General features: G+C 72.6%; 57 protein-coding genes and 1 pseudogene (1 of these 58 only partly in view). 29 read left to right on the forward strand and 29 right to left on the reverse strand.

Going from position 1 to position 55,314, the window contains the following annotated elements; genetic code table 11:
* On the forward strand, nt 1–992 hold a 992-nt coding region (locus I8N68_RS26765), incomplete at its 5' end, for a hypothetical protein (RefSeq protein WP_200215266.1).
* Between the two features lie 476 nt (nt 993–1,468).
* Here I8N68_RS26765 and I8N68_RS26770 read toward each other — a convergent pair.
* The gene (locus I8N68_RS26770) at nt 1,469–1,726 is read right to left on the reverse strand and encodes a hypothetical protein (protein ID WP_200215267.1); all 258 of its coding nucleotides are present in this window, start codon (nt 1,724–1,726) and stop codon (nt 1,469–1,471) included.
* A 439-nt stretch (nt 1,727–2,165) separates the two neighbouring features.
* Between I8N68_RS26770 and I8N68_RS26775 the strand changes: the two are divergent.
* Nucleotides 2,166–4,017, forward strand: a pseudogene (locus tag I8N68_RS26775) (glycoside hydrolase family 15 protein).
* Nucleotides 4,018–4,289: 272 nt separating this feature from the next.
* On the opposite strand, the gene I8N68_RS26780 reads toward I8N68_RS26775, so the two are convergent.
* The gene (locus I8N68_RS26780; protein ID WP_200215268.1) at nt 4,290–5,468 is read right to left on the reverse strand and encodes a low temperature requirement protein A; all 1,179 of its coding nucleotides are present in this window, start codon (nt 5,466–5,468) and stop codon (nt 4,290–4,292) included.
* A 191-nt stretch (nt 5,469–5,659) separates the two neighbouring features.
* Between I8N68_RS26780 and I8N68_RS34345 the strand changes: the two genes are divergently transcribed.
* A complete protein-coding gene (locus I8N68_RS34345) occupies nt 5,660–5,785 on the forward strand; it encodes an endonuclease/exonuclease/phosphatase family protein (protein ID WP_372433862.1) in 126 nt (41 codons plus the stop codon).
* 84 nt (nt 5,786–5,869) lie between these two features.
* Here the strand turns inward: I8N68_RS34345 and I8N68_RS26785 are convergent, their stop codons facing one another.
* Together I8N68_RS26785 and I8N68_RS26790 are read right to left on the reverse strand one after the other, a co-directional pair.
* Nucleotides 5,870–6,127 carry a hypothetical protein gene (locus tag I8N68_RS26785; protein WP_200215269.1) on the reverse strand — a complete coding sequence of 86 codons (258 nt, stop codon included), beginning with the start codon at nt 6,125–6,127 and terminating at the stop codon, nt 5,870–5,872.
* 171 nt (nt 6,128–6,298) lie between these two features.
* On the reverse strand, nt 6,299–6,724 hold the full coding sequence (locus tag I8N68_RS26790; protein WP_200215270.1) for a DUF7919 family protein: 426 nt from the start codon (nt 6,722–6,724) through the stop codon (nt 6,299–6,301).
* A gap of 510 nt (nt 6,725–7,234) precedes the next feature.
* On the opposite strand from I8N68_RS26790, the gene I8N68_RS26795 reads away from it, so the two are divergent.
* Nucleotides 7,235–8,011, forward strand: a complete 777-nt coding sequence (locus I8N68_RS26795; protein ID WP_200215271.1) for an HAD-IIB family hydrolase — start codon at nt 7,235–7,237, stop codon at nt 8,009–8,011.
* A 47-nt stretch (nt 8,012–8,058) separates the two neighbouring features.
* Here the strand turns inward: I8N68_RS26795 and I8N68_RS26800 are convergent, their stop codons facing one another.
* Nucleotides 8,059–8,907, reverse strand: coding sequence for an SDR family oxidoreductase (locus tag I8N68_RS26800; protein ID WP_200215272.1), 849 nt, complete (start codon nt 8,905–8,907; stop codon nt 8,059–8,061).
* Nucleotides 8,908–9,028: 121 nt separating this feature from the next.
* Between I8N68_RS26800 and I8N68_RS26805 the strand changes: the two genes are divergently transcribed.
* From I8N68_RS26805 to I8N68_RS26815, 3 genes are all read left to right on the forward strand, one after another.
* Nucleotides 9,029–9,382 carry a winged helix-turn-helix transcriptional regulator gene (locus I8N68_RS26805; RefSeq protein ID WP_307812992.1) on the forward strand — a complete coding sequence of 118 codons (354 nt, stop codon included), beginning with the start codon at nt 9,029–9,031 and terminating at the stop codon, nt 9,380–9,382.
* Nucleotides 9,383–9,502: 120 nt separating this feature from the next.
* Nucleotides 9,503–11,296 (forward strand): pectate lyase-like domain-containing protein, encoded by a 1,794-nt coding sequence (locus tag I8N68_RS26810; protein WP_200215274.1) that lies wholly within the window; start codon nt 9,503–9,505, stop codon nt 11,294–11,296.
* Between the two features lie 402 nt (nt 11,297–11,698).
* On the forward strand, nt 11,699–12,577 hold the full coding sequence (locus I8N68_RS26815; RefSeq protein ID WP_200215275.1) for a trypsin-like serine protease: 879 nt from the start codon (nt 11,699–11,701) through the stop codon (nt 12,575–12,577).
* Nucleotides 12,578–12,631: 54 nt separating this feature from the next.
* On the opposite strand, the gene I8N68_RS26820 is transcribed toward I8N68_RS26815, so the two are convergent.
* Together I8N68_RS26820 and I8N68_RS26825 are read right to left on the reverse strand one after the other, a co-directional pair.
* Complete coding sequence (locus I8N68_RS26820; protein ID WP_200215331.1) at nt 12,632–13,228, reverse strand: ATP-dependent Clp protease proteolytic subunit; 597 nt, start codon at nt 13,226–13,228, stop codon at nt 12,632–12,634.
* 133 nt (nt 13,229–13,361) lie between these two features.
* Nucleotides 13,362–14,045, reverse strand: coding sequence for a helix-turn-helix domain-containing protein (locus tag I8N68_RS26825; protein ID WP_200215276.1), 684 nt, complete (start codon nt 14,043–14,045; stop codon nt 13,362–13,364).
* 194 nt (nt 14,046–14,239) lie between these two features.
* On the opposite strand from I8N68_RS26825, the gene I8N68_RS26830 reads away from it, so the two are divergent.
* Nucleotides 14,240–15,256 (forward strand): potassium channel family protein, encoded by a 1,017-nt coding sequence (locus tag I8N68_RS26830; protein ID WP_200215277.1) that lies wholly within the window; start codon nt 14,240–14,242, stop codon nt 15,254–15,256.
* A 119-nt stretch (nt 15,257–15,375) separates the two neighbouring features.
* Here the strand turns inward: I8N68_RS26830 and I8N68_RS26835 are convergent, their stop codons facing one another.
* The 3 genes from I8N68_RS26835 to I8N68_RS26845 all read right to left on the reverse strand — a co-directional run bounded on the left by I8N68_RS26835 (nt 15,376) and on the right by I8N68_RS26845 (nt 19,987).
* Nucleotides 15,376–16,410 (reverse strand): 2-oxoacid:ferredoxin oxidoreductase subunit beta, encoded by a 1,035-nt coding sequence (locus I8N68_RS26835; RefSeq protein WP_200215278.1) that lies wholly within the window; start codon nt 16,408–16,410, stop codon nt 15,376–15,378.
* Nucleotides 16,403–18,250 (reverse strand): 2-oxoacid:acceptor oxidoreductase subunit alpha, encoded by a 1,848-nt coding sequence (locus I8N68_RS26840; RefSeq protein WP_200215279.1) that lies wholly within the window; start codon nt 18,248–18,250, stop codon nt 16,403–16,405. The genes I8N68_RS26835 and I8N68_RS26840 overlap by 8 nt, the downstream gene beginning before the upstream one ends.
* A 300-nt stretch (nt 18,251–18,550) precedes the next feature.
* The gene (locus I8N68_RS26845; protein WP_200215280.1) at nt 18,551–19,987 is read right to left on the reverse strand and encodes a hypothetical protein; all 1,437 of its coding nucleotides are present in this window, start codon (nt 19,985–19,987) and stop codon (nt 18,551–18,553) included.
* 131 nt (nt 19,988–20,118) lie between these two features.
* On the opposite strand from I8N68_RS26845, the gene ndhC reads away from it, so the two are divergent.
* Entirely contained in the window at nt 20,119–20,496 is a 378-nt protein-coding gene (ndhC, locus tag I8N68_RS26850; protein ID WP_200215281.1) for an NADH-quinone oxidoreductase subunit A, read from the forward strand.
* A gap of 26 nt (nt 20,497–20,522) precedes the next feature.
* On the opposite strand, the gene folP is transcribed toward ndhC, so the two are convergent.
* Nucleotides 20,523–21,392, reverse strand: coding sequence for a dihydropteroate synthase (gene folP / locus I8N68_RS26855; RefSeq protein ID WP_200215282.1), 870 nt, complete (start codon nt 21,390–21,392; stop codon nt 20,523–20,525).
* A gap of 152 nt (nt 21,393–21,544) precedes the next feature.
* Here folP and I8N68_RS26860 point away from each other — a divergent pair, with 152 nt between their 5' ends.
* The 5 genes from I8N68_RS26860 (at nt 21,545) to I8N68_RS26880 (ending at nt 24,921) form a co-directional block, all read left to right on the forward strand.
* The gene (locus I8N68_RS26860) at nt 21,545–22,285 is read left to right on the forward strand and encodes a DivIVA domain-containing protein (protein WP_200215283.1); all 741 of its coding nucleotides are present in this window, start codon (nt 21,545–21,547) and stop codon (nt 22,283–22,285) included.
* Nucleotides 22,282–22,779, forward strand: a complete 498-nt coding sequence (locus I8N68_RS26865) for an SRPBCC family protein (protein WP_200215284.1) — start codon at nt 22,282–22,284, stop codon at nt 22,777–22,779. The genes I8N68_RS26860 and I8N68_RS26865 overlap by 4 nt, the downstream gene beginning before the upstream one ends.
* 40 nt (nt 22,780–22,819) lie before the next feature.
* Nucleotides 22,820–23,416, forward strand: a complete 597-nt coding sequence (locus I8N68_RS26870) for a DNA-3-methyladenine glycosylase I (protein ID WP_200215285.1) — start codon at nt 22,820–22,822, stop codon at nt 23,414–23,416.
* A 62-nt stretch (nt 23,417–23,478) separates the two neighbouring features.
* A complete protein-coding gene (locus I8N68_RS26875; RefSeq protein WP_200215286.1) occupies nt 23,479–24,102 on the forward strand; it encodes a hypothetical protein in 624 nt (207 codons plus the stop codon).
* A 66-nt stretch (nt 24,103–24,168) separates the two neighbouring features.
* Nucleotides 24,169–24,921 carry an SDR family NAD(P)-dependent oxidoreductase gene (locus I8N68_RS26880; RefSeq protein ID WP_200215287.1) on the forward strand — a complete coding sequence of 251 codons (753 nt, stop codon included), beginning with the start codon at nt 24,169–24,171 and terminating at the stop codon, nt 24,919–24,921.
* Nucleotides 24,922–24,958: 37 nt separating this feature from the next.
* Here the strand turns inward: I8N68_RS26880 and I8N68_RS26885 are convergent, their stop codons facing one another.
* The gene (locus I8N68_RS26885; RefSeq protein WP_200215288.1) at nt 24,959–25,750 is read right to left on the reverse strand and encodes an enoyl-CoA hydratase/isomerase family protein; all 792 of its coding nucleotides are present in this window, start codon (nt 25,748–25,750) and stop codon (nt 24,959–24,961) included.
* Nucleotides 25,751–25,754: 4 nt separating this feature from the next.
* Nucleotides 25,755–26,573 carry a PaaX family transcriptional regulator gene (locus I8N68_RS26890; protein WP_200215289.1) on the reverse strand — a complete coding sequence of 273 codons (819 nt, stop codon included), beginning with the start codon at nt 26,571–26,573 and terminating at the stop codon, nt 25,755–25,757.
* A gap of 189 nt (nt 26,574–26,762) precedes the next feature.
* Between I8N68_RS26890 and I8N68_RS26895 the strand changes: the two genes are divergently transcribed.
* Both I8N68_RS26895 and I8N68_RS26900 read left to right on the forward strand, forming a co-directional pair.
* Complete coding sequence (locus I8N68_RS26895) at nt 26,763–26,930, forward strand: DUF3117 domain-containing protein (RefSeq protein WP_007455245.1); 168 nt, start codon at nt 26,763–26,765, stop codon at nt 26,928–26,930.
* Nucleotides 26,931–27,074: 144 nt separating this feature from the next.
* The gene (locus I8N68_RS26900) at nt 27,075–28,544 is read left to right on the forward strand and encodes a leucyl aminopeptidase family protein (protein ID WP_200215332.1); all 1,470 of its coding nucleotides are present in this window, start codon (nt 27,075–27,077) and stop codon (nt 28,542–28,544) included.
* A gap of 40 nt (nt 28,545–28,584) precedes the next feature.
* Here I8N68_RS26900 and I8N68_RS26905 read toward each other — a convergent pair whose 3' ends face one another.
* Nucleotides 28,585–29,157: an O-methyltransferase gene (locus I8N68_RS26905; RefSeq protein ID WP_307812993.1), complete on the reverse strand. Its 573-nt coding sequence runs from the start codon at nt 29,155–29,157 to the stop codon at nt 28,585–28,587.
* A 294-nt stretch (nt 29,158–29,451) separates the two neighbouring features.
* On the opposite strand from I8N68_RS26905, the gene I8N68_RS26910 reads away from it, so the two are divergent.
* Both I8N68_RS26910 and I8N68_RS26915 read left to right on the forward strand, forming a co-directional pair.
* The gene (locus I8N68_RS26910) at nt 29,452–30,756 is read left to right on the forward strand and encodes a S1C family serine protease (RefSeq protein WP_200215290.1); all 1,305 of its coding nucleotides are present in this window, start codon (nt 29,452–29,454) and stop codon (nt 30,754–30,756) included.
* Nucleotides 30,757–30,828: 72 nt separating this feature from the next.
* Nucleotides 30,829–31,254 carry a twin-arginine translocase TatA/TatE family subunit gene (locus I8N68_RS26915; protein WP_200215291.1) on the forward strand — a complete coding sequence of 142 codons (426 nt, stop codon included), beginning with the start codon at nt 30,829–30,831 and terminating at the stop codon, nt 31,252–31,254.
* Nucleotides 31,255–31,408: 154 nt separating this feature from the next.
* Here I8N68_RS26915 and I8N68_RS26920 read toward each other — a convergent pair whose 3' ends face one another.
* From I8N68_RS26920 to I8N68_RS26930, 3 genes are all read right to left on the reverse strand, one after another.
* Nucleotides 31,409–32,557, reverse strand: a complete 1,149-nt coding sequence (locus I8N68_RS26920; RefSeq protein ID WP_200215292.1) for an Mrp/NBP35 family ATP-binding protein — start codon at nt 32,555–32,557, stop codon at nt 31,409–31,411.
* Nucleotides 32,558–32,657: 100 nt separating this feature from the next.
* Nucleotides 32,658–33,266: a DUF1003 domain-containing protein gene (locus I8N68_RS26925; protein ID WP_200215293.1), complete on the reverse strand. Its 609-nt coding sequence runs from the start codon at nt 33,264–33,266 to the stop codon at nt 32,658–32,660.
* Nucleotides 33,259–34,545 carry a magnesium transporter MgtE N-terminal domain-containing protein gene (locus I8N68_RS26930; protein WP_200215294.1) on the reverse strand — a complete coding sequence of 429 codons (1,287 nt, stop codon included), beginning with the start codon at nt 34,543–34,545 and terminating at the stop codon, nt 33,259–33,261. The genes I8N68_RS26925 and I8N68_RS26930 overlap by 8 nt, the downstream gene beginning before the upstream one ends.
* 33 nt (nt 34,546–34,578) lie before the next feature.
* Here I8N68_RS26930 and I8N68_RS26935 point away from each other — a divergent pair, with 33 nt between their 5' ends.
* On the forward strand, nt 34,579–35,448 hold the full coding sequence (locus tag I8N68_RS26935) for a PhzF family phenazine biosynthesis protein (RefSeq protein WP_200215295.1): 870 nt from the start codon (nt 34,579–34,581) through the stop codon (nt 35,446–35,448).
* Between the two features lie 94 nt (nt 35,449–35,542).
* Nucleotides 35,543–36,058, forward strand: a complete 516-nt coding sequence (locus tag I8N68_RS26940; RefSeq protein ID WP_200215296.1) for a hypothetical protein — start codon at nt 35,543–35,545, stop codon at nt 36,056–36,058.
* 30 nt (nt 36,059–36,088) lie between these two features.
* On the opposite strand, the gene I8N68_RS26945 is transcribed toward I8N68_RS26940, so the two are convergent.
* Nucleotides 36,089–36,802, reverse strand: a complete 714-nt coding sequence (locus I8N68_RS26945) for an HAD family hydrolase (protein WP_200215297.1) — start codon at nt 36,800–36,802, stop codon at nt 36,089–36,091.
* A 106-nt stretch (nt 36,803–36,908) separates the two neighbouring features.
* Between I8N68_RS26945 and I8N68_RS26950 the strand changes: the two genes are divergently transcribed.
* Both I8N68_RS26950 and I8N68_RS26955 read left to right on the forward strand, forming a co-directional pair.
* Complete coding sequence (locus I8N68_RS26950) at nt 36,909–37,865, forward strand: DMT family transporter (RefSeq protein ID WP_200215298.1); 957 nt, start codon at nt 36,909–36,911, stop codon at nt 37,863–37,865.
* Nucleotides 37,866–37,942: 77 nt separating this feature from the next.
* Nucleotides 37,943–40,099 carry an APC family permease gene (locus I8N68_RS26955; RefSeq protein WP_200215299.1) on the forward strand — a complete coding sequence of 719 codons (2,157 nt, stop codon included), beginning with the start codon at nt 37,943–37,945 and terminating at the stop codon, nt 40,097–40,099.
* A 3-nt stretch (nt 40,100–40,102) separates the two neighbouring features.
* On the opposite strand, the gene I8N68_RS33220 is transcribed toward I8N68_RS26955, so the two are convergent.
* The 3 genes from I8N68_RS33220 to I8N68_RS26970 form a co-directional block, all read right to left on the reverse strand.
* Complete coding sequence (locus I8N68_RS33220) at nt 40,103–40,747, reverse strand: hypothetical protein (protein ID WP_234040665.1); 645 nt, start codon at nt 40,745–40,747, stop codon at nt 40,103–40,105.
* 84 nt (nt 40,748–40,831) lie between these two features.
* Nucleotides 40,832–41,611: a GNAT family N-acetyltransferase gene (locus I8N68_RS26965; RefSeq protein ID WP_200215300.1), complete on the reverse strand. Its 780-nt coding sequence runs from the start codon at nt 41,609–41,611 to the stop codon at nt 40,832–40,834.
* Nucleotides 41,612–41,660: 49 nt separating this feature from the next.
* Nucleotides 41,661–42,485: an SDR family NAD(P)-dependent oxidoreductase gene (locus tag I8N68_RS26970; protein ID WP_200215301.1), complete on the reverse strand. Its 825-nt coding sequence runs from the start codon at nt 42,483–42,485 to the stop codon at nt 41,661–41,663.
* 128 nt (nt 42,486–42,613) lie between these two features.
* On the opposite strand from I8N68_RS26970, the gene I8N68_RS26975 reads away from it, so the two are divergent.
* Nucleotides 42,614–43,570 (forward strand): HpcH/HpaI aldolase/citrate lyase family protein, encoded by a 957-nt coding sequence (locus I8N68_RS26975; protein WP_200215302.1) that lies wholly within the window; start codon nt 42,614–42,616, stop codon nt 43,568–43,570.
* 63 nt (nt 43,571–43,633) lie between these two features.
* Here the strand turns inward: I8N68_RS26975 and I8N68_RS26980 are convergent, their stop codons facing one another.
* Nucleotides 43,634–44,143 carry a DUF4190 domain-containing protein gene (locus I8N68_RS26980; RefSeq protein ID WP_200215303.1) on the reverse strand — a complete coding sequence of 170 codons (510 nt, stop codon included), beginning with the start codon at nt 44,141–44,143 and terminating at the stop codon, nt 43,634–43,636.
* 118 nt (nt 44,144–44,261) lie between these two features.
* On the opposite strand from I8N68_RS26980, the gene I8N68_RS26985 reads away from it, so the two are divergent.
* On the forward strand, nt 44,262–45,152 hold the full coding sequence (locus tag I8N68_RS26985) for an SDR family NAD(P)-dependent oxidoreductase (RefSeq protein ID WP_200215304.1): 891 nt from the start codon (nt 44,262–44,264) through the stop codon (nt 45,150–45,152).
* Nucleotides 45,153–45,158: 6 nt separating this feature from the next.
* Here the strand turns inward: I8N68_RS26985 and I8N68_RS26990 are convergent, their stop codons facing one another.
* Nucleotides 45,159–45,590, reverse strand: coding sequence for a DUF4190 domain-containing protein (locus tag I8N68_RS26990; protein WP_200215305.1), 432 nt, complete (start codon nt 45,588–45,590; stop codon nt 45,159–45,161).
* 180 nt (nt 45,591–45,770) lie between these two features.
* Here I8N68_RS26990 and I8N68_RS26995 point away from each other — a divergent pair, with 180 nt between their 5' ends.
* Complete coding sequence (locus I8N68_RS26995; RefSeq protein ID WP_200215306.1) at nt 45,771–46,967, forward strand: acyl-CoA dehydrogenase family protein; 1,197 nt, start codon at nt 45,771–45,773, stop codon at nt 46,965–46,967.
* Between the two features lie 13 nt (nt 46,968–46,980).
* On the opposite strand, the gene I8N68_RS27000 is transcribed toward I8N68_RS26995, so the two are convergent.
* On the reverse strand, nt 46,981–47,739 hold the full coding sequence (locus I8N68_RS27000) for a hypothetical protein (protein ID WP_200215307.1): 759 nt from the start codon (nt 47,737–47,739) through the stop codon (nt 46,981–46,983).
* 83 nt (nt 47,740–47,822) lie between these two features.
* On the opposite strand from I8N68_RS27000, the gene I8N68_RS27005 reads away from it, so the two are divergent.
* Nucleotides 47,823–49,685, forward strand: a complete 1,863-nt coding sequence (locus I8N68_RS27005; protein WP_200215308.1) for a hypothetical protein — start codon at nt 47,823–47,825, stop codon at nt 49,683–49,685.
* 79 nt (nt 49,686–49,764) lie between these two features.
* Here the strand turns inward: I8N68_RS27005 and I8N68_RS27010 are convergent, their stop codons facing one another.
* Nucleotides 49,765–50,172, reverse strand: coding sequence for a CoA-binding protein (locus I8N68_RS27010; RefSeq protein ID WP_200215309.1), 408 nt, complete (start codon nt 50,170–50,172; stop codon nt 49,765–49,767).
* Nucleotides 50,173–50,237: 65 nt separating this feature from the next.
* On the reverse strand, nt 50,238–51,287 hold the full coding sequence (locus I8N68_RS27015; protein WP_200215310.1) for an Rv2578c family radical SAM protein: 1,050 nt from the start codon (nt 51,285–51,287) through the stop codon (nt 50,238–50,240).
* A gap of 91 nt (nt 51,288–51,378) precedes the next feature.
* On the opposite strand from I8N68_RS27015, the gene I8N68_RS27020 reads away from it, so the two are divergent.
* Nucleotides 51,379–51,798, forward strand: a complete 420-nt coding sequence (locus I8N68_RS27020; protein WP_200215311.1) for a thiol-disulfide oxidoreductase DCC family protein — start codon at nt 51,379–51,381, stop codon at nt 51,796–51,798.
* Nucleotides 51,799–51,844: 46 nt separating this feature from the next.
* Here the strand turns inward: I8N68_RS27020 and I8N68_RS27025 are convergent, their stop codons facing one another.
* From I8N68_RS27025 to trxA, 3 genes are all read right to left on the reverse strand, one after another.
* Nucleotides 51,845–52,765 (reverse strand): HTTM domain-containing protein, encoded by a 921-nt coding sequence (locus I8N68_RS27025; RefSeq protein ID WP_200215312.1) that lies wholly within the window; start codon nt 52,763–52,765, stop codon nt 51,845–51,847.
* Entirely contained in the window at nt 52,762–53,175 is a 414-nt protein-coding gene (locus I8N68_RS27030; protein WP_372433858.1) for a hypothetical protein, read from the reverse strand. The genes I8N68_RS27025 and I8N68_RS27030 overlap by 4 nt, the downstream gene beginning before the upstream one ends.
* Before the next feature lie 186 nt (nt 53,176–53,361).
* On the reverse strand, nt 53,362–53,730 hold the full coding sequence (trxA, locus tag I8N68_RS27035) for a thioredoxin (protein WP_200215314.1): 369 nt from the start codon (nt 53,728–53,730) through the stop codon (nt 53,362–53,364).
* A 545-nt stretch (nt 53,731–54,275) separates the two neighbouring features.
* Between trxA and I8N68_RS27040 the strand changes: the two genes are divergently transcribed.
* Nucleotides 54,276–54,791, forward strand: a complete 516-nt coding sequence (locus I8N68_RS27040) for a MaoC family dehydratase (RefSeq protein WP_154229831.1) — start codon at nt 54,276–54,278, stop codon at nt 54,789–54,791.
* Between the two features lie 99 nt (nt 54,792–54,890).
* Nucleotides 54,891–55,314: the 5' portion of a hypothetical protein gene (locus I8N68_RS27045; RefSeq protein WP_200215315.1), read on the forward strand. It continues 68 nt past the right edge of the window; 424 of the gene's 492 nt are visible here — the first part of the coding sequence; it begins with the start codon at nt 54,891–54,893; its stop codon lies beyond the right edge, outside the window.

A 55,314-nucleotide genomic window follows, 5' to 3' on the forward strand; every position in this document is an offset into this window, starting at 1 on the left:
AGCAGGGCCAGCAGGGCCAGCAGGGCCAGCAGGGCCAGGGCCAGCAGCGGGACGAGGGACAGCGGAATCAGCAGACTCAGCAAGGCGACATGGTCAGGCGCGGTGATCGCCCGGAGCGGCATGTGAGCCAGGGCCAGTGGCCTTCCGAGGAGACGAGACGGCGCGACCAGTACGAACCGGACGTCCTGCTGGATGTACCGAACTTGCGGGTGGGCGACATCCGGCTTGCCGTGGACGGGCTGGACGCCGATCTCTCCCTGCGGGCGCGACTCGCCAACCTCCTGCTAATCGACGCCGGTGTCCGCGTCAGGCTCGATGCGGTCGAACTGGACATCGAGGACGTCCGGGCCGAGGTTCTGCTCAAGGTCCGCCTGGAACGGCTGATCGAGATTTTGGACCGCACCCTGACCACAATCGACCGCAACCCCGAAGTCCTGAAGTCGATTGGCGAGACGGCCGCCTCGGTGGCGGGCAACGTGAGCGACGCGGCCCAGCAGGTGACCGGGCAGACCCAGGAACTGACCAAGGTCGTCGACCGCTTGGGTCACGACGTCGGCTCCATCACCGCGCGCGCGGAGTGGAGCGGTGAGGGCGCGCTGTCCAAGGCCGGCGAGGCGGGCGGTCAGGTGACTGGCGGGCAGGGTCAGCCGAGGCAGGGTCAGCAGGGCCAGGGTCAGCCGCAGCAGCAGGGGCAGGGTCAGCAGGGTGCGGGCCAGCCGCAGCAGGGCCCGGGCCAGCAGGGGCAGCAGGGCCAGGGTCAGCCGCAGCAGCAGCAGGGGCAGGGTCAGCAGGGCCAGGGTCAGCCGCAGCAGCAGGGGCAGGGTCAGCAGGGTGCGGGCCAGCCGCAGCAGCAGGGGCAGGCTCAGCCGAGCCAGGCTGAGACGGCCGCCGAGCCTGCCGAGGCGTTGCGCCAGGCCGGTCGCAACCTCTGGGATGCCATCGCGACCGTGATAGCGCACCAGGGGCAGGGCTCGCAGCAGCAAAAGCAGTAGGAGCCCGGGCGGGGCCTGCCGGCACCCGCCATTCATCAAGCAGCCCGCGCGGCTACAGCAAGGTCCCCACGCACGTCATTGGTGAAGATCTTGCCTGGCGATAGCAACCGGCCGGGACGAGGGCAGCCGCCGGCTGCCGAGCGCGGACAGCCGTCCGAGGTCGCCGGACGAGCGGCACATAGCTTGTACCGGCCACCCCGGGAATCCTTTGCGATGTCCGTAGGTGGCGGGGCGGCCCAAAACTGCGGCAAGGCGGGCCGCCCCTCCCATCTTGCAGGACTAGAGCGCCCTGGCGGGACGTCTCAGGCGAAAGAGGGCTGCCGTCAGCAAGAAATCAGCGAGACGCACGACAACAACCGACAACCGCTGGCACAGGAGGACACTGTCCGTGACTCCAACGCCAGTCGTTGCCATTGATCGATGAGCTTCGGCTGCATCGAGCCGCCTTTGCAAGGCAGGGGCAGCGAAGTTGATCGTCAACCCGACGAGGCGGCGGAGCTGCACGGCCCGCACAGGCGGATCGGCCCCCACTGCTCATCCATGAGGTCATCCCAGAAGTCAGTTCTCGGCACCGCCGGCATCACGTCGGCTCCGCAGAGGGCCGTGAACCGGTCGTCTATAACGGCGTGCCCAATCATCTCGCGCAGCGGCAAGGAGTGATCCGCTCGCACCGCCTCAACCTGGCGTGTGTCTGCGGGCGTCAGCGCCAGGACGAACTTGGTCCGCTTACGCACACCAGGAGGGTAGCGGGACCATGCCCGATCCGTGCCCGATGGAGCGGTCAGCAGCGGTCAACAGCGGCCCCTTGCACGACATCGACCGGTCCCTTCCATGCTCGGTAGCCAGGCCGCACGGTCTCTCACCAGCGTGACTCAACCCGATTCCCAAGCTGACAGTGCGGGTTCGATTCCCGGCACCCGCTCCAACGAGAGGCCCCAGCTCAGGACAGGTTTCGTGGCTGGGGCCTTGATCGTTGTTACGGCTTCTTGCGCTGGCCCCGGTCTGGTGGTTCACCAGGTACAGGCCGCCGTCGTCTGTTTTTGTCGAACAGGACAGGACAGCGGGCGTCGAGCCACCGTTGAGGTGTGTTGGTTCGCCGGATACCGGCCGCATGTGTGTGAAGCCCCGGCCGGGGTAGTCGCGCAGTCGCTGAGGTGAGCTGGGGAGGTTCGGGTGGAGTCGTACCCTGCCGTGGAGGCCCACGGCTTGATCGGCGATCTGCAGACGGCGGCGCTGGTGACCAAGGACGGGACGCTGGATTGGTTCTGCGCTCCCCGGTTCGATTCGCCGAGCCTGTTCGGGGGTCTGCTCGATCGGCACAAAGGGCGGCTACTTCCAGGTGTCGCCGGATGGCGTCGACTACGTGAGCAAGCAGCTGTATCTGCCGGGCACGCCGATCCTGATCACCCGCTTCCTCAGCGCGGACGGGGTGGGCGAGCTGATCGACTTCATGCCCGTCGCGGGAGACCAGCCCACCGACCGCCACCGCCTGGTCCGGATGCTCCGTATGGTCCGAGGCAGCATGCGATTCCGGGTCGACTGCCAACCCCGGTTCAACTACGGCCGTGATCCGCAGGAGATTGAGGTGCACCCCGAGGGCAATGTCTTTCGCAGTCCTATGCTCTCGCTCACCCTGAGCCCCGTCCGGTACGCCGAGCGCCTAGCCGAGGAGCAGGAACGCCGGCGGAGCAAAGAGGGCGTCTGCGTGATCGCCACCCTGCACGAGGGCGAGGCCGGAGGTGTGGTCCTGGAAACAGCGGTGTCGCCCGACCCGCCACGCCCCTACACCCCAGGCGAGGTCCGCGAGATGCTGGAGCAGACTCGTGACTTCTGGCGCCGCTGGCTCGCCGGCTCCCGCTACACCGGTCGCTGGCGTGAGATGGTCGAGCGGTCGGCGATGACGCTCAAACTGATGACGTACGCGCCGACCGGCGCATTGATCGCGGCCCCCACCGCCGGGCTGCCTGAGCAGATCGGCGGGGAACGCAACTGGGACTATCGCTACACCTGGATCCGCGACGCGTCCTTCTCGGTCCACGCCCTGCTCGGCCTCGGCTTCGCAGACGAAGCCAGGCACTATCTCAGCTGGCTCAACGACCGGATCCGGGACGCCAGCGACGACGGTCTGCCGCTGCAGATCATGTACCGCGTCGACGGCTCACCGGACCTCACTGAAGAGGTGCTCGACCATCTGGAGGGATACCGCGGGTCAGCACCGGTGCGGGTCGGCAACGGCGCTGCTGATCAACTTCAACTCGACATCTACGGCGAGGCACTCAACGCCCTTCACCTCGCCGACAACCACGGCCTGCAGCACTCTCATCAGGCGTGGCTGAACGCCGTCAGGCTGATGGACTGGCTCTGCGACAACTGGGACCAGCCCGAAGACGGGATCTGGGAAACCCGTGGCGGCCGTCAGGACTTCACCTATGGGCGGCTCATGTCCTGGGTAGCCCTCGACCGGGCCATCCGGCTCGCGCACCGGCACGGACGACCTCCCGACACCAGCCGATGGACCCGCGTACGTAACGCCGTCTACGACCAGATCATGACGCGCGGCTTCCACCCGACTCGTCGTGCGTTCGTGCAGCACTACGCAACCGACGTCCTGGACGCGGCACTGCTGGCCATGCCGTCCGTCGGATTCGTGGTACCGACCGACCCGATGTGGCAGTCCACCCTGCGGGAAGTGGACGCGGAACTTGTCTCCGACAGCCTCGTCTACCGATATGACCCGGCCGCCTCACCCGACGGCCTGCCCGGCAACGAGAGCACCTTCACCATGTGCACGTTCTGGTACGTCCAGGCGCTCGCCGAGTCCGGACGCCTCGACGACGCCCGGCTGACCTTCGAAAAGATGCTCACCTACAGCAGCCCCCTCGGCCTCTACTCCGAGGAAATCGCACCCAGCGGGGAGCAGACTGGCAACTTCCCGCAGGCGTTCAGCCACCTCTCACTGATCAGCACCGCTGTGGACCTCGACCGGATACTCGACGCCGCTCCCGAGCCGACGGGAAAGCGATAGCCGCCGAGAGCGGAGTTTCGGTTGCCGCACCGGAGCTGCTATCGACTGCAACGTTGCCAGATGGTCCGCGCCCGACACCATGCGGAGTCAGCAGAGAGTCAGCAAACCAGCCGCTACGCGACGATGACCGCCGGAAGGAGCGGGAAGGTCGCCGATGCATGAGCGCACAGGACGAGCTTCGCTGACACTGCCTGCTTACCGCGACCAGGCTCCCCCCGGCGGGGGTCAGGTCTGGCTGGCTACCGGCGCGAACGCTGTCTTGTGAAACACGCCTAGTGCGCCGGCGAGGGTGCCTCGGGGGGACGGCCGGCGGCGTGGCGGGCGTCGGCGAGGGCGACGGCGAGCAGTACGAGCCCGGCCACGACCGCAGCGGCCAGGGGCGGGGCGAAATACAAGGGGACGGCGGCGATCGCCAGGGCGGCGATGGCGACGACACGGCGGACGGAAAGCCGGTCGAACACGACGCGTTCCAGACGGATACGGCCGTAGAGGAACAGTGCCGGACCACCGAGGATCGCGACGAGCCACGCCGGCTCCGGCGAGCCGTCCGGGTGTTTCAGTACGATCTCGAAGCCGACGGCGGTGGCGACGATGCCCAGCACCATGACGACGTGGGCAGTGCCGATGGCGCGGCCGGCGGCGTCCCTGTCCCCCGCCGTGGCGACGGCTTCGGCGAGGACCTGGCCGGAGCGGTAGAAGTAGATGCGCCACATCAGCACCGTCGACAGGAACGCCACCACCAGCCCCGCGGCGGTCGCCGCGGTGACCGGCTGGTTGGTCAGCGTGGTCCCGACAGCGAGCACGGTTTCCCCGAGGGCTATCAGCAGGAACTGCTGATAGCGCTCGGGCAGGTGGTGGCGGCTGTCCGTGGCCCACGCACTGACCGGCGGCCCGGCCATCCCCGGTACCGGCCAGCGCAGCTGCGCGGCGACGAAGTCAACGATTACGGCGGCCCCCCACAGGACGGCCCGGGCGCCGCCGCTGACGGCGGCGCCGGCGAACCAGATCACCGCCGAGGCCGCGAACCACAGCACCGACCGGCGATAAAGCTGCCGCAGGGGATGTCCGCGCAGCGCGGGCATCAGGATGAGCGGCCGGCCGCACTGCAGGATCACATATGGCAGCACGAACGCCCACCCGCGGCCGATGAACGCGTACGGAAGCGATGAGGCCATGACCAGCAGCCCGAAGGCACTGGCCAGTACGATCCACTGGATCTTGCGGCGGCGGGGGTCGAACCAGCTGGTGATGTGCGCGGTCGTGATCCACAACCACATCAGCGGCAGCGACAGCACGAGCAGGTAGGCCATCGACCGCCACCGGACGACAACGTCTTCGCTGACGATGTCCCGCGCGACCCGGCTGACCACCCCGGCCAGGGCGAACACCAACACCAGGTCGACGAACAGTTCCAGGAAGTTGGCCTGCCGCACGTCCTCGCGACGTTGCAACAGGTCCTGACCCTGTACACCGCCTTCCCGATGCCCCATACCGCTCATACTCGCCGGGCACAACCCCGGCTCACCGGGGGTTGGACCTCGTACACCCAGAGGGAAGCCAACCACCGGTGACCGCCGGCAATCCATAGGTATGGGTCAGCCGTCTGCCCTCAGCACCGCGCTGCAGCTCGGCGACGAGAGTCCTGCGGGACCGAGACCGACACGTGATCATCGGCGGCGACTTCAACGCGGATCCTTCGTCAGCGAGAAGTCAGCGAGACGCACGACAACAACCGACAACCGCTGGTACGGGACAGCACCGTCGTTGACTCCAACGCCAGTCCTCGACATTGATCGACGAGCTTCGGCTGCATCGAGCCGCCTTTGCAAGGCAGGGGCAGCGAAGTTGATCGTCAACCCGACGAGGCGGCGGAGCTGCACGGCCCGCACAGGCGGATCGGCCCCCACTGCTCATCCATGAGGTCATCCCAGAAGTCAGTTCTCGGCACCGCCGGCATCACGTCGGCTCCGCAGAGGGCCGTGAACCCGTCGTCTGTAACGGCGTGCCCAACCATCTCGCGCAGCGGCAAGGAGTGATCCGCTCGCACCGCCTCAACCTGGCGTGTGTCTGCGGGCGTCAGCGCCAGGACCAACTTGATCCGCTTACGCACACCAGGACGGTAGCGGGACCATGCCCGATCCGTGCCCGATGGAGCGGTCAGCAGCGGTCAACAGCGGCCCCTTGCACGACATCGACCGGTCCCTTCCATGCTCGATGGCCAGGCGGCACGGCCACTCACCAGCGTTATCAATCCGATTCCCAAGCTGAGCGTCGACCTTCGTCAGCTCGTTGACGTGATGGCCGCTTCACAGAACTCAGGTGGTGGTAGGTACTCGTGAGCGGCCACGTAGTGGGTCAGTAGCTGAGGTACGGCGTACACGACGCCGTGGCCCCTCACTCGGAACTCGGCGCTTTCGCGGGCGATCAAGCCCTGCCGGATGGCTTCTCTGGCGTCGTCACCCATGTCCCGGATGCAGAGTTCGCAGTGGTGGTAGCCGCGTGTGTGGCGGACGCGCACCTTGGCCAGCTTCGTCAGTGCAGGCATCAACTCGTCAGGGGGAGCGCCGGTTTGGAACGGATGCGAGGCGTCCAGCCAGCCGACATTGAGCAGAGGCAGGCCCGGCGACGGCTCGTCGGGTGCCCACCGCCCGTTCCTGTCTTGTGGCTCCCAGTACGTGTATGGCGTCAGGTCGGCGAAGAAGGCCACGAGCTATGCCTACCATCCGTCTGTCCCGGGTGGCGGCCCGCCGGTCGCCGTACAACGCAGAAGTAAAGCAACCGACCTCGCCCGCTAGAGCCTCAAGCCAGCCGGTTAAGGCCCGTGACCTGCCCACTGCACCGTCAGCAACCGGTTGCCGGCAATCCATACGTTCAGGGCCACCAGACAAGATCCGGAACATGCGCGGAATGATCAAGCACGTCGCTGGGGAGCCGTCGGGGGTATGTCCTGGTAGGGCGAGGGGTGGCCCGGCAGGCGCTACACCCTTCCTAAACCGTGTGTCGCAGGTTCGAATCCTGCCGGGGGCACCACGTCACAACCTTGATCAACGATCATTGCTCCGCCTTCCGCGCTGGCGTTGGCGTGTCCGAGCCGGCGAGCGGCGACCAGCGGGAATGCTGGCTTGCGGAGCGTGACGGTCGGGCCTCGCGGGTCCCGAAACGCCACCGTCGGTACCCTGCTAGTCCTGGCCTGCACGCGACGACATGGTGGTACTTGATGAAGGATCTTCGAGTGGTGGCGTTCGACCTGGACGACACCCTGGCTGTCTCCAAGTCCCAGATCGATCGTCGTATGGCGGAACTGCTCGGCCACCTGCTCACCGAGGTCGACGTCCTGATCATCTCCGGCGGGCGGTTCGAGCAGTTCACGTCGCAGGTGCTGGCGCATCTCGACCTCACCGAGGAGCAGCGCGGGCGGCTGCACCTGATGCCGACCTGCGGCACCCGCTACTACCGCTGGCGGGACGGTGACTGGCAGCAGGTCTACGCCGAGGACCTCAGCGACGCGGACAAGGCCCGGGTGATCGAGGTCCTGACCGAGTCGGCGCAGGCGCTGGGTCTGTGGGAGACGAGGACCTGGGGCGACGTGATCGAGGACCGGGGCAGCCAGATCACCTTCTCCGCGCTGGGTCAGTCCGCGCCGCCCGCCGAGAAGTACGGCTGGGACCCGGACGGCGAAAAGAAGAGGCGGCTCCGCGACGCCGTCGCCGCGAAGCTGCCCGACCTGGAGGTCCGCGGCGGCGGTTCGACGTCGATCGACGTCACCCGCAAGGGCGTGGACAAGGCGTACGGCATGCGGAAGCTGCTGGAGTTCCTGGACCTGAAGACCGACAACGTGCTCTTCGTCGGCGACCGGCTCGACGAGGGCGGCAACGACTACCCGGTCAAGGCCATGGGCATCCAGACCGTCGCCGTCACCCGCTGGGAGGAGACGGCCGACTACGTCGAGGCCCTCGTCGACGACCTGGTCAAGTTGCGCGCGCAGCACGCCTGACCTGGGCCGCCGCCCCGGGCCGGTGAACCCGGGACGGCGGCGGGCGGTCAGCGCGCGGCGCGGATCGCCTCGGCCAGGGTGGTGGGCGCGCGGCCGAGCAGGGCAGCCAGGTCGTCGACGGGGACCTCCAGCTCGCCCTGGGCGAGTCCCCGGTCGCCGTCGGCCAGGACGGCCGCGTACCCCTCGGGCAGGCCGGCGGCGACCAGCAGCTCGGTGTACTTCTCCACCGGCAGGTCGGTGTAGCCGACGTCCGTGCCGGTCTGCCGGGAGACCTCGGCGGCCAGCTCGGTCAAGGTGAAGGGCGCGCTGCCCAGCTCGTACACCTTGCCGGCGTGTCCCTCGGTGGTGAGCACCGCGGCGGCGGCCTCGGCGTAGTCCGCGCGGGTCGCGGCGCTGACCCGCCCGTCGCCGGCCGCGCCGGCGACGCCGTGCTCGAGGTACGTCGGGAGCTGGCCGGTGTAGTTCTCCAGGTACCAGCTGTTGCGCAGCAGGACGTACGGCAGCCCGGACGCCCGGATCTCCTCCTCGGTCGCCCGGTGCTCGGCGGCGAGGGTGAGGCTTGAGGTGTCGGCCTTGACGATGCTGGTGTACACGACCAGCCCGACGCCGGCTTCCTTGGCGGCGGTGACCACGTGGTGGTGCTGGGCCGCCCGGCGGCCGACCTCGCTGCCGGAGACGAACATCAGCTTCTCGGCGCCGGCGAAGGCGGCCCGCAGCGACGCGCGGTCGTCGTAGTCCGCCTGCCGGGTGACGACTCCGCTTCCGGCCAGTTCGGCGAGGCGGTCGGCGTCCCGGCCGAGCGCCACGATCCGGTCGGCCGGTACGCCCCGGCGGAGCAGCGCGGAGACGATCAGGCGGCCGAGGTGCCCGGTGGCACCGGTGACGACGATGGACATGGGAACTCCTGTGCGGGTCTCGGAGGACTGTCACCGGAGAGCAACGGGAACAGCGGGGTGTTACTTCCCGTTGGAGAGTAGGCACCTTAAAGTTCGGTACGCACCGAAAGAGAGTGACACCGTGAACCCGGACCCGTTCAACCGTAACTGCGGCAGCCGGAAGGTCATCGACCGGATCGGCGATCGCTGGAGCGTCCTCGTGGTGCTCGCCCTCGCCGACGGCGGCAAGCGCTACGGCGAGCTGGCCGAGCGGATCGACGGGATCAGCCAGAAGATGCTCACCCAGACCCTGCGCGGCCTGGAGCGCGACGGCCTGGTCACCCGCACCGTGCACGCCAGCGTGCCACCCCGGGTCGACTACGCGCTGACCGACCTCGGCCGCAGCGTGCTCGACCTGGTCGCCGGTCTGGAGGCGTGGGCCACCACCCACCTCGCCGAGGTGGAGGCCGCCCGGGCCAGCTACGACGCCCGCTGAAGTTCCGGAACCGGCGCACCCTGGCGCGACCGGCGTGGATGGGGTAGAAACAGGACGTCCCGGTCGTGAGAGCGCTCTCACCTCCGACCGACCCGTACCCCACCTCCGACAGGCAGGCCGATGAGACCACTCGACCGTTCCCGCCGCCGCTTCCTCACCCTCACCGCCGCCTCGGCGGCGTCGCTCACCGCCCTCGGGCTGCCCGCGCTGCCGGCCTCCGCCGCGCCCGCCGGCGCCGACGATGCCGCCGAGCCGGACTTCGGGCCGAACGTCTTCGTGTACGACCCGACCACCCCGACCGAGGAGATCCAGTCCACCCTGGACCGGCTCTTCGCCGCCCAGGAACACAACGAGATGGGTGTCGACCGGTACGCGGTGCTCTTCAAGCCCGGCCGGTACGACGTCAACGCCAAGCTGGGCTACTACACCACCGTCGCCGGCCTGGGCGGCCACCCCGACGACGTCGAGATCCACGGCGCGGTCCGCGTCGTCGGCCAGCCCGACCCGGACTCGCAGGCCGGCATCTCCGCCCTGACGAACTTCTGGCGCTCGGTGGAGAACCTCTCCATCGCGCCCACCGACTGGTCGAACCAGTGGGCGGTCTCCCAGGCCTCGCCGATGCGTCGCGTCCACGTCAAGGGCATCCTCTGGCTGGAGCCGGGAAACGGCGGCTACTCCAGCGGCGGCTACATCGCCGACTCCAAGGTGGACGGCATCACCATCAACGGCTCCCAGCAGCAGTGGCTGACCCGGGACAGCGAACTCGGTGGCGACTGGACCAACGGGGTGTGGAACCAGGTCTTCTCTGGGGTGCTCGGCGCCCCCGCGCAGGGCTTCCCCAACCCGCCGTACACCACGCTGCCGACCAGCCCGGTCACCCGGGAGAAGCCGTACCTCTTCGTCGACGGCGAGGGAGGCTGGCGGGTGGCGGTGCCGGCGCTGCGGTACGACAGCGCCGGCACCACCTGGGGCGCGGGCGCCGGGCCGGTGCCCTCGCTGCCGCTGGCCGACTTCTTCATCGCCAGGCCGACCGACTCCGCCCAGCGGATCAACCAGGAACTTTCCCGGGGCCGACACCTGCTGCTCACCCCCGGCGTCTACCACCTGGACCGGGCGCTGCGGGTCGAGCACCCGGACACCATCGTGCTCGGCCTCGGCATGCCTAGCCTCGCCCCGACCACCGGCGACGCCGCCCTGCGCATCGAGGACGTGGACGGCGTCCGGATCGCCGGCGTGCTGGTCGACGCCGGGCCGGTGGAGTCCGAGGTGCTGGTCGAGGTCGGCAAGCGGCACAGCCACCGCGGCCACGCGAGCAACCCGACCTCGCTCCAGGACGTCTTCTTCCGGATCGGCGGTCCCTGGGTCGGCCGGGCGGTGACCAGCCTGGTGATCAACAGCCGGCACGCCATCCTGGACAACATCTGGGCCTGGCGCGCCGACCACGGCATCGAGGACACCGTCGGCTGGACGGTCAACACTGCCGAAACCGGGGTGGTGGTCAACGGCGACGACGTCACCGCGTACGGGCTCTTCGTGGAGCATTACCAGCGGTACCAGACGATCTGGAACGGCGAGCGCGGGCGGACCGTGTTCTACCAGAGCGAGCTGCCCTACGACCCGCCGAGCCAGGCGGCCTGGAGCAGCCCGACCGGGCGCGGCTGGGCGTCGTACAAGGTCGCCGGCCCGGTGCGCGAGCACGAGGCGTGGGGGCTCGGCGTCTACTCCTACTTCAACCAGGAAGTGGACATCCGCTGCGACCGGGCGATCGAAGCTCCGAAGCGGGCCGGCGTTCGCTTCCACGACGCGGTGACGGTCTTCCTCGACGGCAGCGGCGGCATTGAGCGGACCGTCAACGAGGCCGGCACCCCGGTCGTCGGCTCGTACGGCACCAGCCCGGTGGTCGAATACCCCTGAGCCCGGACCGAGGACCCGGCCGGTCGGTGTCAGCGGCCCTGGCCGGCCGGGTCGCGCCGGGCGACGGTCAGGTCATCACCGGTGCCACCCCGGGCCGTCGGCTTCACCCTGGTCACTCTGCTGGGTCCGGTGCTCGCACCGGTGCCGGCCGCCGGGGACGACCGGCCAGCGACGGATGACACCCGCCGTCGATCCGGCCCGGGTGACGTAACACGAATTGGCCGGAAAGCGCTGCGCCCGCCGGCCCGTGCACGGCTCCGCCGCCGGTCATAGGCTCCGACGTATATCGATGGCATCACGGTCACCGGGTGCCGGACTCGATCGAGGGGGCGAATCCGGCACCGGGTGTCATCGACGTCCGGACTTCCCCGGACCACCTGCTCCATCGACCCGGAGGATCCTTTGCGTCGTTCCGCACTCTTCGCCGCGCTGACCGGCACCGCCGTCGCCGCCGTCCTGGCCGCCGGCACGCCCGCGTCCGCCATCAACACCTACAACGCCCAACCCGCGCCGGAGCGCCACGAGGTGGGTGCCCTGCTGGTCCAGTGGGACCGCGACGGTGACGGCACCTCCGAGACCATCGACTGGTACTGCTCCGGGACGATGATCGACGAGAACACCTTCCTCACCGCCGCCCACTGCACCACCGACTGGTCGCCCGGCGTCAAGTTCTACGTCTCGCTGGACCAGGACGTGCAGGGTGCGCTGGACAAGGCCAAGGCCGACGGGCTCACTCCGACCCAGATCGCGACCACGGTCGGCGTCGAGGGCACCGAGCACACCAGCCCCGACTACCCGGGCAACTCCGCCGACGCGCACGACATCGCGGTCATCGAGTTCTCCGACGCCCAGGCCGCTGCGCTCGCGAAGCGCTGGCCGTTCACCCCGGCCACCCTGCCGTCCGCCGGCCAGCTCGACGCGCTCGGCTCCCGCGCGCTCGACGCCGCCACCTGGCAGGTCATGGGGTACGGCACCGAGGAGGCCGCGCGCGGCCCCGGCGGGCAGACCCACCCCGGCGGCGGCGTCCGGATGAAGGCCGAGGTCGGCTTCGACGCGCTCAACAACACCTGGGTCCGGCTGGCGATGAACGAGAGCCGGAACTACGGCGGTGCCTGCTACGGCGACTCCGGCGGGCCGAACTTCGTCACTCTCGACGGTGCGCTGGTGCTCGCCGCCACCACCATCACCGGGGACGGCCCCTGCTACGCCACCAACGTGTCGTACCGACTGGACACCCCGAGCGCCCGGGGCTTCCTCGACGAGTTCGTCGCGCTGCCCTGATCGCACGCACCACCGGCGGCCGGCGGGACCATCCCGCCGGCCGCCCCCGTGCCGTCAGGCGGGAAGCTGCTCCACGCCGCTGAGTACGCGGTCGACCAGGCCGTACTCGCGGGCCTGCTCGGCGGTGAACCAGCGGTCCCGGTCCCAGTCGCGCTGGATCTCGTCCAGCGTCCGGCCACTGTGCTCGGCGATCAGCTGCTGCATGGTCCGCTTCACGTGCAGCATGTTCTCCGCCTGGATGGTGATGTCGGCGGCGGTGCCGCCCATCCCGCCGGACGGCTGGTGCATCATGATCCGCGAGTGGGGGAGCGCGAAGCGCTTCCCGGCCGCGCCCGCGCAGAGCAGGAACTGCCCCATCGAGCCGGCGAGCCCGAGCGCCAGCGTGGCCACGTCGTTCTTGACGTAGCGCATGGTGTCGTAGACGGCCATCCCCGCGGTCACCGAGCCGCCGGGCGAGTTGATGTAGAGAAAGATGTCGCGCTCCGGGTCCTCGGCCGCGAGCAGCAGGATCTGCGCGCAGATCTGGTTCGCCGAGGCGTCGGTGACCTCGGTGCCGAGGAAGATGATCCGCTCCTTGAGCAGCCGCTCGAAGACGTGGTCGCCGAAGGATGGCTGGCCAGTGTCCAGCATCCGAATGTCGTACCCGATCATCATGACCGCCCTCCACGCCGCCGGCGGGCGACGGACCGCCCGGGAACCGGCGGTCTCCAGCCTCCGGCGCCGGGCCGCCGCGGCCCAGCGATTCTGCCGGCCGCAGATCGGCCGTGGGCAGAACCGGCCCGGCCTAGGCGGCGGTCAGCCGCCGCCGGCCCGCCCGGGCCCGCCGTCGGGCCAGCACTCCGGCGGTACGCGGACGGCGGCGCCCGGCTGGCGCGGCGGCGATCAGCCGCACGCGCAGGCCCGCCCCGCCGACGGTCGACCCGAGGTGCCCGGCCGACCCGCCCGCGAGCAGCCCGCCGGTGCCGCGCCCGGCCAGCAGGTGCCCGGGCGTCCCCAGGTGTGGCGGGCGCCCGCCCGCGCCGCCGGCACGGAGCGGATCTCCGCCCATGCGGACGATCTCCAGCGGGCGGCCGGTGCCCCAGGCCGGCCCGATCGCCGGCGTGTCGTCCACCGGCGGCAGTGCCCCGTCGGGGTGGAAGCCGATCCGCAGCCGCGGGCCGGTCGCGTCGCGGTGCCCGGCCGGCACCCGGTCCAGTCGGGCCAGGGGAGTCGCGGAGCTCGCGGGGACCCGGCGCTCGACCCGGCGCAGCTCGTCGCGGGCCTCCTCTAGCAGGTCGGAGAGGTGGATCCCGAGCGCCCGGCAGATCGCCGCCAGCACCTCCGAGGAGGCCTCCTTGCGGCCCCGTTCCACCTCGGAGAGGTAGGGCAGCGACACCCCGGCCGCCAGGGCCACCTCGCGCAGCGTGCGGCCCTGGCGCAGTCGTACCCGGCGCAGCACCCCACCGATCACCCGTCGTAGCAACGACATGCGGGCCTCCTCGCGGTCGTCGTCCCGGGACGTTCCCATCATGCCCCGTAAGCACGCGGCGCACCGGCCCGGCCTGGCGCGCCGCCGCCCCGCGGGGCCGGTGCCGGACGCCCGGTGACCACCCGGAAGGCCGAGGGACGCCGTACCCGCTATGTTGTGCTCGTGCAGGCGACGGTGGCGGGGCGGGACCGACGGTGATCCATTTTCCCGCGCAACGGCGGGGGCCGCTGAGCGCGCTCAGTCTGCGGCTGCTCGCCGCCCTGGGCCTGGTCCTGGCCGTGGTCACCGCGGTCTACCTCGACCGGGACGGCTACCGCGACGTCAACGAGGACGGGCTCACCCTCCTCGACTGCTTCTACTACGCGGTGGTCTCGCTCTCCACCACCGGATACGGCGACATCACCCCGGCCGCGCAGTCGGCGCGCATGGTCAACGTCCTGTTCGTCACCCCGGCCCGGGTGCTCTTCCTGATCATCCTGGTCGGCACCACCCTGGAAGTCCTGACCGAGCAGTACCGGACCGGCCGTCGCCTGTCGCGGTGGAGGAGGACCGTGAAGAACCACGTCATCATCTGCGGCTACGGCACCAAGGGCCGCAGCGCGGTCTCCGCCCTGCTGGAGAACGGCCTGGACAAGGCCCGGATCGTGGTGGTCGAGCGCAGCGGCGCCGCCCTGCGCCAGGCCACCTCGGCCGGGCTGGTCGCCATCGAGGGCTCGGCGACCCGTTCCGCGGTGCTGGAGGAGGCGCACGTCCGCACCGCCAAGTCGGTGATCATCGCGACCGACAGCGACGACGCTTCGGTGCTGGTGGCGCTGACCGTCCGGCAGCTCACCGCCGGCCAGGTCCGGATCATCGCCGCAGTACGCGAGGCGGAGAACGCGCCGCTGCTCAAGCAGAGCGGCGCGCACCACGTGATCGTCTCCTCGGCCACCGCCGGCCGGCTGCTCGGCCTCTCCACCTCCGCCCCGCCACTGATCGACGTGGTGGAGGACCTGCTCACCCCGGGGCAGGGCATGGCGCTGGCCATGCGCTCCGCCGAGCGCGACGAGGTGGGCCGCTCCCCGCGGGAGCTGGAGGCACTGGTCATCGCCCTGGTCCGGCGGGGCAAGGTGGTCGCGCTCAATGACCGGGCGGGCGCGGTGATCGAAACCGGGGACATGCTGGTCCACGTCCGCGACGACCGTCCCAAGGCCGCCACCTCCGCTTCCTGACCCCCCGCACGCTCCGCGCCGACGACAGATACCCGGAAAGAGTGGCTGTTCCGCGATGGATAGCCACTCTTTCCGGGTATCTGCGTGAGGCGTTTTGCGGGTGGCGGCGGGCGGGCTGGTTAGAGGATCGTCCAGGTGTCGCCGCTGCCGAGGAGGCCGGCGAGCTGCTGCTCGGGCGTTTCGGTGACCGCCGCCTTCGCCGTGGCGACCTGCTCCTGCACCGCGCTGTCGTACGACGGGCGACGCACCGAGCGGAACACGCCGATCGGGGTGTTGCGCAGGTCCAGGCCGGGCAGCCGGGACAGCGCGAAGGCGTACGCCGGGTCGGCGACCGTCGCGTCGTGCACGACGATCTCCTCGGGGCGGACCGAGGCGGTCTCCCGCACCTCCAGCCCGAAGCCGCCCGGCGGGTGGACGACGCAGAACTGGCCGTCGGAGCCGAACGTGATCGGCTGCCCGTGCTCCAGCCGGATCAGGAAGTCGTCACGGGTGCCCGGCTCCTTGAGCTGGTCGAAGGCGCCGTCGTTGAAGATGTTGCAGTTCTGGTAGATCTCCACGAACGCCGAGCCCTCGTGCTCCGCGGCGGCCCGCAGCACCGACTGGAGGTGCTTGCGGTCCGAGTCGATGGTGCGGCCGACGAAGGTGGCCTCCGCGCCGAGCGCCAGCGACAGCGGGTTGAACGGGGCGTCCGCCGAGCCGACCGGGGTCGACTTGGTGATCTTGCCGACCTCGGAGGTCGGCGAGTACTGCCCCTTGGTCAGGCCGTAGATCCGGTTGTTGAACAGCAGGATCTTCAGGTTGACGTTGCGACGCAGCGAGTGGATCAGGTGGTTGCCGCCGATGGAGAGCGCGTCGCCGTCACCGGTGACCACCCAGACCGACAGGTCCGGCCGGGACACCGACAGGCCGGTGGCGATCGCCGGGGCGCGGCCGTGGATCGAGTGCATCCCGTAGGTGTTCATGTAGTACGGGAAGCGCGACGAGCAGCCGATCCCGGAGACGAAGACGATGTTCTCCCGGGGGATGTTCAGCTCCGGCATGAACTGCTGGACGGCGGCCAGGATCGCGTAGTCGCCGCAGCCGGGGCACCAGCGCACCTCCTGGTCGGACTTGAAGTCCTTGGCGGTGAGCTTGAGGGCGACTTGCTCAGACATTCTTCAGGACCTCTTCCAGCGTCGTCTCCAGCTCCGCGGCGGTGAACGGCAGGCCGCGGACCTGGTTGTAGCTGATCGCGTCGACCAGGTAGCGGCCCCGGATCACCTGGGCCAGCTGGCCCAGGTTCATCTCGGGGATGACCACCCGGTCGTAGGAGCGCAGCACCTCGCCGAGGTTGGCCGGCATCGGCGAGAGGTGGCGCAGGTGCGCCTGGGCGATGGAGAGCCCGCGCTGCCGCAGGCCCCGGCAGGCCGCCCCGATCGGGCCGTACGTCGAGCCCCAGCCGAGCACCAGCACCCGGGCGTCGCCGTCCGGGTCCTCCACCTCGACGTCCGGTACCGGGATCGTCTCGATCCGGGCCGCCCGGGTCCGCACCATGAAGTCGTGGTTCGCCGGGTCGTACGAGATGTCGCCGGTCTTGTCGGCCTTCTCCAGGCCACCGATCCGGTGCTCCAGCCCGGGGGTGCCGGGGATCGCCCACGGCCGGGCCAGGGTCTCCGGGTCCCTCAGGTAGGGCAGGAAGGTGGTGCCGTCCTCGCCGTTGGGCGCGGTGGCGAACTCCACCCGCAGGTCGGGCAGGGACTCCACGTCGGGCAGCAGCCACGGCTCGGAGCCGTTCGCCACGTAGTTGTCCGACAGCAGGATCACCGGAGTGCGGTAGGTCAGCGCGATCCGCGCCGCCTCCAGCGCGGCGTGGAAGCAGTCCGACGGCGACTTCGGGGCGATCACCGCGACCGGGGCCTCGCCGTGCCGGCCGTGCAGGGCCAGGTTGAGGTCGGCCTGTTCGGTCTTGGTCGGCATGCCGGTCGAGGGCCCGGCCCGCTGCACGTCGACGATGACCAGCGGCAGCTCCAGCGCCACGGCCAGGGAGATCGTCTCGCTCTTCAGCGCCACGCCGGGACCGCTGGTGGTGGTCACGCCGAGCGAGCCGCCGTACGACGCGCCGAGCGCGGCACCCACCGCGGCGATCTCGTCCTCGGCCTGCATGGTGATCACGCCGAACCGCTTGTGCTTGCTCAGCTCGTGCAGGATGTCCGAGGCCGGGGTGATCGGGTACGCCCCGAGGAAGACCGGCAGCCCGGAGCGGACCCCGGCGGCCACCAGGCCGAGCGAGAGCGCCGCGTTGCCGGTGATGTTCCGGTAGGTGCCCGGCTGCATCTTGGCCGGCTTCACCTCGTACCGGACCGAGAAGTTCTCGGTGGTCTCGCCGAAGTTCCAGCCGGCCCGGAAGGCGGCCACGTTCGCCGCCACCAGCTCGGGCCGGGCGGCGAACTTGCGCTCCAGGAAGCGCAGCGTCGACTCGTACGGGCGGGAGTACATCCAGGAGAGCAGGCCGAGGGCGAACATGTTCTTGGCCCGCTCGGCGTCCTTCTTCGAGACGGCCTGCTCGGCCAGCGCGCCGACCGTCATCGAGGTCAGCGCCACCGGGTGCACCAGGTAGCCGGCGAGCGAGTCGTCCTCCAGCGGGCTCACCGTGTAGCCCACCTTGGCCAGGTTCCGCTTGGTGAACTCGTCGGTGTTGACGATGATGTCCGCGCCGCGCGGCAGATCGGCCAGGTTGGCCTTGAGCGCCGCCGGGTTCATCGCGACCAGCACGTTCGGGGCGTCACCCGGGGTCAGGATGTCGTAGTCGGCGAAGTGCACCTGGAAACTCGACACGCCCGGGAGCGTCCCGGCGGGGGCCCGGATCTCCGCCGGGAAGTTCGGCAACGTCGAGATGTCGTTGCCGAGCTGCGCCGTCTCGGAGGTGAACCGGTCGCCGGTCAACTGCATGCCGTCGCCGGAGTCACCGGCGAACCGGATGACCACCCGGTCCAGTTGACGGATCTGCTTGGTCACGCCCGCACCTCGCTTCGCTCCGCGCCGACGCAGGGGCGGCTGAACATGATGGTGACCCCGCCTTGCCCCGCCACGTGACCTCCTTGACGCGCTGTTTCCGCCGACCGTCCGCAGCTGTCCGGCCCGCTGAAGTTCTCACGTCAGAGCCTACGTCGGTTCCTTAGGGCCACCTTGGTGGAGGTCCGACGTATGGGACCTGATCGGACCGGTGTATGCCCGGCTTTGCGGTATTTAGTACCGGCACCCGTAATTCAGATCACCGCACGGACCGGTCCGCAGCGCCCCCCCGGCCGGCAGCGCTCAGTCGGAGCCGGCGGGGGCGGTGGTCGGCTCGGTCGGCGGCGCGCTCATCCGGCGGCGCAGCGACGTGGTGGCCAGCACCAGGGCGAGCACCACGATCACCCCCGAGACGCCGATCAGGGTGACCGCCGTCCGCTGCACCGAGTTCAGGCCGCCGTCGTCGGAGCCCTGCGCGGCCGCGGCGAGCACGCCCTGGGAGCCGGTCGGTACGGGGGTGGCGATCGGGGTGGAGAGGGCGGCGGCAGCGGTGATCCGGAAGCTCATCTGCACCTGGCGGGCCCGGCCGCTGCGCGGGTCCAGCCGGCCGACGACCGCGCCGGCCAGCGGCGCCCGGCGCTGCGCCTCGGCCGTCGCGGTCACCGGCAACCGCAGGGTGGCCGTCCGCCCGGCGGGCACGGTGCCCAGGTCGCACCGGGTGCGCGACGGCGGCAGCGGTGCGCAGCCGGCCGGCCGGCCGGAGACGGTCACCCCGTCGGGCAGGATCACGTCGACCCGGCCGGCGGCGTCCACCCGGCCGGTGTTGCCGAGGCGGACGGTCACCGCACTCGCGGCACCGCTGATGTCGAAGAGCACGTCGTCGGCGCGGAGCGAGATGCCGGGCACCGGCGGGCCGGGCGGGAAGAGCACCGCGAAGCCCTGGTTGTCCGCCGCCGCGCCGGTCACGCCCGCGGCGGTCGCGGTCACCCCGACCGATCCGCTGAGCGGCATCGACCGCCAGGCCGTCCCGCTGACCCGGACCTTGATCGAGCTGCTGAACCGGGCCCCGGGCGCGGCGGGCCAGTCGCCGCAGCGGTAGCTGCCGCCGCCGGCGGGCGCGCACCCGGGCGTCCCCGCATCGGTCAGTCCGGCCGGCAGCGTGTACGCGAGCCGGATCAGCTCCGGCACGCTGCCGGTGTTGGTGACGGTCACTTGCAGCGTGGTCACCGTGCTGTCGGCGTTCCAGTAGGCCGGGGTGAGCGAGACGTCCTCGGTGGTCACCCGCACCCCCAGTTGGCCGGCGGCCGGCTGGCCGGGACCGGGCTGGACCGGGGGCCGCGCCGGCGGCACGACGGGCGGCGGGGCCGGGGCGGTGGTGGTGGGCGCCGTGGTGATCGGCACCGGGTCCGCCGGCGCGGTGGTGACCGGCGCGGGTTCGGTCGTCGGCGGGGCCGGCGGGGTGGTCTCCGGCGGCGCGCTCTCGGTCGGCGGCGCCGTCGTCGGCACCGGCTCCGTGGCGGTCGGTTCGACCGGGGGAGTGGTGTCGGTCGGGTCGGTCTCCGGATCGTCCGCCGGATCGGTGACCGCGGTGACCACGCTGGTCGCCGTCGGTGACGCGGTGGCCCACGCCGGAGCCACCGCGACCGCGGTCGCCAGGCCGGTCGCGAGAGCGGCCGCGAGCAGTACGGAGGTGCGTCGCTGAACAACCCGCCGGTCGGGGCGTACGGGCAGGTCGGCCATCTGTCCTCCGTGACGATCAGTGAGCTTCCATTATTCGGTAATGGTTGTCGCAGGGCACTAGTCCCGCAAGTGAAACAAATCCGTAACATGTTCGGTACGCCCCGACGGCGGGCACGGTAGGCTCCTCGACCGTGACCGGTTACCTGGGCTCGTACGCCACGCTCGGTCTCCTCCTGCTCGCCAGCGTCCTCTTCTTCGTTACGGCGTTCTCGGCCAATCGGGTGTTACGTCCTGGCCGTCCGGCCGATCCTTGGGGAAAACGGACCAGCTACGAGTGCGGTCTCGACCCGGTCGGCGGCGACTGGGCGCAGATGCAGATCCGGTACTACGTCTACGCGTACCTGTACGTGCTCTTCGCCGTCGAGGCGGTCTTCCTCTTTCCCTGGGCGCTGGTCTTCGACCGCCCCGGGTTCGGCGTGACCACCGTCGTGGAGATGGCCGTCTTCATCGCCGTGGTGGCGCTCGGCATCCTCTACGCCTGGCGCAAGAACATCCTGCGCTGGACCTGAACCCCGGCGGACCGGCCGGCCACCGGTCAGGCCAACCCGCGGCGGGTCAGGGTGGGTGGCCGGTCGCCCCGGATCGAGGCGACCATGTCCAGCACCCGCCGCGTCTGGTGCACCTGGTGGGCGCGGAACACCCGGGCCCCCAGCCACGCCGAGACGGCGGTCGCGGCCAGCGTGCCCTCCAGCCGGTCCGGCACCGGCAGGTCCAGCGTCTCGCCGATGAAGTCCTTGTTCGACAGGGCGACCAGCAACGGCCACCCGGTGCCGGAGAGTTCCGCGAGCCGCCGGGTGATCTCCAGCGAGTGCCGGGTGTTCTTGCCGAAGTCGTGCGCCGGGTCGATCAGGATCCCGTCCGTCCGTACGCCGAGGGCGACCGCCCGCTCGGCGAGCCCGGTCACCGTCCGCACCACGTCCGCCACCACGTCGTCGAAGGCGGCCCGGTGCGGCCGGGTACGCGGGCTGAGGCCGCCCGCGTGCGAGCAGACCAGCCCGGCGCCGGTCGCCGCGGCGACCCGGGACAGCGCCGGGTCGGCACCCGACCAGGTGTCGTTGAGCAGGTCGGCGCCGGCCGCCACCGCCTCCACGGCCACCTCGGCCCGCCAGGTGTCGATCGAGATGACCACCTCCGGGAAGGCGGCCCGGACCGCGGCGATGGTGTCCACCGTCCGGCGGATCTCCTCGGCGACGTCGACCTCCTCGCCGGGGCCGGCCTTCACCCCGCCGATGTCGATGATCTCCGCGCCCTCGGAGACCGCGCGCTCCACCGCACGCAGCGCGCTGTCCGCGGCGAAGGTGGCGCCCCGGTCGAAGAACGAGTCCGGCGTGCGGTTGACGATCGCCATCACCACCAGTTCCCCGGGGGCGAACGTCCGCCCACCGAGCCGCAGTGCCCCGGCCATCCCGCCTCCTGGTCCCCGCCCGTCACCCGCCGCCCCCGACGCTAGCCGGTCCGCCGCCGGGCACCGGAGTCCGGTAGGTCCGGGGGTTGCGAATCATGATCGGAGCGGGTGGAGGGCTCGCCCGGGGCCGGCCCGCATGCCACGATCTCCCCATGGGTGAGGTTCTGCTCCTCTTGGTCGTCGCGTTGACCGTCGCGGCGGTGGTGTTCGGGGTGACCGTGCTGGTGTCCGGGCGCGATCCCGGCCTGGCGCCGGCCGAGCCGGACGGGCGCGCCGTGCCCCTGCCGGGCGGTCGACCGCTGCTGGAGGCGGACGTCGCCGAGGTCCGGTTCGACACCGCCCTGCGCGGCTACCGGATGGCCCAGGTCGACCAGGCGATGCGCCGGGCGGCGTACGACATCGGCTACAAGTCCGAGCTGATCGGCGTGCTCGAGGCCGAGGTCATCGCGCTGCGCGAGGGACGCACGGCGGACGCCGACGCGCTGCGCCGCGCCCGCGAGGAGGCGGCCGGCCCGAATCCCGCCGTCGACACGCCGCCCGCCGACGCCGGGCCGACGTCCCCCACCCAGGAGACCGACGCCCGCCCCGCCGACCGGGACGCCGCCGGCCGCGGGGCCGCCGGAGCCGCCGACCGGGACGCCGCCGGCAGCGCCGGTGCGGACGGGGTCACCGCCGCGCACCGGGACGCCGTGACCGCCCATCCGGACGCCGCTGTCGCCGGCCGCGAGGCCGGCGCCGAGCCGGTCGTCGCGCTGCGGCCGCCGGCCGATCCCGTCGCCGTCCCGGAGAGCGCCCCGACCGCCGCCGCCCCGGTGCCCCCGCCGACTGCCGATGCCGCCGACGAGGAGGACGACCGGGACCGGGGTCCGGTGGTCCGGTCGGAGTCGGCGTGACCCGGCCGGAGGGGGCCGACGGCTTCGCCGAGGCGGCCCAGCCCGGTGCGGGTGAGATCACCGCCACGGTGGTCGTCAACGCCCCGGCCGAGCGGGTCTTCGCCGCGCTGACCGCCTGGGAACGGCAGTCCGACTGGGTCCCCTTCACCACCGTCCGGGTTGTCGAGGGCGACGGTGGCGAGGGCAGCCTGATCGAGGCGGTCACCACGCTCGGCCCGGCGGTGCTCCGCGACGAGATGCGGGTGGTCCGGGTGGACGCGCCGTACGAGGTCGGCGTGGTGCACTGCGGCCGGCTGCTGCGCGGGCCGGGCGTGCTGCGCTGCACCCCGATCGAGCGCGACCGGACCCAGGTGGTCTGGCACGAGTGGTTCCACCTGCCCGGCGGGACCGCCGGCCGGGTGGCCTGGCCGGTGTTGTGGCCCGGCTCGAAGTTCAGCCTGACCCAGGCGCTGAAGAAGTTCGCCCGGCTGGTGGAGCAGGGCCGGCTGCCCTGACCGTGGTCGGTTGTCGGTGGGCTGGCCTACCGTGTAGGCCGTGACTGACCTGGTGACCGGCCCGGACGGGCTGCCCCGCTGCGCCTGGGGCGCGAGCACCCCCGACTACGCCGTCTACCACGACACCGAGTGGGGCCGGCCGCTGCGCGGCGACGACGCGCTCTACGAGCGGCTGACCCTGGAGGCGTTCCAGTCCGGGCTGTCCTGGCTGACCATCCTGCGCAAGCGGCCCGCGTTCCGGCTCGCCTTCGACGAGTTCCGGATCGAGAAGGTCGCCGGCTACGGCGAGGCGGACGTCGCCCGCCTGTTGGCCGACGCCGGCATCGTCCGCAACCGGGCCAAGGTCGAGGCCGCGATCGCCAACGCCCGTGCCGCGCTGGAGCTGCCGGACGGGCTCTCCGCGCTGCTCTGGTCGTACGCGCCGGCGCCCCGGGCCGCCCGGCCCCGGTCCTTCGCCGAGGTGCCGGCGCTCACCCCGGAGTCCACCGCGCTGGCCAAGGTGCTCAAGAAGCGCGGTTTCCGTTTCGTCGGCCCGACCACCGCGTACGCGCTGATGCAGGCCACCGGGATGGTCGACGACCACCTCGCCGGCTGCCACGTGACCATCGATCCGGCTGGCGACCCGGGCGGGGCGTGACGCGGGCGGCGCCCGGCCGACGTGACGGCGCCGGCACCGTCCCGGCGTGATGGGATTGCACCATGACCGACACCGAGGCCCGCGCGAGCGGGACGATCGACGGGGGCACCGGGCCCGGCGCCTGGGCGGTGCTGCTGCCCGCCGAGCGGTACGAGGCCGAGCGGCTCGTGCACCACGACACGTTGGAGCTGACCGGCCTGGACGGGGTAACCCGGCCCCGGCCCGGCGACCCGGTCGCGGTGCTGGTCGACGGGCCGCCCCGGCTGGTGGCCCTCGGCCAGGTCGCCGCGGCGACCGGGGAGACCCGGGAGGATCCGGACGACCCGCAGTCCGAGGCCGGTCCGGGGGCGCTCGTGGTGACGTACACCCGGCGGGTGCTCGACCAGCCGGTGCCGGTCGACGGCCTGGTCCTGGACGGGCCGGTGACCGGGCTCGACGTGGCCACCTGGCGGGAGCTGGCCGACCGGCTGGGCCCCCCGCCGGCGCGCCGCTCCTGGCTGGTCAGCCTGGACCTGCCGATCGAGGCCGCCTCGGCCGCCGAGGCGGTCCGGCTCTTCTGGGCGTACGTGCAGGAGCTCGGGCCGCGCGAGCTGCCGGCCTTCGTCTCGCCCGCCGGCGACGAGCTGGCCATGCAGGCGTTCGTGCTCGGCGCGGAGGCCAACCAGGATCCCGAAGAGGACGACTGACCGCCCGCGGCCGGGGTTACGGTGGAGGGGTCGGCCGGTGCCGGCCGGCCGGGCGAGGGGGGTCCGATGCGGTTCCAGGACAGGGTCGCGCTCGTCACCGGCGGGGCGTCCGGGCTCGGTGCGGCGACCGCCCGCCGGTTCGCCGCCGAGGGCGCGCAGGTGGTGATCGCCGACATCGACGCCGAGGGCGCGCACCGGGTCGCCGAGAGCCTGCCCGACGCGCACCCGGTGGTCATGGACACCGGCGAGGCCTCGTCCGTGGAGCAGGGCATCATCGACGCGATGCAGCGGTACGGCCGACTCGACGTCATCTTCAACAACGCCAGCGTCGACGGGCAGCAGCAGCCGCTGCACGAGCTGGACGTGGCGGACTGGGAACGGGTGCGCCGGGTCAACGGCGACGGCGTCTTCTTCGTCCTCAAGTACGGCATCCGGGCGATGCTGCGCGGCGGCGGCGGGTCGATCGTGAACACCTCGTCCACCACCGCGCTGGCCGCCCGGGAGAACATCTCCCCGGACACGTTCACCAAGGCCGGCATCGTCGGCCTGACCCGGTCGGCGGCGATCGAGTACGCCGCCTGCGGCATCCGGGTCAACGCGGTCGCCCCGACGGTGGTGATGACCCCGCCGGTGGAGCATCCCATCGGCAGCGACCCGGATCCGGCGCAGCTGCGGCGGCAGCTGGGGTCGTTCAACCCGAAGCCCGGCATGCCCACCCCCGACGACGTGGCCGGGGTGGTCGCCTTCCTCGCCTCCGACGACGCCGCCTGGATCACCGGCCACACCATCCCGATCGACGGCGGCTACGTCACCCGCTGACGGGCGCGCGGCGGTGTCAGGCGGCCTCCGCGGTCGCTCAGCGGCCCTCGAAGACCGGCTTCTGCTTGTTGACGAAGGCCATCGTCGCTGCCTTGTGGTCGGCGGTGGCGCCGCAGATCGACTGGGCCTGCGCCTCGGCGGCGAGCGCGTCGGCGAGGGTGCCGGCGTCGGCGATGGAGAGTTGGCGCTTGATCGCCCCGTACGCCACGGTCGGGCCGGCGGCGAGCCGGGCGGCCAGCTCCTGCGCGGTGGGCAGCACCTTCTCGTCGTCGTCCACCAGCGTGTTCAGCAGGCCCAGCCGGCAGGCCTCGTCGGCACCCACCGGCTCGGCGAGCATCAGCAGCTCGACCGCCTTGGCGTGGCCGACCAGCCGGGGCAGCGTCCAGGAGGCGCCGGTGTCGGCGGCGAGCCCGACGCCGGCGAAGGCCATCAGGAACCTGGTCTTCGGCCCGCCGATGCGGAAGTCGGCCAGGAAGGCCAGCGACGCGCCGGCACCGGCGGCCATCCCGCGGACCGCGGCGACCACCGGCTTGGGCAGGCTGGCCAGCCGAGCAGCGATCGGGTTGTAGTGGGCCCGCACGGTGGCCAGCGGGTCGGCGTCGGCCGCCTCGAGGGTCTGCACGTGCTCACGCAGGTCCTGCCCGGCGCTGAACGACCCGCCCGCCCCGGCCAGCACGACCGCCCGGCAGGACCGGTCGGTCTCCAGCTCGGCCAGGGTGTCCCGGAGCGCCTCCTTGAGCGCCACGTCGAGCGAGTTCATCGCCGTCGGGCGGTTCAGCGTCAGGGTGACGACGGCGTCGGTGCGGTCGACGAGCAGCGGCTCGGTCACGTTCTCAACGACCCTTCTGTCGGGCGAGGCGGTTGTTGGCGTCGAGGCAATGCTCCACGTACCGGTCGGCGGCCGGCCGGAGCCGGGCCGCGTGCCGGTCGAAGAAGCTGGCCGCGCTGGTGCCCGGCCAGCGCTCGGGCAGCAGCGCCGGGGGGAGCTGCGGGTCCCGGAAGAGGAAGGTACGCCACGCGTGCACGAGCCGGAACCGGGCGGCGTACGCCTCCTCGTCGCTGCTGCGTACGGTGACGCCGGCCAGCAGCGGCTTCTGCTCGGCGACGAACCGCTCGTACGCCCGGCCGATCTCGGCGAGGTCCCAGGCGCGGCGGACCACGCCCATCGCGCCCGGGGTGCCGGCGGCGTGCGCCGCGGTGAACCGCTCGTAGCGCACCCCCGCCTCGGCGAGCAGGAGGTCCACGTCCTCGCCGGGGCGGGTGGCGACCCAGGTGCAGTCGTCGAGCGTGCCGTAGCCGAGGAAGGTCAGGTTGGCGGCGAGCCGCTGGCGGTCCCGCCGGGACGCGGGGGCCGCCAGGACCAGCAGATCGAACCGGCCGTCCCAGCTGTGCCGGCCGGTCCGGTAGATCCGGGCGGCCGCCTCGTCGAGTCGGCGGGCGGCCTTCGGCGTGATCGAATATCCCGGCCCGGAGGCCAGCCGGAGGGGGTCGAGCCAGCCCTGGCGGACCATCCGGGAGACCGCGGTGCGTACGGCCGGAGGTGCGATCCCGAGCGGTGCCAGCAGCTTGACCAGGGCGGCGACCGGTGCGCGGCCACCCCTCGCTCGGAGGTGGTCGCCGTACAGGTCGAAGAGTGCCGACCGTGCCTGCATGACCGCACATTGTGACAGGCCTATCCAAGATAAGCTAGATGCTGTTACATCAATGCTGCTTCGGTTTGGGTCCGGCGGTGTTCATCAGGGAAAATCATTGGTCGACACCTCCGCGAAGGCTGCGGCGGTGATGGCGAAGTGGCTGTGGGGCAACCCACCGACCCTGGTGTAGGTCTGAGGGGAGACAACATGGCGGCGATGAAGCCGCGGACGGGCGACGGTCCGCTGGAAGTCACCAAGGAGGGCCGGGGCATCGTCATGCGAGTCCCGCTGGAGGGTGGTGGCCGGCTCGTCGTCGAGATGACTCCCGACGAGGCCAACGCGCTCGGTGACGCGCTGAAGGCAGCCGCCGGCTGATCGAGGAGCGGTCCGCGCGGCGCACGCCGCGCGGACGGTTCGTCTTTCCCTGAGCCACCGGCCCCGCCGGTGGCTCAGGGTCTTCACAAGCCGGGAAGCGGCGGTGTGTCCCGCTTCGTGACCTTTCTGGAGGTACGGTCCAGCGTGCTGGCCATTCGTCTGGTGAGCGGGCCCGAGCGGCTCGACACCCTCGTCCTGCCCATTCGTCCCGGCGGGCCGGCCGAGGGGCCCGACGCCCCGGCCGCGCTGCTGCCGACCGCGCCGCCGCCCGACGATCTGCTCGCCGAGGCCGCCGCCCTGCTGCCCCCCGCCCGGCTGACCGGGCGCCCCGGTGAGCTGTGGACGCAGCTGCGACCGGGCGGGACCCCACAGCGCCTGGTGCTGCTCGGCATCGGCGCGGGCGACGAGCACGGCTGGCGGACCGCGGGCGCGGCGCTCGCCCGGGCCGTCAAGGATGAGACGTACGTCACAGTGCTGCTGCCGGCCAGGTCCGATGCGGCGCTGCGCGGTCTGGCCGAGGGGCTGCTGCTGGGCTCGTACCGGTTCCGGCTGACCGAGGCCGGCGGAGCGCCCGCGCTGTCCGAGGTGGACGTCGTGGTGGACGACCCGGACCGGCTCGCCCCGACCCTGGCGGCGGCCCGCACCACCGCCGAGATGACCCGGCTGGCCCGGGATCTCACCAACACCCCCTCCTCGGTGAAGAACCCGAGCTGGTTCGCCGAGCAGGTGGCGAGCGCCGTGACCGGCCGGCCGGATCTGCACCTGCGGGTGCGGGAGCCGGAGGAGCTGGCGGCCGAGGGCTTCGGCGGCATCCTCGCCGTGGGCTGCGGCTCGGCCAGCGGCCCGCGCCTGGTCGAGCTGGAGTGGCGGCCGGCGGACGCCCGTACCCACGTCGTGCTGGTCGGCAAGGGGATCACCTTCGACACCGGCGGCATCTCGATCAAGCCGGTGCCGGCGATGAAGCTGATGCGCAAGGACATGGCCGGCGCCGCCGCCGTGCTCGCCGCGACCCTGGGTGCCGCCGCGCTGCGGCTGCCGGTCCGGATCACCACGCTCGCCCCGCTGGCGGAGAACATGGTCAGCGGATCGGCGTTCCGCCCCGGCGACATCGTCCGCCACTACGGCGGCCTGACCAGCGAGACCACCAACTCCGACGCCGAGGGGCGGCTGGTGCTCGCCGACGCCATGGCGTACGCGGTCCAGGAGCTCCAGCCCGACCTGCTGGTGGACCTGGCCACGCTGACCGGTGCCAACGCGGTGGCCCTCGGCAAGCGGCACGGCGCCCTCTACAGCGAGAACGACCAGCTCGCCGCCGACCTGCTGGCCGCGATCGACGCCGCCGGTGAGGCCGCCTGGCGGATGCCGCTGGCCGCCGACTACGTGGAGTACCTGGGCAGCGACCTGGCCGACCTGCACAGCTCCCCGGCCCAGGGCGCCGGCTCGGTGACCGCCGCGCTCTTCCTTCGCGAGTTCACCGGTGACCTGCGGGACCGCTGGGTGCACGTCGACATGTCCGCCCCCTCCTGGGCGGAGGAGGACGACGCCGAGCTGACCCGGGGCGCCACCGGCTGGGGCGTACGCGGGCTGCTGCGCTGGCTGGCGACGCTGGCCTGACGGCCCGGTCCGGCCCCGCGCCGGGCGGCGCGGGGTCGGCTCAGCACTTCACGGCGGCGAGCAGGCCGTGCCCGACCGGGAGCAGCGCGGGGATCCAGTGCTCCGACTCCCGGATCGCCTTGATCGTCTCCCGGACGGTGACCGTGTCGACGTCCCGGGCGGCCGGGTCGCCGATCCGCCCGCCGGCCAGCGTGCCGTTGAGCGCGAGCACCCCGCCGGGCCGCAGCAGCCGCAGCGCGGCGTCCACGCAGGCGGTGAACCCGGTCGCCTCGGCGTCGACGAAGACCAGGTCGTACGCGCCGTCCGCGAGGCGCGGCAGCACGTCGAGGGCCCGGCCGGTGATGATCCGGGTACGCCCCGACGCGAACCCCGCCTCGACGAAGATCCGTCGGGCGATCCGCTGGTGCTCCACCTCCACGTCGATGGTGGTGAGCACACCGTCGGAGCGCATGCCGCGCAGCAGCCAGACCCCGCTGACCCCGGTGCCGGTGCCGATCTCCACCACCGCCCGGGCGTTGCCGGCGGCGGCGAGCAGCCGCAGCGCGGCGCCGGCGCCCGGCGTCACCGCGTCGACACCGACCTCGTGGGCGAGGCTGCGGGCGGTCCGCAGCACCAGATCCTCGGTGACGTAGGACTCGGCGAACTGCAGGGCCTGGGCCGTCGAGTTGCCGGAACTGGCGACCGTGGCGATGGGACACCTCCGGGCGGCGGGAGTGGTGCGGGGGGCGGGTTGGCGCTATGAGCGTAGAGCCGAGTTCTGATGCGCGCAGCCGCGCGTCCGCCGGTCGTGGATCACGCCCCGGCAACGCTGACCGCCCTCGGGGCATCCGTGCAATCCTGGACGGTATCCCGGTGCCGCGGTCGCCGACGGCAGCGCGGGGATGCGGGACGGACTGGGAGGCACCACGTGACCGACGGCTGGGACTGGCGCCAGCCCGGCGGGACCCCGGCACCGGCGGGCGGGCCGGCGTCCGGAGCGCCGCCGGCGGGCTCGCCGCACGGCACCGGGGGTACGCCCTCGCCCTGGTGGTCCGACGCGCTCACCGACCCGTGGCGGGATCCGTACGCGCCGGCCGCCGTCGTCGTCCCGGCGGTCCGCGCCGAGGGCGGCGAGCCCGAGCCGGTCACCGACCCGGACGCCCCCGGCCGCCCGAAGCTGCGGCAGGTCGTGCTGATCTCGCTGATCACCGCGCTGCTGGCCGGCTCGCTCGGCAGCGCCCTCACCTACGCCTTCCTGCGCGGTGGCGGCGGCGCCACCGTGCTCGGCGCCCGTCCCGCCGAGGCTCCCGCCCTGGCCCAGCGCAAGCCGCAGTCGCTGGCCGGCGTCGCCGAGCGGGTCCTGCCCAGCGTGGTCACCGTCCGGGTCGCCAGCCTGGGCGGGATCAGCGAGGGTTCCGGCTTCGTCGTCAGCGCCGACGGGCACGTGATCACCAACGACCATGTGGTCTCGGGCGGCACCGGCAAGGCCACGGTGGTCTTCAACGACGGCTCCACCGCCACGGCGAGCGTGGTCGGGCAGGATCCGGAGTCGGACATCGCAGTGATCAAAGTCGCCCGTACCGGGCTCACGCCGGTCGAGTTCGGCGACTCCGAGGCGCTCGCCGTCGGCGACCCGGTGCTCGCCATCGGCTCCCCGCTCTCGCTGGCCAACACGGTCACCGCGGGGATCGTCAGCGCCCTGGACCGGACCATGCAGGCCGGCGAGCCGGGCGGCCCGGTCCGCTACTACGCGGCGATCCAGACCGACGCGGCGGTCAATCACGGCAACTCCGGCGGCCCGCTGGTCGACGGGGCCGGCCGGGTGGTCGGGGTGAACTCGACGATCAAGTCGCTGGTCGCCGAAGGGCAGGAGGCCGGCAACATCGGCCTCGCCTTCGCCATCCCGATCAACCAGGCCAAGCGGGTCACCCAGGACATCATCGGCACCGGCAAGGCCCGCCGTACGGTGATCGGCGCCCAGGTCGGCGGCCCGGGCGCGGCGGCCGGCGCCGGCGTACGCCTCAACGCCGTGGAGCCGTCCGGCCCGGCGGCGGCGGCCGGGCTGAAGGCCGGCGACGTGATCCTGCGGCTGAACGGCCGGCCGATGACCGAGCCGACGGACCTGGTGGCGCTGGTCCGCAAGTACGCGCCCGGCTCGGTGGTGACGGTCGAGTACCGGCGGGGATCAACCCGGCAGAACGCCTCGGTGACGCTCGCCGCAGACGCCAAGTGAGGACCGGTCACCCCCTCCCGGAGCGGCCCGCGACGTGCGTAGTCTTGCCCTGACGCGGACGAGGAGGCCGGAGTGCTCGACAACCTGAACTGGTGGGAGATCGGCGCGCTGCTGCTCCTGGCGCTGCTGATCTTCGGGGACCGGCTGCCCACGGTGATCAACGACGGCCTCCGGATGGTCCGCAACCTGCGCAACATGGCCCGCAACGCCACCGGCGACCTGAGTCGCGAGCTGGGCACCGACATCCAGCTGGAGGACCTGCACCCGAAGGCGTTCATCCGGAAGCACCTGCTCAGCGAGGACGACGAGCAGGCCATCCGGAAGCCGTTGCAGAGCATGTACGACAACCTGCGCTCGGACGTCACCGGCGTGCACAACGAGCTCAAGGACGTCGCCGGCGCCGCGGATCTGCGCACCAGCGGCAGCCGCCCGGCCACGGCCACCGGTGGCGCCACCCCGGCCCCGGCCCCCCGCCCCAGCTACGACGACGCCACCTGACCGCCGGGCCGGTTTCCGCTCCGTCGGCTCCCTCGCGCCGCGCTTGCTCGGCCTCCTCGATGCGTCGGGGCCCGGCACCGGGAACCTCATTCGGACCCGAACACGAGGAAGGGGCACCCCGCCACGGGGTGCCCCTTCGTCGATCAGGCAGCGGTCAGCGGCCGGCCGGCTTGAGGCCGAGCGGCTTGCCCAGGAGCGACTCGCGGCGGACCGCCAGGCGGTCGGCGACCTGGTTCAGCGCCTTGGCGGCCGGGGCGTCCGGCTCGGCCAGCACGATCGGGATGCCGGCGTCGCCGCCCTCCCGGACCCGGGTGTCGAGCGGGATCTGACCCAGCAGCGGCACCGGCGCGCCGATGGTGCGGCTCAGCGACTCGGAGACCGCCTCGCCGCCGCCGGCGCCGAAGACCTCCACCCGTGAACCGTCCGGCAGCTCCATCCACGACATGTTCTCGATGACGCCGACCACCCGCTGATGGGTCTGCAGCGCGATCGCGCCGGCGCGCTCGGCGACCTCGGCGGCCGCGGCCTGCGGGGTGGTGACCACCAGGATCTCGGCGTTCGGCAGCAGCTGGGCGACCGAGATGGCGATGTCGCCGGTGCCCGGGGGCAGGTCCAGCAGGAGCACGTCCAGGTCGCCCCAGTACACGTCGGCGAGGAACTGCTGCAGCGCCCGGTGCAGCATCGGGCCGCGCCACACCACGGCCGCGTTGCCCGGGGTGAACATGCCGATCGAGATGACCTTCACGCCGTGCGCCTGCGGCGGCATGATCATGTCTTCGACCCGGGTCGGGCTGCCGTCCGCGCCGAGCATCCGGGGCACCGAGTGGCCGTAGATGTCCGCGTCGACCACGCCCACGGCGAGGCCGCGGGCGGCCAGCGCGGCGGCCAGGTTGACCGTGACACTGGACTTGCCGACGCCGCCCTTGCCGCTGGCCACCGCGTACACCCGGGTGCGGGAGCCCGGCTGGGCGAACGGGATCACCGGCTCCTGGCTGGCGCCCCCGCCCCGCAGCTTCGACTGGAGCTCCTGGCGCTGCTCGGGGCTCATCACGCCGAACTCGATCTCGACACCGGTCACCCCGGGCACCGCGGCCACGGCGGCGGTGATGTCGTTGCGCAGCTTGTCCTTCAGCGGGCAGCCGGCCACGGTGAGCAGCAGCTCCACCCGGACCACGCCGTCGTCGCCGAACTCGGCGGAGCGGACCATGCCCAGCTCGGTGATGGGCCGACGGATCTCCGGGTCGTTGACGGTGGCCAGGGCGGCCTGGATCGCGTCGGAGACGGTGCTGACGGGTGCTGACATGCCGGCAATGTTACGTCGGTGGTCATCGGCGACCGCCGCTGGCGGGGGGCCGGTGTGAGCGAATCGATGGAGCCGGCCGAGGGATGGACGGGTCCGGGGCTCAGCCCTCCGGGCGGCCGCCCCGGGCGAAGTCGCCGTCCAGCTCGTCGCGCGGCTCGTCGAGCCGTTCGCCGCTGCCCGACCGGGGGGTCGCCCGTTCCTGCTGCCGGCGCTCCAGCTTCTGCCGGCGCTGCGCCGCCTCGTCCATCTCCTCGGCGAGCCGGGCCAGCTCCGAGCGGAGGAAGTCCCGGGTGGCCACCTCGCCCATGGCGATCCGCAGCGCGGCGATCTCCCGGGCCAGGTACTCGGTGTCCGCCTTCTGCGCGGTGGCCCGCCGCCGGTCCTCCTCCAGCGCCACCCGGTCCCGGTCCGCCTGCCGGTTCTGGGCCAGCAGGATCAGCGGCGCCGCGTACGAGGCCTGCAAGGACAGCACCAGGGTGAGGAACGTGAAGGTGTACGGGTCGAAGCGCAGGTTCGCCGGAGCGAGGGTGTTCCAGGCGAACCAGGCCGCGATCACCACCGTCATGTAGACGATGAAGTTCGCCGTGCCCATGCCCCGGGCGATCCCCTCGGACCAGCGGCCGAACGCCTCCGGGTCGAAGCGGGGCAGCTTGACGCCCCGGGGCTCGCGCGGCTGGTCCAGCCGCTCGGCCCGCCGCTGCTCACTCACGTGCGCCGCCCGGCTCGGTGTCGGCGGGGGACGGGGCCGGTGCGGCGTCCCGGTCCCGCCAGTCGCGGGGCAGCGAGTGGTCCAGCACGTCGTCCACCGTGACCGCGCCGACCAGCCGCATGCTGCGGTCCACCACCGGCATGGCCACCAGGTCGTAGGTCGCCATCCGGCGGGTGATCTCCGGCAGCGGCGTGGTCGGCCGGAGCGGGTCGATGTCGTTGACCACCACCCCGCCGAGCAGGTCCGCCGGGGGCTCGCGGAGCAGCCGCTGGAAGTGGACCATGCCGAGGTACCGGCCGGTGGGGGTGGTCATCGGCGCGCGGGTCACGAAGACCTGCGCGGCCACGGCGGGGGAGACCTGCTCCTCCCGGATCCGGGCGAGGGCCTCCGCCACGGTGGCGTCCGGCGGCAGGATCACCGGCTCCGACGTCATCACGCTGCCGGCGGTGCCGGAGGCGTAGCGCAGCAGCTGGCGTACCGGGTCGGCCTCGTCCGGCTCCATCAGGTCGAGCAGCACGTCCTGCTCGGGCGGGGGCAGCTCGTTGAGCAGGTCGGCGGCGTCGTCCGGGTCCATCTCCTCGAGCACATCGGCGGCGCGTTCCCGGTCCAGCGCGGCCAGGATCTCCACCTGGTCGTGCTCCGGCAGCTCGCTGAGCACGTCGGCGAGCCGCACGTCGTCCAGGGCCGCGGCGACCTCGTTGCGCCGGGCGTCGGGCAGATCCTGGAGGGCGTTGGCCAGGTCCGCGGGGCGCATGTCCTCCAGCACGGCGAGCAGGTTGGCCGTACCCCGATTGGTGGCGAGATCGCTCAGGCCGCGAACCCGGTCCCACTCGAGCTGGTGCAGGTGCCCGCGGCGGGTGAGCCGGCCGGTCTGCTCGCGGACCGCGACCCGGCTCAGCGACCACTCGCCGCCGCGGCTGGACTCCATCGCCACGTCGACCACCGTGCCCGCCTGGCCGCCCGGCTCCATCTGCACCCGCCGGTCGAGCAGCTCCTGGAGCACCAGCAGCTCGTTCGGGCGCTTCTCGAAGCGGCGCAGGTTGAGGGTGCCGCTGCCGAGCACGACGGCGTCCGCGTCGATGGAGGTGATCCGGTTGATGGAGAGGAAGATCCGCCGCCGCATCGGCATCTCGGCGACCAGTCCCACCACCTCGGGCGGGCGCTGGGTCGCCCGAAGCCGGGCCACCGCGTCACGCACCCGACCCACCTGGTCACCGTTCGGATCGAAGACGGCGACTCCGGCGAGCCTGGCGATGTAGACCCGGTTCGGCGTACTCACGCGCACCAGCCTAAGCGCCTACTGTTTATCAACATGTCGACCTTGGCCTACGAGATCGTGGACGTCTTCACCGACCGCCCGTTCGCCGGCAACCCGCTGGCCGTGGTGTTCGGCGCCGAAGGGCTGGCCACCGAGCAGATGCAGGCGCTCGCGCTGGAGTTCAACCTGTCCGAAACGGTGTTCGTGCTGCCACCCACCCAGGTCGGGGCGACCTACCGGGCGCGGATCTTCACACCGGCCGCGGAGCTGCCGTTCGCCGGGCACCCCAGCGTCGGCGCCGCGGTGACCGCCAGCCGGCGGGGGATGTTCGGTGTGGGCAGGGTCACCCAGGAGTGCGGCGCCGGCGTGCTGCCCATCGAGGTGAACGCGACGGGCGCGACGCTGACCGGCGGCTCGCCCACCCTCGGCCCCGAGCTGGGCCCGGAGCCGCTGCTGGAGATGGTCGGCCTGGCCGCCGACGACCACGTCGGCCCGGCGCCGCGGGTGGCGGGCTGCGGGCTGGAGTTCCCCTACCTCCCGGTACGCCCCGACGCGGTGGCCCGCGCCCGGTTGAACGTGGCGGCGGCGGAGCGGTACGGCGTCGAGCACGTCAGCGTCTTCTCCTGGGACGCCGACACGCAAACCGCACACGCCCGGGTCTTCGTGCCGGGGCTCGGCGTGCCGGAGGACCCGGCGACCGGGTCGGCCGCCCTCGGGCTGGGTGTCTGGCTGGTCGCCAGCGGCCTGCTCCCCGGCGAGGGGCGCTCGGCGTACGCGGTCCGCCAGGGGGTCGAGATCCACCGGCCGTCCGCGCTGGCCTGCACGGTCAACGCGGCCGGCGGGCTGGCCGTCGGCGCGACCGTCGCCGGGCAGGTGATGCCGGTGGCCCGGGGCGAGATCGCCGTACCGCCCTTCGTCGGCTGAGCCGCCGCCGTCACCGCCTGAGGACACCGGGACGGGCGGTACGGTGCGGCTGGCGGTTCCCGGCCGAGCGGGCGGCGTACGAGAGGATGGCCGGGTGACGGACGAGCTGGACAGCCGCGAGACGACGCCGCTGGTCGACGAGGCGGTGAAGAAGGCGGCCGTCTGCTGGGTGAGCGTGGCGGACGGGCCGGCGTACGCGCTGTGGTGCCTGCCGCTGGACGGTGACCTGCTGATCGTCACCGGGCCCGGTGAGCAGGCCGCGCCCGGCCTGGCCGACGCCACCGAAGCGCAGGTCACCCTCCGCGGTGACCACGGCGGGCGGATCGTCACCTGGCCGGCCCGGGTGACCCGGCTGCGGCCCGACACCGAGGAGTGGGCGGCCGCCGCCCCGCTGGTCGCGGCGAAGCGGCTCAACGCGCCCGGCCCGTCGGCGGACCTGGTGCGGCGCTGGGCGGCCGAGGGCTGCGCGCTGAACCGGCTCGCCCCGGCGGGCCCGCCCGCCGCCGGCACCGACCTGCCGGCCGCCTCGCTGGCCGAGGAGCCCCGACCGACTCCGGCGGTGCGGGCCACCCGCAAGCCGTTCCGCCTGCACAAGGTCCGCCGCCGCTGACCGCCCGCCCCGCGCCGCCGTCCGGCCGGGTCAGGGGACGGCACAGCCGGTCGGCTCCGCCGCCGGGTCGATCAGGTCGATAACCTCGGTCAGCGAGTGCAGCACCGGGCCGGCCCAGCCCCGCTCGGCGTTGAAGACCAGGTGTTCGGCCAGGTCCGGCGCGACCAGCCGGACGGCCGTCATCCCGGCCCGCTCGGCGCCGCTGAGCTCCTGACTGCCGCCGTCGCCGACGTAGAGGCAGTCGGCCGGGGCGAGTTCGAGCCGCCGACAAGCGGCCAGGTAGAGCGCGAGGTCCGGCTTGCAGCGCCCCACCTGCACGGAGAAGACCCGGACGTCGAGCAGCGGGGCGATGGCCAGTTGGGGCAGGAACGCCGGCAGCTCGTGGGTGCAGTCGCTGATCAGGCCGGTGCGGACGCCTCGCCGGCGCAGCCCGGCCAGCACCGGCACCGCCTCGGCGCGCAGCCGGGTGTCGGCGCGTACGGCCCGGTGGCGGGAGGCGACGGCGGCCCGGACGGCCAGGTCCGAAGGGTGCACGCCGGCCTGCTGGCAGACCCAGCGCAGGGTCGCCTCGGCGTTGCCGAGCGACCCGCTGGCCCGCTGGTAGTAGGTGCGGTCGAGCACCTCGACCAGGAGGTCGATCGGGCAGCCGAGCAGCTCGGCGGTCCACCGGTGGGCCGCGCCGCGCTGGACGGACCGGGTGAGCGTGCCGAAGAAGTCGAACAGCACCGCGTGGTACCTGGGCATGGGGGAGCGCCTCCGGGCGTCGAGGGGGTCGCCGGCGCGGACGCGCATGATCGTAACGGAATGCTGACGGTCCGTGCTGTCGGGTGTCGTGTGAGGATTGCTCTCCGTGTCCTCCGATCCGCACCGCCCGTCCCTGGACCCGCTGACCGTCGGCGTGGTCGTGGTGGCCGTCGCGGCCGTCTCGTCCTCCGCCCCGCTGGTCGCCTTCGCGGCCGCCCCGGCCCTCGCCATCGCGTTCTGGCGCAACCTGCTCTCGGTGGCCGTGCTCGGCCCGTTCTCGCTGGCCCGGCGGCGGGCGGAGTTCCGCGCGCTGACCGTCGGCGCGGGCCGCCGGGAGGGCCTGTACTGCGTACTGTCCGGGGTGGCGCTGGCCGCGCACTTCGCCACCTGGATGCCGAGCGCGCAGCTCACCTCGGTCGCCGCCGCCACCGCGCTGGGCGCGACGCAGCCGGTGTGGCAGGGGCTGATCGCCCGCTGGCAGGGCCGACGCCTGCCGGCGGCGGTCTGGGCCGGCATCGCGGTGGCGGTGGTCGGCGCGGCGCTGGCCACCGGCGCGGACTTCGGCGCCTCCGGCCGGGCCTTCGCCGGCGACCTGCTCGCGGTGACCGGCGGCATGTTCGCCGCCGTCTACACCGCCTTCGGCGAGCGGGCCCGGGCCACCATCAGCACCACCACCTACACCACCATCTGCTACGGGGTCTGCGCGGCGATCCTGCTGCTGGTCTGCCTGCTCGGCGGGGTACGCCTGCACGGCTACGACGGCGGCACCTGGCTGGCCATCCTCGGCCTGGTCGCCGGGGCCCAACTGCTCGGCCACTCGATGTTCAACTACGCCCTGCGCCGGGTCTCCGCCACCACGATCAGCGTGCTGATCCTGCTGGAGGCGCCCGGCGCGGCCCTGATCGCCTGGGTGTGGCTCGGCCAGCTGCCCCGCCCGCTCGCCCTGCCCGGCCTGGCCCTGCTGCTGGCCGGCGTGGTCGTGGTGGTGCTCGGCGGGGCCCGCACGCCCCGCCGCCCCGCTCCGGTCCCGCTCCCGGCCGACCCCGCCCCGCTCGCCGACTGACCCGCACTTTCCCGCAAGTGTGGCCATTCCGCAGCCGGAGGGACCACTTTCCGTGAAAGTGCGGGGGAGGGGGTGGGATGGGACGGGAGCAGGGGGACGACGGAATGGCGGAGCGGGGCAGCGTCGTCACGCCGTCGGCCGAGTTCCCGCCGCTGCGGGGAGAGGAGCTGTCGGCGCTGCGCCGGATCGGCGAGCGCTGGCGTGCCGACCGGCAACCCGGGGAGCTGCCCGTCGACCAGACCCTGGGCCGGTACCGGCGGCGCCCGGCCCCCACCCGGTTCGGCCGGCTCGCCCCGATCGAGCTGTTCACCGTCGAGGAGCCGGACGAGCTGGTGGCCACCGCGCCGGCCAACCTGCCGGGTAGCCGCTTCGGCCGCCTGGTCACCCGGTTGCGGCGGGCGCTGTTCGGCCCGCCGCTGTCCAGTGCCGCGGTGCTCTACGAGCGGATGCGCAAGCTGGTCGCCCTGCCCGTGCTCTCCTCGGACCTGCTCAGCTCGGTGGCGTACGGGCCGGAGGCGATGCTGACCGTGCTGGCGCTGGCCGGCACCGCCGCGCTCGGCCTGTCCCTGCCGCTGGCCGCGGTGCTGGTGGTGCTGATGATCGCGGTCGGCGTCTCCTACCGGCAGACGATCCAGGCGTACCCGCACGGCGCCGGCTCGTACGTGGTGGCGGGCGATAACCTCGGCACCGGCGCGGGCCTCGCGGCAGCGGCCGGGCTGATGGTGGACTACGTGCTGACCGTGGCGGTGTCGGTGGCGGCCGGGGTGCACGCGGTCACCTCGGCGCTGCCCGGGCTGACCCCGGCCACCGTGCCGCTCGGCGTGCTGGTGATCGCCGCGCTGCTCGCCGCGAACCTGCGCGGCGTCCGTACCGCCGGCAACCTGTTCGTGCTGCCCACGTACGCCTTCGTGGTGGCCGTGGCCGCGGTGCTGGTGGTGGGTTACCTGCGCGCCGCGGGCCGGGGTTTCGCCCCGGTGCCGCCGCCGGCGCTGCCGGCCGCCGAGGGGCTGGGGCTGCTGCTGGTGCTGCGCGCGTTCGCCTCCGGCGCGGTGTCGATGACCGGCATCGAGGCGGTGTCGAACGCGGTGCCGGCGTTCCGGCCCACCGAGTGGCGCAACGCCCGTGCCACGCTCGGCTGGATGATCGTCATGCTGGTGGTGCTCTTCGCCGGGCTGGTCGTCCTGATCCGGCTGGACGGTCTGGTGCCGGTGCCGGGCGAGACGATGCTGTCCCAGCTCGGCCGGGTGACCTTCCCGACCGGCCCCTGGTACGCGCTGCTCCAGGCCGCGACCACGCTGATCCTGCTGCTGGCGGCGAACACCGCCTTCAACGGCTTCCCCCGCCTGCTCTTCTTCATGGCCCGCGCGGGCCATGCGCCGCGCCGGTTCCTGCACATGGGGGACCGGCTCGCGTTCAGCAACGGCATGCTGGCGCTGGCGGTCGCGGCGGCGGCGATCTTCGTGGCGTTCCGCGGGCACACCGAGGCGCTGATCCCGCTGTACGCGGTCGGCGTCTTCCTCGCCTTCACCCTCTCCCAGACCGGCATGGTGGTGCACTGGCGGCGTCGGCGCGGTCCGGGCTGGCGACGCCGGCTGACGCTCAACGCGGTCGGCGCGATCCTGTCCGGCCTGGTGTTGGTGACCGCCGCGATCGCCAAGTTCACCGAGGGCGCCTGGCTGGTCGTGCTCGCGATACCCCTGCTGGTGCTGCTCTTCCAGCGGATCCACCGGCACTACGGGACCCTGCACCGGGCGCTGGCGCTGCATCCGCCGCCGGCCGCCGGGTCCGCCGGCGCCGGGCCCGCCGAGGGCCAGGAACTGCCCCAGGAGGTACGTCACCTGGTGGTCGTGCCGGTCGCCCGGCTGAACCGGGCGTCGTTGCGCGCGCTGGCGTACGCGGCCTCGCTCGGGCAGCCGACGCTGGCCGTGCACATCGCGCCCGAGGACGCCGAGGCGGACCGGTTCCGGGAGCAGTGGCGGGCGTGGGGCGACCACGTGCGACTGGAGACGATCGTGTCGCCGTACCGGGCGGTGATCGGGCCGCTGGCGCACTACCTGGAGGCGCTGCGCGCCGCCCGGACGGAGCTGACGCTAACCGTGATCGTGCCGGAGGTGGTGCTGCGCCGGCGCTGGCACCGGCCGCTGCACAGCCGGGCGGAGCAGCGGCTGCGGGCGGCGCTGCGGGCGCTGCCCGGGGTGGTGGTCACCAGCGTCCCGGTGCACATCTCCGATTGAGATTCACAGGTACGCCGCGAAGTGCTCCGCGACCAGCCCGGTGACTGCCTCGGCGTCCCGGCCGCAGTCCACCTCGATCACCCGTACGCCCAGCCCCCCGGCCCGGGCGACGGCGTCCGCCGCAACCAGCTCGTCCCGGGCCAGCCGGTTGCGCAGCGCGCCCTCCGGGTCGCTGACCCCCGGGTGCCGCGCGGTCGCCCGGGGCAGCCGCCCGGCCTGGTACGCCCGGAACTCCGGCGTCGGCACCAGCACCACCATCTGCCCGGTCGATTCGACGACCGGGGCGACCAGTTCCGGACGCAGCCCCCACCCCTCGGCGACCACCCGCCCGCCGGTGACCAGGGCGCTGAGGTCGTCCAGCACCCACTCGAAGCGGCGCGGGAAGCCGGCCAACGTCTCGGCGGCCATCCGTCCGGGATCGGTGTGTACCCAGACCGCGTCCGGGTCGGGGCCGGTGGCCGGCCCCCCGCGCCGGACCCGCTCGGCGACCCGCCGGTCCTCGTGCGCCCGGGCGTCGTGCCGGTCGTAGAGGTACGCGGTCAGCCCGTATCGCAGGGCCAGGGTGACGGCGAGGGTGGTCTTGCCGGCCCACTGCGCGCCGCCGATCCAGAGTGCCCGCCGGGCGGTGGACAGGGGATCGAAGTCCATGCTGACGAGCCTGCGCCCCGCCATCAGCAAGATCAAGTCTTGTTCTCACCGACCCCGCGTGATGAAGTGAAGGAGAGAGGCCGGTCAGACCTCGGTGACCTCCAGCACCCGGGTGACCGTCGCGGCGTCGCCGAGTGCGGCACGCAGCGCGGCCCGTTCCGGGTCGGCGAGGAAGGACTCGTAGCCGGCCCGGGTGGCGAACCGGATCACGTGCACCTCGCTCCGTCCGTCGCCGGTACGCAGCCGCCGCTCCAGCCGCCCGCCGTGCCGCCCGAGCAGGGCGAGCACCGTCTCCTCGTACCGCTGACCGACCTCGACCGCGTCGGTGCCGAACTCCACCAGGGCGACCAGCCGCACCGTGGCGGCCGGGTCGTGCACCAGCGACTTCCAGAAGTGACGGTCGACGTGCCCGCCCGGGATGCCGTCCCGGATGCCGGTGTCGGAGTAGCCGTGCCGTCGGTAGAAGCCCGGCGCCTGGAAGGAGAACGACGACAGCGAGAGCTCCGTGCAGCCCCGGCGCCGGGCCTCCTCCTCGGCGGCTCGCAGCATCCGGCCGCCCCAGCCCTGGTGCCGGCGGTCAGCGCGGACCCACAGCATGTTGATGCCCGCGCGACCACCCCAGGTCCAGCCGGTCAACCCGCCGACCAGTTCCCCGTCCGGGTCGGTGACCCGCACCGACAGGTCGGCCTCGTCCTCCGCGCCGGTCGCTGCGTTGTTGAACGCGGTCAGCTCCCGTTCGAGCCGGGCCGACAGCTCCGCGTCCTCGCCGCCCACCCGCAGCTCCCCGGCCGGCCCGCCGACCTCGCTACCGCTCGTCGGCCGGCCGGTGTCGGTGCTCCGCGCACCGGTGTGGGTCCCCGTCATGCGGCGGAGTATCGCAGCGGGACGGACCGCTCCACCACCGGAAAACCCGTCAGCCGCCGATGCCGACGGCCTTCGCGCTCGCCGTCCAGAGCCGAGCGGCGAGCTGGGGGTCGGCCGCCTTGGGCAGCGGCCGCCGCGGCCGCCGGTCGTGGTAGTAGCCGCCGTCGATGAGCCGGGCCGGGTCCTGGTTGGCCAGCCAGACCAGCGTCTCCGCGCCCTTCTCCGGGCTGCGGAACGGCAGCAGCCGCATGCCGAGGGCGACCAGCCGGCTCTCGTTGCCGAACCGGGTCCGCACCACCCCGGGGTGGAACGAGTACGCCGGCACGTCCGGCCAGCGCCGGGCCGCCTCGGCGGTGAAGAGGATGTTCGCCTGCTTGCTGGTCCCGTACGCCCGCATCGGGCGGTACCGGCGCAGCGCGGCGTTCAGGTCGTCCGGATCCAGCGCCCCGCTGCGGTGGGCGCCGGAGGCGGTCACCACCATCCGCCCGATCCGGTCGCGGAGCAGGTTGCTGAGCAGGAACGGGGCCAGGTGGTTGGCCTGCATGCTGAGCTCGAACCCGTCGACCGTGGTCACCGGCTGGAGCACGATCGCCCCGGCGTTGTCGGCCAGTACGTCGATCCGGTCGTACGCCTCGCGCAGCCGCTCGGCGAGCCCGCGGACGTCGTCGAGGACAGCGAAGTCGGCGCGGAACAGCTCCGGCCGTTCGCCGGAGAACTCGCGGAGCCGGTCCCCGGCCGATTGGAGCCGGGCGGGGTCGCGGCCGACCAGTACCACCCGGTCGCCCCGGCGCGCCAGGTCGACGGCGGCGGCCAGGCCGATGCCGGAGCTGGCACCGGTCACCACCACGGTCCGACGCTCAGTGAGATCTTCCACAGGTCCATTCACCCCGGTCACGGCACGAGGTTACCGTGGCGTCACAACGCCCTTTGGGATCGTTAAGTTCTCGGCATTCATTTCAGGTGGCGTCGGCGTGCCCGCCGGACGCTGGAAGGAGCGCATCCATGGCCGCTGTCGGTCGCCCCCGCCGGTCCTGCCTCGCGGTACCCGGCTCCAGCGTCAAGATGCTCGGCAAGGCCCAGGGCCTGCCGGCCGACCAGGTCTTCCTGGACCTGGAGGACGCGGTCGCCCCGCTGGCCAAGCCGGACGCCCGGAAGAACATCGTCGCCGCCCTGAACGAGGGCGACTGGGCCGGCAAGACCCGGGTGGTCCGGGTGAACGACCTGACCACCCCGTGGACCTACCGGGACGTCATCGAGGTGGTCGAGGGCGCCGGGGCGAACCTGGACTGCATCATGCTGCCGAAGGTGCAGAACGCCGCCCAGGTGCAGTGGCTGGACCTGACGCTGACCCAGATCGAGAAGACGCTCGGCCTCGAGGTCGGCCGGATCGGCGTCGAGGCGCAGATCGAGAACGCCGCCGGGCTGGTCAACGTCGCCGCCATCGCCGCCGCCTCGCCCCGGGTGGAGACCATCATCTTCGGGCCGGCCGACTTCATGGCGTCGATCAACATGAAGTCGCTAGTGGTCGGCGCGCTGATCCCGGACTACCCGGGCGACCCGTACCACTACATCCTGATGCGGATCCTGATGGCCGCCCGGATGCACGACAAGCAGGCCATCGACGGCCCGTTCCTGCAGATCCGGGACGTCGACGCGTTCCGCGAGGTGGCCAAGCGCTCGGCGGCGCTCGGCTTCGACGGCAAGTGGGTGCTGCACCCGGGCCAGATCGACGCGGCGAACGAGGTCTACCAGCCGGCCCAGGCCGACTACGACCACGCCGAGCTGATCCTCGACGCGTACCAGCACTACACCTCCGAGGCCGGCGGCAAGCTCGGCGCGGTGATGCTCGGCGACGAGATGATCGACGAGGCGTCCCGGAAGATGGCTCTGGTGATCGCCGCCAAGGGGCGCGCGGCGGGGATGACCCGTACGTCGACCTTCACCCCGCCGGCGGAGTGAACGGACGCCGCCCGGTGCGGCACGGCGAGGGCCGTCCCGGTCGGCCGGGACGGCCCTTCCGCGTCAGTAGCCGCTGCTGCTCGTCTCGCCGTTGGCGAACGCGATCACGATGATGACCACGTAGAAGGCGATCAGCAGCGCCAGCAGGCCGGTGAGGATCCAGCCGACGATGATGGCAGCCTTGGCCATCCCCTCGCCCTGCTCGCCGGTCTCCCGGATCTGCTTGCGGGCGACGTGGCCGAGGATCGCGCCGACCGGCGCGGTGATGCAGGAGGCGATGCCGACCAGCGAGAGCACGAGCGCCACGATGGCCATGGTGTTGGTTCTCGCCGCGGCCGGGGGGTAGCCGTAGCCGGGGTAGGCCGGCGGCGGATAGCCGCCCATGGCGTACGGGTCGGCGGTGGGCTGCCCCGGCATTCCGGCGTACGGGTTGGCGGGCGCGTACGGGTCGGCGGAGGTCGGCTGGCTCGGGATCGGGCTGCCCATCGCGAGGGTCGGATCGGCCGGCGGGGTGGACTGCGGGCCGGGCGCGGACGGGTCATGCCAACCACCGGACGGCGGGGGATAGCTCATCAGGGTCATCTCCGTTACATGCGGGTGCGCCGTCAGGGTAGCCAGGCGTACGCAAAACGGAGCACCCCTTTCCGGGTGCCGCGTTGCCCGGAAGGTCCACAGCGGGCAGGATCGCGGCATGGCAACTGACGCGCGTGGCGGTCGACCGAGACGGGACGTGAGCCGTCCGGGCCTGGTCCGGCGCAGCCGTGGCACCGCCCCGGCGGACTCCGCCGACTCCGACCAGCCGGCACCGCTCGCCGAGCCGGTGACCATGCGCCTCGACGGCCGGGTCGCCCTGGTCACCGGGGCGGGCAGTCCGGACGGCATCGGGTACGCCACCGCCCGCCGGCTGGCCGACCTGGGCGCCCGGGTGGCGATCGTCTCCACCACCCGGCGGATCCACGAGCGTGCCGGCGAGCTGGGCGTGACCGGCTTCGTGGCCGACCTGACCGACGAGTCGGAGGTGGGCGCGCTCGCCGACGCGGTGGCCGAGCAGCTCGGCGACGTCGAGGTGCTGGTCAACAACGCCGGCCTGGCCAGCCGGGCCAGCCCGGAGGTGCTGCGGCCGGTGGCCCAGCTCAGCTACGACGAGTGGCGTGGCGAGATCGACCGGAACCTGACCACCGCGTTCCTGTGCAGCCGGGCGTTCATCAGCGGGATGGCCGAGCGCGGCTGGGGCCGGATCGTCAACCTGGCGGCCACCTCCGGCGCGGTCAACGCGCTGCCCACCGAGGCCGCGTACGCGGCGGCGAAGGCCGGCGTGGTCGGGCTGACCCGGGCGCTGGCGATGGAGATGATCGCCGACGGGGTGACCGTCAACGCGGTCGCGCCCGGCACCATCTACACGGCGGCCTCGACCATGGCCGAGATCAAGCAGGGGCTGGGCACCCCGGTCGGACGACCGGGCACACCGGACGAGGTGGCGGCGGCGATCGCCTTCCTCTGCTCGCCGGCCGCCTCCTACATCACCGGGCAGATGCTGGTGGTGGACGGCGGCAACAGCGTCCGGGAGGCGCAGTTCCGCTGAGGGCGGTCAGTTGTAGGAGCCGCCGTTGTCGGAGTTCGCCCAGAAGGCCAGGGCGATCCACCCGCAGCAGACGAGCAGCCCGAGCACGGTGAAGAGGTAGCTGAGCACCAGTCCCCAGGTGGCGAGCTGGCCGCCCTCCTCGCCGGTGCGCTGGATCTGCCGCTTGGCCAGATGGCCGAGGACGATCCCGGCCGGGGGGAAGATGAAGGCGAAGACCAGCGACAGGACCGCCATCACGTTGGTGCCGCCGCCGCCCTCGCCCGGCGTCGGGCCGTACTGGCCGTAGGGCGGCTGCGGGGCGTACGGCGGTTGCTGCCCCCACTGCGACTGGTGGCCCGGCTGCTGCCCGTACGGCTCGCCGTAGGAGGGCTGGCCGTAGGCCGGTGGCTCGTAGGGCGACGGCGGCTGGTCCGGCTCACCGGGTGGTGGTTGGGTCACGCCTGCTCGCCCCCTCCATCGCAGCTCAACGGCCTGCTCTCTTGCGGACGCTACCCGTAGCGGTGAACCTTTTCACAGCGGTTGTGTGGACTGGTCACCTTGGCCTCGCCCGTCGCGGGACCGATACTGACCGAGCGTTCAGTTACCCACGAGTAATGCGCCGATCCCCCGGAGGCTGAGATGGCTCGACTCGCCCAGACGCCCGGCCTGACCGATGTGCAGCGGTCGATCCTGGAAACCGTCCGGGAGTTCGCCGACAAGGAGATCATTCCGCACGCCCAGCGGCTGGAGCACGCCGACGAGTACCCCACCGACATCCTCGACGGGATGCGCGAGATGGGCCTGTTCGGCCTGACCATCGACGAGGAGTACGGCGGGCTCGGCGAGTCCCTGCTGACGTACGCCCTGGTGGTCGAGGAGCTGTCGCGGGGCTGGATGTCGATCTCCGGCATCGTCAACACCCACTTCATCGTGGCGTACCTGATCTCCCAGCACGGCTCTGCGGAGCAGAAGGCCCGGCTGCTGCCGAAGATGGCCACCGGGGAGGTGCGCGGCGCCTTCTCGATGTCCGAGCCGGAGACCGGCTCCGACGTCTCGGCGATCAAGTCCAGGGCGGTCCGCGACGGCGACCGGTTCGTCCTCAACGGCCAGAAGATGTGGCTGACCAACGGTGCGTACTCCTCGGTGGTCGCCACCCTGGTCAAGACCGACACCGGCGCCGACTCCGTCTACGGCAACATGAGTACGTTCCTGCTGGAGAAGGAGCCCGGTTTCGGCGAGACCGCCCCCGGCCTCACCATCCCCGGCAAGATCGACAAGATGGGCTACAAGGGCGTCGAGACCACCGAGATGGTGCTCGACGGGGTGAGCGTCCCCGACTCGGCGGTCCTCGGCGGCGCCGACCAGGTCGGCCGCGGCTTCTACCAGATGATGGACGGCATCGAGGTGGGCCGGGTCAACGTGGCCGCGCGCGCCTGCGGCATCTCCATCCGCGCCTTCGAGTTGGCCGTGGCGTACGCCCAACAGCGCCGCACCTTCGGCCAGCCGCTCGCCAAGCACCAGGCCATCGCGTTCAAGCTCGCCGAGATGGGTACCAAGATCGAAGCCGCGCACGCCCTCATGGTGAACGCCGCCCGGCTCAAGGACGCCGGCCAGCGCAACGACGTCGAGGCCGGCATGGCCAAGCTGCTCGCCTCCGAGTACTGCGCCGAGGTCGTCCAGGAGGCGTTCCGCATCCACGGCGGCTACGGCTACTCCAAGGAGTACGAGATCGAGCGGCTGATGCGGGAGGCCCCGTTCCTGCTCATCGGCGAGGGCACCTCGGAGATCCAGAAGACCATCATCTCCCGGGGCCTGCTCAAGGAGTACAAGCTCTGATCCGGTGCGCCGGTCACCCGCCGGCCGGCGCGACGGCCGGCTCCGGCGCGGTGACCGGCAGCCCCACCGCCAGCGCCGCCGGCCGACAGCGGAAGTGCTCGATCGCGGCGAGCAGCCGCTCGTCGGAGACGGCCACCCCGCGGCCGCCCACCACTGGAGCCGGCGCCAACGACCCGCGGACGATCAGGCGCAGCCGGACGCCGTCCACCCGGCCGTCCACCACGGCCAGGCGCGCGCGGTCGATGTTCGACCACGGGTAGTGCCGGTCCCGGTGCCGGACCCCGCTCGCGGTCAGCGCCAGCCGGCCGGTGAACCGCGCCTCGCCGTAGGCGACCCGACCCAGCACCGCCGCGACGCCGACCAGCAGCACGGCCCGGGCGTTCCGGGCCCACCCCGGCTCGTCGGGGAGCAGCGAGATCGCCCCGAGCGCCACCGGCACCGCCCAGGCCAGTTCCGTCAGCAGCACCACCCAGCCCGCCAGCGACCGCCGCGCCACCAGGCCGCTCTCCACGGCGTACCGGCCGACCACCTGAGGGCGCCAGACCAACCGGGCCGACCGCCGGGGCCACCAGCGCTGCTCCGCCAGCCGCAGCCCGGTCGCCAACCAGACGACCAACTGCACGTCGTCCACGTCGAACTCCGGGCCGCGCAGCAGCACCGCGGCGGCCGCGGCGAAGACCACCGCCGCCACCGCCAGCGCCAGCAGCCGCCGGCCCTGGAGGCCACCGCCGGAGACATACGCGGCCGCGCCGGCCGGCCCCGAGTCGGACACGGCCGTAGGGTACGGCGGATCCGCCACCGCCGTCGTCCCCGGCGGGGCAGCGACAGAGCCGCCCCGGCCGTACCGTACGCCCGGTGCCCACCCCGCCCCGCCGCTCCGTCTTCCCGCACCTGCTGCTGGTGCTCGGGCCGCTCGCGCTGCTCCAGACCCTCTGGCGGCTGGTGCCGTTCCCCGATGTCGACCCGCCGAGGGTGATCAACGGCGTGCTCGTCCTGTCGCCCGCCGGGTGGCTGGAGACCGCGGTCGTCGCCGTCGCGTGGACCTGGGCGGTGACCGCAGCGGTGGCCGCCGTGGGCGGCGCCGACCGTCCGGTGCGACGGGCCTTCCGGCTGCTGCCCACGGTCGGCGGCGCGCTGGCCGCCGGTGTCGCGGCGGTGCTGGTCGCCCTCCTGCTGACCGGGCTTCTCCTGCCGGCCGTCCTGGAGCTGATCTGGGGTGTCGTCGTGCTGCTCGCCGTGCCGCTGACCCTGCTCCTCGTCCGGCTCGCCCTCGTGCTGCCGATCGCGGTCTTCGAGGACCTGCGCGGGATGGCTGCCCTCCGGGCGGCATTCTCGGGGGTGGGCCGGCACATGGTCCGCATCGCGATCCTGCTCCTGGTCGGGGTGCTCGGCCCGGCGGTGCTCACCGGTTGGGCGTGGGCCGAGGCCGGGTCGCTGGTGACGGGAAGCCTGCCCGGCCTGGGGCTGTGGCTGGTGCGGGACCTGGTCCTGGTTTTGCTGGCAGCGCTCCAGGCGGGGACGTTCGTGCTGGCGTACCGGAATCTTCCCCAGCCGCGGCCGGTGCTGGCGCCGTCGGCGGTGGGCGACCGGGTGCGGCCGACGGGTTGGGCGGCGCTGGTGCTCGGCCTCGTCGCCCTGCTGCTGCCCACGCTCCTGGCAGGTGCCGGGGTGGCGGCGCGGCGGCTGCCGGAGCTTTCCGTCCAGCCGGCGCAGTACGGCAGTCTGGCCGCCCTCGCCTGGCCGGCTGGCCGGCACCCCGTCCTGGTCAGCCAGTCCGCGATCCACGACTGCACCGACGACACCTGCCGCACGTCGCGGCGGACGGAGCTGCCCTTCTCGCTGCTGGACGCCGAGGGCACCGCGATCGCCGCCGACGGCTCGGTGTACGCGCTGACCGTCGACCGGCTGGCCTACTGCGACCCGCAGCGCACCTGCCGCCGGGCCCGCGGCCCGCTCCCGGCCTTCGGCTCCGAGCGGGTGGCCGCCCTGGCCCTCGCCCCCGACGGTCAGCTCCTCATCGCGGTCGCCGAGTCCCGCAGCGATTCGGCACGACGGCTGGGGCCGTCGCGGCAGGGGGACATGGGGTTGCGTCTCATCCGCTGCCGCGACCTCGACTGCGCGGCCCCGGCCGTCACCCGGCTCGGGGTGGTCCGGGTTCAGTTCGGCTACGAGCCCACCGGCTACTACCGCCAGCTGTCCGTCGGCGTGGACCGGAACGGCCGGCCGGTGGTCGCCTACCGTCCGCGAGGCGGTTCCATGGTCTGGGTGGCGCGCTGCGACACGCTGGCCTGCGGCGCCGCTCAGCTCGCGCTTCAGGCCAACCCGGCACCGCCCGGCCTGCCCACCGAGGACGAGCTGGCACCCCTGCACTTCGACCGCCTCGTGCACCCCTGCGGCCGGTGCACCGACGACCTGAGCGGCACCGTCGACCGGCCCGGCGGCGGCGTCTACGGCGTGACGATCCGTGCCGGCCGGCCCGGCGTGGCGCTGTACGTCGGCGAGAAGCCGTCGGTGCCGCATCGCCTCGTGCTCTGGACCTGCGCCGACTACCGATGCCGGTCGCCCCGAGAGGTGCCCCTGGTCGAGGTGCCGGACGTGTCCAGCGCCCGCCCCGGCCCGCAGCTGGGCGATGCCTTCCGGCTGGCGGCGAACCCGGACGGTCGGGTGATCGTGGTCCGGGAACTGGCGCCGGACGAGGTCATCACCGTCCGGCCCTGAGTCGGGCCTGCCGGCGCTGATGTGCAGGATCGTCCCGTCGTCGCCGCACCGTTCGGCCCGCCACCGCGGGCTGGTCGGCTCAGCCGAGCCGGCTCAGACCCCCCGTGGCCCGTTCCACGGCGAGGCAGCGGTCCTCGACGTAGTCGATGCCGGCCTCCTCCGCGATCCGCCGCGCCTCGGTCGAGAAGATCCCGAGCTGCAACCACACCGCCGGCGCGCCGATCGCCACCGCCTGCCGGACCACGTCCACGGCGTCCCGCGCGGGCCGGAACACGTCGACCAGGTCGACCGGGTGCGGGATGTCGGCCAGCGACGGGTACGCCTTCTCGCCGAAGAGCTCGTCCACCGTCGGGTTCACCGGGATGATCCGCCAGCCGTATCGCTGCATCTGCAACGGCACGCTGTGTGCGGCCTTGCTCGGGTCGCGGGACGCGCCCACGACGGCGATTACGGCGGAGTCGGCGAGGATCTGCTGTGCTGAGCGCATCAACCGAGGGTAGCTCCGCCGCTCGGTCCACGCCCTCACCGTGGGCGATGACGTGCGGCGACGGCCTAGAGCAGGGACAGTTGCTCGCCGGCCGGAGCCGGTGTCCTCGGCGCGGCCACCCGTCGGTTGTCGCCGACCTCGGCCCGGTGCAGCCCGTGCCGGCGGGCTGCGATCCGCACCCGCGCGGTCAGCTCCCGCTGGTACGCCTGCGGCGCGTAGGCGCCCGCCTGATAGAGCTGGCGGTAGCGGGGAACCAGGTGCGGGAACTCGCGGGCCAGCCAGTGCGCGTACCACTCGCGGGCGCCGGGGCGCAGGTGCAGGGCCAGGGGCGTCACGCTGGTTGCTCCGGCGGCGGCGATCGCCGCCACGGTCGCCTCGATCGACTCGTCGTCGTCGCTGAGCCCGGGCAGGATCGGTGCCATCAGCACCCCCACCTCGAACCCGGCGTCGGTGAGCTCGCGGACCGCGTCCAGCCGTCGCCGGGGGCTCGGGGTGCCCGGCTCGACCGCCCGCCACAGCGCCTCGTCGACGAAGCCGACCGAGTAGGAGACGCCGACCCGGGTGACCTCGGCGGCTTGGCGCAGCAGCGGCAGGTCCCGCAGGATCAGTGTGCCTTTGGTGAGGATCGAGAACGGGTTGGCGAAGTCGCGCAGCGCCTCAATGATCGGCGGCATCAGCCGGTAGCGCCCCTCGGCCCGCTGGTAGCAGTCCACGTTGGTGCCCATCGCGATGTGCGCGCCGCGCCAGCGTGGGGCCGCCAGCTCACGCCGGACCAGCTCACCCGCGTTGACCTTGACGATGACCTTCCGGTCGAAGTCCGCCCCGGCATCCAGGTCCAGGTAGGTGTGAGTGTTTCTCGCAAAACAGTATTTGCAGGCATGACTGCAGCCCCGGTACGGGTTGATCGTCCACTCGAACGGGACGCGGGACTGACCGGGCACCCGGTTGAGGATCGACTTGGCCTGCACCTCGTAGAAGGTCATCCCGGCGAACCCCGGGGTGTCGAAGGTGCGGGCGATAGCGCCGGGGAGCGCCAGCGGCAGGGGTGGAGTCGCTGGCGCTGCCCCGTCGGGATTCCCCTCATCCGGGGGAGCGGAGAGGTTGTCCCAGCGCATGGGCACTATTCGAACACGTGTACGAACGATGCGCAAGTGACTCGCCGAACACCGCTGCCCGGCCTGCCGCCCACGGGTGGAGGATGGGGGCATGGAGACGTCGACCTTCGTCTACGACGGCGACTGCGCCTTCTGCAGCCGCTGCGCCGAGTTCATCGAGCGCCGGATTCCGACCGGTGCCCGCGTGCTGCCCTGGCAGTTCGCGGACCTCGCCGCGCTCGGCCTGACCGAGGCCGAGTGCGAGGAGGCGGTGCAGTGGGTCGGCGCCGACGGCTCCCGCGCGTCGGGCCCCGACGCCATCGCCCGGCTGCTGGGCGACAGCGCGCCGCTCTGGCGGTTCGCGGGCGCCGGCCTGCGCCTCCCGCCGGTACGCGCGGCCGCCTGGCCGGCGTACCGCTGGGTGGCCCGCAACCGGCACCGGCTGCCTGGCGGCACCGCCGCCTGCTCGCTGCCCCAGGAGGCCCGCGAACGCCTCTACGGCCCGACCGGCCGGCCCACCACCGGCTCCTGACCGGCCGGCCCCGCGGTCGCGATCCGGGTGCGGCGCGCGGCACGGGCTACGGCGTGGCTGGTCCGACCGCCGGCTCGGGGCCGGTCAGGGCGGGCGGGCCGGCCGCCTCGTTGTCCGAGCCGGCCGACAGGGCCGGGCGGGCCGCACGGTGCCGGAGACGACCTGCCCACACCAGCGGGCGGACCTTCTCCAGCGGCAGGAAGCTGGTCATCGCCACCAGGTGCGGCGCGAACGAGATCGTGATCGTCGCGACGGTGACCAGGTGGAACGAGTAGAAGAAGCCCACCGCCGCCGGCCGCCACCGGGCGGGCAGCACGAACACCATCGGACTGAGCAGCTCGAAGGCGAGGATGCCGAACTGGGCGACGATCAGCAGGTGCGGCACCTGGGCGACCAGGTCGGCCAGGTCGGTGCCCCGGCGGATGATCGCCCGGGCGAGCACCGAGCCGGTCGCCCAGTCCAGGCCGCCGAAGCGGATCTTGGCCCAGGCCGCCAGGAAGTACGTGCAGATCACGGCGATCTGGGTGACCCGCAGGGCCCAGCCGCCCGCCTCGGTACGGGTGGGATCGCCGTGCCGGGCCCGCCCGGCCGTGGGGAGCGCGGCGAGCGCGACGAGCAGACCGACCCGGTCGTGGTCGACCTTGCCGTAGCTCATCGCGACGATCATCCACTCGAAGTAGAGCGCGAAGACCGCCCAGCCGAGCAGCCGGGGTGCCCGTCCGGTGGCGGCGAGCAGGGACAGCGCCAGCAGCGCCCAGAAGATCACGCCGACCAGCGCCGGGGTCGGGGTGGGCAGCGGGAGCAGCCGGCCGATCAGCAGCGGTTGGTACAGGTCGCCGGGTACGTCGACGCGGGTGCGTACCCAGGGGGTGAAGACGACCAGGTCGGCGGCGACGAAGAGGTAGACCAGGGTCCGGAAGGCGGCCACCCGCCCCCGCGGGACGGCCTCGGTCAGCCAGCCGGTCATCGGGTGGCCTGCCAGCGGACGGCGGTCTCGTCGGTCCACCGGCCGGTCGGGCGGCCGTCGCGGATGCCGTACCAGCGGACCACGATCCGCACCTCCACCAGCGCGGGGGCGGTGGGGTGGCGTTCGGCGTACGCGTCGGCGACCTGGCGCAGCAGCGCGGGGTCGGCGGCGTACCGGCCCTGCTGGCCCTCGATCTCCGCGCGGCGGATGCCGGTGGCGTCCTGGCCCAGCTCGACCACCGCGCCGGTGCGGTCGACGCCCTCGACCCGGGTGTCCGGGGCGGGGGCGTCCGGCGGGTCGGACGTCGAGTACATCCGGAACGGCCCGAACGGGAAGTCGTCGTCGGTGCCCCGGACGGTGCCGAGGAGGAGCAGCGCCAGCCCGAGCGCGGTCACGCACAGTCGAACCACGCGTCTACGGGGGGTCAAGGTCTCCATCGTTTCGGGACGATACGGGATCTCGCCCCCCGGATGGTGTCCTTCCGTCGTCTACTCCTCGTGGGCCGAGTCGGTGGCCGAGACCCCGGGTGGGACCGCCTGAAGACGGCGGCGGCCGGGCCCCCGTGCGGGGACCCGGCCGGGCCGGAGCGGTGCGGCTCAGTGCTTGTGCTCGTGGTCGCCCATCTGCTGGCGGACCTCTTCCATGTCGAGCTTCTCGACCTGCTCGATCAGGTTCTCCAGGGCGGACTCCGGCAGGGCCCCCGGCTGGGCGTAGACGATCACGCCGTCCTTGATCGCCATCACGGTCGGGATGGACCGGATGTTGAACTTGGCGCCCAGCTCCTGCTGCGCCTCGGTGTCGACCTTGCCGAAGACGATTTCCGGGTGCTTCTCCGAGGAGCGCTCGTAGACGGGGGCGAACCGCTTGCACGGACCGCACCAGTCCGCCCAGAAGTCGAGCAGCACGATGCCGTCGCGCTCGGTCACCTCGTCGAAGTTGGCCGTGGTCAGCTCAACCGTTGCCATTGCACTCTCCGATCAGCGCGGATTACCTACGACCCCTGAAACCGGGACGGGTGGCTTTGAATTCCCGGCCGGGCCGCGTCGAAACACCCCGTGACCGCGGGGTGACGTACAGAACCATCGAACCCGGTCTGTGGGTACCCGAGTGCGGAACGCAAGTGCACGACGCATTTGCGTGACGAGCCGTGATGGGAGCGTTCCCAAAGAGATCCACCCGATCGAGCGCTACGAATCGGTAACTTCGGCCTTGACAAGGAGTGATTCCACCCGCAGAGATCGCCTCACCAGGGGGGCGTGGTAACCCTCTGTAGTGTTACAAAAGGATAAATGTGACGTCCGTCTCTGTCCGGTTGGCACCGGCGTACGGCAGAATCCTTCGCATCAGAGCGTGGGCGGCGGGTGCCGGGGAGGGCCCCGCCGCTCATTGCGTCTCCTCCCGATTGTGGCCGGTGTGACATTTCCGCACGGCCGGCGCCCCGGTCCTCGCCTTAACCAGCGGTAAGGCATGCTGTCCCGAACTCCATCGCCGCCCGTCGAAGGGGACAAGGATGCAGTTCGGCCGCTACTACGAGGAGTTCGAGGTCGGCGCGGTCTACCGGCACTGGCCGGGCAAGACGGTCACCGAGTACGACGACCACCTCTTCTGCCTGCTCACCATGAACCACCACCCGCTGCACATGGACGCCCACTACGCCGAGTCGGCGAGCCAGTTCAAGCGCAACGTGGTGGTCGGCAACTACATCTACTCGCTGCTCCTCGGCATGTCCGTGCCGGACGTCAGCGGCAAGGCGATCGCCAACCTCGAGATCGAATCGCTGCGGCACGTGGCCCCCACCTTCCACGGGGACACCATCTACGGCGAGACGACCGTGCTGGACAAGCGGGAGTCCTCCTCCAAGCCGGACCGCGGGGTGGTCGCGGTGGAGACCCGCGGCTACAACCAGGACGGCACGCTGGTCTGCGTCTTCCGGCGCAAGGTGATGGTCCCCAAGCGGGAGTACGCGGCCGCCGCCCTGCCCGAGGGCGTCGACCCGGAGCGACCGAGCTTCCCCGAGCCGCGCTGACCCCGTTCCCGCAGCCCGAAGGACCCCTTCCCCGGCACGTCTGCCAGGGAAGGGGTCTTTTCTCCAGATCCGGGGCATATGCTGGCGCCGGAGGTCCCCATGAGCCACTCCGTCGCCGGAGAGCCGCCCTCTGCCGGACGCCGTGCCGCACCGCTGACCACCGCCGTCTATTCCACGGCGGAGTGGGACCTGTTGACCGGCCTGCCGGGCCGGGTCCTCGTCGCCGCCGCCTCGCCCGGCCCCGGACGCCCGCCCCGCGGGGTCGCCGCCGGGCTCGCCGGTCTGGACGCCGTGGCCGCTGGCCGCGTCTCCGACAGCGATCTGGTCCGGGCCGTGGTCACCGCGATCTACGCCCGCCACGACGGGAACTCGACCGGGGTCGAGCGGCTCACCGACGTGGTCGACCTGCTGGCGGCCTGCCGGACGGCGGTACGCGTGCTGGAACGCCGGGCTGACCCGGCCGACTCGGCGGCGTACCGGCAGTGGGTGGAGTCGGTCGCGGCGCGGGTCTGCCGGGCCGCCG

The organism is Micromonospora coerulea (genome assembly GCF_016598485.1).
GTDB lineage: Bacteria > Actinomycetota > Actinomycetes > Mycobacteriales > Micromonosporaceae > Micromonospora > Micromonospora coerulea.

Bases quoted from the DNA above. Each gene is read 5' to 3' on its own strand.
- I8N68_RS26895 (WP_007455245.1), top strand. From the start codon at position 26,763: ATGGCGGCGATGAAGCCGCGGACGGGCGACGGTCCGCTGGAAGTCACC.
- I8N68_RS26945 (WP_200215297.1), bottom strand. From the start codon at position 36,802: ATGCCCAGGTACCACGCGGTGCTGTTCGACTTCTTCGGCACGCTCACC.
- I8N68_RS26980 (WP_200215303.1), bottom strand. From the start codon at position 44,143: ATGAGCTATCCCCCGCCGTCCGGTGGTTGGCATGACCCGTCCGCGCCC.
- I8N68_RS26875 (WP_200215286.1), top strand. From the start codon at position 23,479: ATGACCGACACCGAGGCCCGCGCGAGCGGGACGATCGACGGGGGCACC.
- I8N68_RS26985 (WP_200215304.1), top strand. From the start codon at position 44,262: ATGGCAACTGACGCGCGTGGCGGTCGACCGAGACGGGACGTGAGCCGT.
- I8N68_RS26860 (WP_200215283.1), top strand. From the start codon at position 21,545: ATGGGTGAGGTTCTGCTCCTCTTGGTCGTCGCGTTGACCGTCGCGGCG.
- I8N68_RS26890 (WP_200215289.1), bottom strand. From the start codon at position 26,573: ATGCAGGCACGGTCGGCACTCTTCGACCTGTACGGCGACCACCTCCGA.
- trxA (WP_200215314.1), bottom strand. From the start codon at position 53,730: ATGGCAACGGTTGAGCTGACCACGGCCAACTTCGACGAGGTGACCGAG.
- I8N68_RS26920 (WP_200215292.1), bottom strand. From the start codon at position 32,557: ATGTCAGCACCCGTCAGCACCGTCTCCGACGCGATCCAGGCCGCCCTG.
- I8N68_RS27010 (WP_200215309.1), bottom strand. From the start codon at position 50,172: ATGCGCTCAGCACAGCAGATCCTCGCCGACTCCGCCGTAATCGCCGTC.
- I8N68_RS26810 (WP_200215274.1), top strand. From the start codon at position 9,503: ATGAGACCACTCGACCGTTCCCGCCGCCGCTTCCTCACCCTCACCGCC.
- I8N68_RS26965 (WP_200215300.1), bottom strand. From the start codon at position 41,611: ATGACGGGGACCCACACCGGTGCGCGGAGCACCGACACCGGCCGGCCG.
- I8N68_RS26995 (WP_200215306.1), top strand. From the start codon at position 45,771: ATGGCTCGACTCGCCCAGACGCCCGGCCTGACCGATGTGCAGCGGTCG.
- I8N68_RS33220 (WP_234040665.1), bottom strand. From the start codon at position 40,747: ATGGACTTCGATCCCCTGTCCACCGCCCGGCGGGCACTCTGGATCGGC.
- I8N68_RS27020 (WP_200215311.1), top strand. From the start codon at position 51,379: ATGGAGACGTCGACCTTCGTCTACGACGGCGACTGCGCCTTCTGCAGC.
- I8N68_RS26835 (WP_200215278.1), bottom strand. From the start codon at position 16,410: ATGTCTGAGCAAGTCGCCCTCAAGCTCACCGCCAAGGACTTCAAGTCC.
- I8N68_RS27040 (WP_154229831.1), top strand. From the start codon at position 54,276: ATGCAGTTCGGCCGCTACTACGAGGAGTTCGAGGTCGGCGCGGTCTAC.
- I8N68_RS26795 (WP_200215271.1), top strand. From the start codon at position 7,235: ATGAAGGATCTTCGAGTGGTGGCGTTCGACCTGGACGACACCCTGGCT.
- I8N68_RS26975 (WP_200215302.1), top strand. From the start codon at position 42,614: ATGGCCGCTGTCGGTCGCCCCCGCCGGTCCTGCCTCGCGGTACCCGGC.
- I8N68_RS26800 (WP_200215272.1), bottom strand. From the start codon at position 8,907: ATGTCCATCGTCGTCACCGGTGCCACCGGGCACCTCGGCCGCCTGATC.
- I8N68_RS27015 (WP_200215310.1), bottom strand. From the start codon at position 51,287: ATGCGCTGGGACAACCTCTCCGCTCCCCCGGATGAGGGGAATCCCGAC.
- I8N68_RS26955 (WP_200215299.1), top strand. From the start codon at position 37,943: ATGGGACGGGAGCAGGGGGACGACGGAATGGCGGAGCGGGGCAGCGTC.
- I8N68_RS27025 (WP_200215312.1), bottom strand. From the start codon at position 52,765: ATGACCGGCTGGCTGACCGAGGCCGTCCCGCGGGGGCGGGTGGCCGCC.
- I8N68_RS26880 (WP_200215287.1), top strand. From the start codon at position 24,169: ATGCGGTTCCAGGACAGGGTCGCGCTCGTCACCGGCGGGGCGTCCGGG.
- I8N68_RS26820 (WP_200215331.1), bottom strand. From the start codon at position 13,228: ATGATCGGGTACGACATTCGGATGCTGGACACTGGCCAGCCATCCTTC.
- I8N68_RS26935 (WP_200215295.1), top strand. From the start codon at position 34,579: ATGTCGACCTTGGCCTACGAGATCGTGGACGTCTTCACCGACCGCCCG.
- I8N68_RS26845 (WP_200215280.1), bottom strand. From the start codon at position 19,987: ATGGCCGACCTGCCCGTACGCCCCGACCGGCGGGTTGTTCAGCGACGC.
- I8N68_RS26825 (WP_200215276.1), bottom strand. From the start codon at position 14,045: ATGTCGTTGCTACGACGGGTGATCGGTGGGGTGCTGCGCCGGGTACGA.
- folP (WP_200215282.1), bottom strand. From the start codon at position 21,392: ATGGCCGGGGCACTGCGGCTCGGTGGGCGGACGTTCGCCCCCGGGGAA.